Origin of the sequence: Mycobacterium uberis, assembly GCF_003408705.1 — a bacterium.
Taxonomy (GTDB): domain Bacteria; phylum Actinomycetota; class Actinomycetes; order Mycobacteriales; family Mycobacteriaceae; genus Mycobacterium; species Mycobacterium uberis.
This window is the reverse complement of record NZ_QAYL01000022.1, coordinates 1-50,979: the sequence shown is the minus strand read 5'-3', so window position 1 is coordinate 50,979 and position 50,979 is coordinate 1. Positions and strand designations below refer to the sequence as shown.

Sequence of the window (50,979 nt, the reverse complement as noted above, 5' to 3'; positions counted from 1 at the left end):
CACTCACTACATCGCGCCCGATCACTACTGAAAACCGGCGGATTCAGACCTCAACGCCACCCTCAATCATGAAGAACCAGATTCAGAGCCGGCAGAGGTACTCTGCCGAAGGATGGCGTTAACGTGGTGATGTGTGAGTCACAGTCAGCATCGCTCAGGTGGTGTGAGGGCTAGCTAGGCGTGTTGCGAATAACTCCTTTATCTTAGGTGTAGGCGTAATCGGAGTTGGGCTGCTTTCAAGGTGGTTGTTTCAGAAACTTGGAGTTGATAGTCCGCGTCCGGCTCTACATCATATTAGCGTAAAATCGTGACAAGGGTTAAAAGAGTTTTGTGGAGAGCGAATTGTCTGCTCATGCAGGTGTGCGAATCGGTGCCAACGGGCTTGTAGGTACACGGTGGGAACTTGCGCAGATTCTCGGGCAGAAAGCCGGTCGGAGTTGAACTAGTTTCCGGACACCGGGTAGGGGCGCGGTGAGCTGTGAGAAGCAAGACGAATGGTCCATTCTTTGCTTTAAATAGATATTTCGCGTCGCTGATAGTAGTGTCTAGCTTGGTTTGTCAAAAATAGCCTGGTTCTATTAGTTGCAGACGCAACTTTTCGTCGATGACACGCCGCAGATAGCACAGCTTAGCCATGTCATTGAACTACATTCCTGGAAAGCTACAATGAGGTCAGCGTTCATCGATCTTGGCGTGTGCATGTGTGCAGATATCGGGGTTTGTCGAAAGATAGTGTAAAGTGAAAGCGATAGTGTTGACTGAGGTTTTGCTGCCGGTGATGAGCAATGTCAGTATCTTGTGGGCGATATTCGCGTTATCGAGCATGTCGCTGATGTCGAGATCGGCTACGTCTAGCATGACGTCGAGCACATCGTTACGTTCCTCGCTGCATGGCCACGGTCTACGAGCTTCAATAATCTTGTCGATTTGTTGGTGAATGTACTTTTTGTCTTCGTAGTATGTGCTTCTGTATGAACAGTCGTTTGTATCATAGAAGCACATAATTACACCGTTTAGCGTATTTTAGTTCGCATAAAATCGCGATAATAAAAATTGTCGGTAGCTTTGTAGCTAATATTATTGACACTACAGTTGAATCCGGTCCAGGAAATTACCTTTATTTTAATCAGGTTTGCCTTAGTGGGTATTATGATACGTTACCCGTCTCCTAGTATCCGACTGCCGCACCGACATTACAATTGTCTAGGTGGTAAATAATCTATCTACACAGATGGGCCGCAACTTATAGATCATGTACCCTGTATACTTTCCCGCAATCGTTAATCACTGCCTTCATCGATTGATGCGGCATCTGATACTATAATAGTTTGATATCCGAAAACGTGTTGCTTGAATATTTTGCTGAGTTAGAGCGCTTGTCTCGCCAGCTTTTATGCAGGTTTAAGGAAGTCTACGGTGAGTATGTATCTGACGATAGGTGAGGTGGACGAAACGGTGGGGTGGAGAGTGGGAGTCGAATTTGGCAAGATCGTGGGCGCGATTTTCTTCATGATTGTGGGCCTATCTTAGCCTCGCTAGTAGGACTAATCGGAGGAGTATGTTGTGTTAAGTTTTGCGGCGGCCTGTGCGTATGGGCATCATCTGGATAGTTTCGACAATTCGGTCGTTTCCTCCTCAAGAGTACTCGGTTGTGAGTTGAAGACGACCGATAGGTCGAATGTGAGGACCATTGGAATACTAGCTCGTTTGGCTTGTGTTGTATAGGCAAGCTAATAGGGTCAATGTGACCGAATGCATCTTCTTATTGTCAGAATAAGTTTCATATTAACTATAGACAAAACTATTTTAACGTACAGCAATAACAATTTCTGTGAAAATGATCAGAGGTCGGGCGATGTTATTGGGAACGGCGGTGGTCATCGGAGGCGGAAAAATGCGCTGCGCATCATCAAATTTTTAGTAGTGGTTTCCGCATAGGCGATCATCAACGTATGAGCGAACATTTCGGTGTCGTGTTTCTGGTCGCTGACGTCATCCGTTCGTCCCGGTATAGTGCATGTCATCACCGAGTCGATACCGTGTAGGTATTGTGCGGCACAGTACTGCTTCCGCAGCCCGCAGCCTTTGTCGTCACTAAAATGCCATATGACCAATTTTGTGGCATATGATCTGATCAATGTGACATTCGGCGCCTCCTACACCGTGCAAGAATTAAAATTGGTATTATCACACATTAGTCACAAACTACATGAACTGGTGGACAATATGGCGATATTCGCCGGAATCAACTTAATTAGTCTACGACAAAACTAGGCTACACTCCATGATAAAAAATTCCTGTCTCAGGGGACAAGAATCGGAAATTTTCGGGCTAAAGTTAATGTAGCTCCTAGTTAGAAAATGTCATCTAAATTTCCCCACCCTTCGAAGCGATTGGAGGCAACCGTTCAAGCTCACGAACACGGTCAAGAATCACTGCTACACTGTTGAGTACTTCCGGAGTCAACCCTGAGGAACGCATTGCCAAATCACGCACGCCGCTGTCGCGCAGCGCTTGTGGCAGGTTGAGCTGGGCGTCGATCTGTGGATCGACCCCGGGGTCGATCAGGTAGGACGGGGAGACACCGAAGAATTCGGCGATCGCGCGTAGATGTTGGACGGTCGGGTTATTTTTGACCCCGGCGCGCAGCTGCCACATGTAGGCCGGGCTAATCGACACCCCGGTTTTTTGGGTGATGGCCTCGGCTGCGGCCGCGTTGGATAGCGGCGGCTCAGAGGGGTTGCGCATGATCTCAAAAAGCTTGTTCAGCTTCACCGACAGTTCAGATGCACATAACAAGCGGTCGGACTTACCCCCGCTGGTCAATTGCACTGCTCGTTTCATACATAGCCCCCCCGGCATGCGCTGAGGATACTATAAGCAGTCCGCGAACTCAACGCATTAATATCATTATCTCAGTACATGTTGCATCGGCGTCAACATACTGATATCAATGCGCTATGGCGTTCGCGACTTTTCCGAACAGCATCAACCCAACCCGTGGCCATGGTATCGCGGAATCTGTATCCAAACGGATCGCGGCTCGTCAGCCCTGTATCGCAGCCGACACACCAGCCTTCATGATTACCGTTTACGGCACCCAAGCGCGGTTTGGAATCGATGACGATGCGTTCGCGGCTTGGGTCGATAGCGAAGGTGAGGAGTTGAGAGGAAAGCTCCCCAACTCGAGTGATGACTGTGCCGGATCAGCTTTGTCTGAGTTGGTCTATGAGGCGCTCAGTGCTGGTGTACTCGTCGGCAATCCCACGATCGAACTCAACGTTCACAGTGACGGTGTCGGATATCTCCTGCGGTTAAACAATGTAGCTGGTCGGCAGCAGTCGGTGGGTCTAACCCGAGGGTGGCACGAAATCCATTGGCCACCAGTTGGTCTCGCTTACGACGAAAGTGCTCGCTTCCATTTACAAGAAATTTGTGATGTGGCCAACGTACTGTTAGACGACCTATCGGGCCACTCGGCCAGCCAGTCAAGCGTCTAGCGATCTGCATTCACCAAAACACTCATCGGCCAAATAGCGGCGGCGCTAAGGAATAGCTGAGCATAGTAGTGCATGATGCTTGCTTTCGGTGGTCGGTCAATCGCGTTCCGGTCAGTGAGTACTCGTTGACCTCGAACTGCGATAGTTTAAGCTTGACATTAAAGGCTCTATAGGCGGCCAGAGGTGGTCATTGATACACTTCTCTCATAGAAGGATAACGGTCTCTATAGTAAGGATAGCGGCGGCCAGCGCGTAGCTGCCTGCGGGCTGCCTTTTATGTTGGGTTGGTGTAGGTTCCTTACACCGGCTAGGCGGTTGGTTGTGTCACCCTTGCAACAGAACGGAAGGCTTGCTGCTACACATTGCCATACGCTGGCTTGGACAGGAAAAACCTACTTTCACCAGTGCATTTAACCAGTGCCCCCGGCACGACTCGAACGTGCGACCTAGGGATTAGAAGGCCCTTGCTCTATCCACCTGAGCTACGGAGGCAATGTGTAAGTCAGTTTATCCAATGGCAGTCATCGATCGATTTTGTCCGCACAATGTGCACAAGATGTCTTTTCTTGTCGCGATTAACAGTGATGGTGTGTGCCTCGATACCCCGTTCGGGCTGGCACCTGTCGCCGCGCGGTTCGCGCAATCGTGATAAGTTGGCTCGTTGCGAATTTTCTTTGCAGGTCATGACCGAGCCTGTGCTGTCACGGCTATCGCCTGTTGCTATGACGTGGACTACAAAACGCGCGGATCACACCCTCCGGCTCTCGAGGAGTCCTTAGGATCGGACCGTGATCTGGTATGTCACCAGAATGAGCGATCTGTTGGCGTGTCCGCACCATGGCGGTCTGTTGGCACAGTTCCCCGGTTATGGTATAGGCTATCAACGGCAAACGGAGCCAAGCCTATCCGTTGATGAACAGGATGGTGGAACTCGGTGGGGTCTGTGTCTCAATCAACGACAGCGAGAGCCCGCGTTTTGTGCGGCAGGTGCACAGCTTCGTTGTGAGAAGGGCGATCGTGCAGGCATGCGAGAATATCGCCGACTATTATGGTGTGGCAACCTCGAGCTGTTTACGGTGGTGTCGCCGATTTCGTACGCACCCTGCGAGGCTCTGCCATTCTTAGTGTGGCATGGCTAGACAAATCCTTAGGCTCCACACGGGTCCTTTGTCGGCATTCACTGCGAACTGAACTGAGGGGCCGCAGCCCTGTCAGAGTCGTCAATTCGGCTGCTCGTCATGAAGTTTCGTATCCCGACGTTCCAGTACTCTCGCAATAAGCGACCGGCACCCGCAATCGACTTTCACCAGTGGGTGAACCCGACTAGCGTTGGATAGGCGAATTGGGTGTACGGGACTGAATGCAGGAGGCGTGATCGGCGGTGACAGCGTATGGGTGTGGGTGTGCATGGGGTTGTGTTTATGGCTGACTTCGTCGAGGGCGTTGGACCGTCCGATGAGCTGAGACCGCTCGATTATCTACTGCATCGGGGTGAGGCAAATCCACGGACCCGTGCTGGGATCATGGCGGTGGAACTCCTCGATGCCGCACCGGACTGGAATCGGTTCCGGACTCGGATCGAGGACATCTCCCGACAAGTGTTGCGGCTGCGGCAGAAGGTTGTGGTGCCGACACTGCCGACCACCGCACCGCGCTGGGTGGTGGATCCTGACTTCGACCTGGACTTCCATGTGCGCCGGATGCGTGTGCCCGAACCGGGTACGTTGCGTGAGGTATTCGATCTCGCCGAGGTGATCCAGCAGTCACCAATGGACGTGTCGCGTCCGCTGTGGACGGCTACTCTGGTCGAAGGTCTGGCCGCTGGCAGAGCTGCGATGCTACTGCAGATTAGCCATGCGATCACCGACGGTGTAGGCAGTATTGAGATGTTCGCCGAAATGTATGACTTGGAACGTGATACGCCGGCCAGACCTATTTCCCCGCAACCTATTCCACAGGATCTGTCGCGCAATGATTTAATGCGGCAGGGTATTAATCACTTGCCGGTCACCCTAGTCAGCGGCGTCGTGGGCGCGCTGTCTGGGGTGGCATCGGGGGTTGGACAGGCAATTCTGCGACCTGCGTCGACTGTGTCGGGAGTCGTCGGCTACGTCTTGTCGGGGATCCGAGTATTGAATCAAGCTGCCGAGCCATCTCCGTTGTTGCGCCAGCGCAGCCTGGCCACCCGCACCGAGGCAATTGAAATCCGGCTCTCCGACCTGCGCGCGGCTGCGAAAGCGGGCGGTGGATCGATCAACGACGCTTATCTGGCCGGCTTGACTGGTGCTTTGTACCGCTACCATAAGGCACTTGGTGTGTCCATCAGCACGCTGCCGATGTCGGTGCCGGTAAATATGCGGACCAAAGCAGATAAGGCTAGTGGCAATAGGTTCATTGGCGTTAACCTGGCAGCACCGCTTGGTACTATTGATCCGGCGGCTCGGATGCAGAAGATTCGTGCGCAAATGATACAACGGCGCGACGAGCCTGCAGTGAACATCATTGGTTCCCTCATGCCGTTGATGGCGGTATTGCCGGCACCGATGCTGGATGTGATTGTTGACTCGATAGTTGGCTCAGATGTGCATGCCAGTAATATTCCTTCCTATCCTGGAGATACCTACTTTGCAGGCGCAAAAGTATTGCGGCAGTACGGTATTGGCCAGCTTTCCGGTGTGGCGATGATGGTGGTACTGATGTCTCGAGGTGGGTTCTGCACGGTCACTGTGCGCTACGACCGGGCTTCGGTGAAAAGCGAGGCGTTGTTCACCCGGTGCCTATTGGAGGGTTTTGACGAGGTCCTGGCGCTGGCTGGTGACCCGGCACCACACGCAGTGCCGACATCGTTGGTTGCGCGGTCCGCGGATTCGCCGGCGGGATGGGTGTCGAGTTCATGAGTGCCGCCGACGAGAGTGGTGCTCCCAAGTCTGTGTCGGAAATGCGTTTGCCCGGTTCAGTCGCCGAAATCCTCGCCAGCCCTGCTGGACCCCACGTCGGGGCGTTTTTCGACCTGGATGGGACGCTGGTAGCCGGCTTTACCGCAGTCATCCTTACCCAAGAGCGTCTGAGACGTCGCGACATGGGTGTGAGAGAGTTGCTTTCAGTGATTCAGGCTGGTCTGAACCATATGCTCGGGCGTATCGAGTTCGAGGGTCTTATCGGTAAGGCCTCCTCGGCGTTGCGTGGACGGTTCTTGACCGACTTGGAGGAGATCGGCGAGCGACTGTTTGTCCAGCGGATTGAGTCCCGAATTTATCCGGAAATGCGTGAACTGGTGCGGGCTCACGTGGCTCGTGGTCACACCGTGGTGCTCAGCTCGTCGGCACTGACGATCCAGGTCAATCCGGTGGCTCGCTTTCTCGGGATTGCCAACATGCTAACCAACAAGTTCGAGATCAAAGAAGACGGAATGCTCACTGGTGGTGTGGTCAAGCCGGTCTTGTGGGGACCAGGAAAAGCCGTTGCAGTACAACGATTTGCGGCCGAACACGACATCGACCTCAAAGACAGTTATTTCTACGCTGACGGTGACGAGGACATCGCACTGATGTATCTAGTCGGTAATCCACGGCCGACTAACCCTGAAGGCAAAATGGCCACCGTCGCTAAACGTCGTGGCTGGCCGATCCTGAAGTTCAACAGTCGCAGCAGCGTCGGCATTGGAGTGCAGTTGCGTACGCTTGCCGGTCTGAGTTCAGTGTTCCCGCTTGTGGTTGGCGCGGTGGGAATCGGTGCGCTGACCGGTAGCCGGCGGCGAGGTGCCAATTTCTTCACCTCCGCCTTTCCCCAGTTGCTGCTCGCGGCCGCGGGGGTGCATCTCAATGTGATCGGTAATGAAAACTTGACCGCGCAGCGTCCCGCCGTGTTCATCTATAATCACCGCAACCAGATTGACCCGCTCATCGCCGGTGCGCTGGTGCGCGACAATTGGATTGCGGTGGCCAAGAAGGAGCTGGCAAAGAACCCGATTATCTACGCGCTTGGCAAATTAACCGACGGCATGTTTATTGACCGGGACGATCCGGTTAGCGCGGTGGGAACGTTGCACGCGGTCGAAGACCGGGCTAGGAAGGGACTCTCGATTCTAATGGCACCAGAAGGTACTCGGTTCGATACCACCGAAGTCGGGCCATTCAAGAAAGGGCCCTTCCGCATCGCGATGGCGGTGGGGATCCCGATCGTTCCGATCGTGATCCGTAACGCGGAGATCGTTGCCGCTCGAAATTCCCACGCCATCAATCCGGGCATGGTCGATGTCGCGGTTTTGTCGGCGATTCCGGTCGACGACTGGACTCTTGACGCATTGCCGGAACACATCGCCGAGGTGCGCCAACTGTATCTGAATATTCTGGCCGATTGGCCGGTCGACGAGCTACCCAAGGCCGGACTGTACGCTCGAACGACAAAGTTGGCTGCGAAAAAGATGGAGCCAAAAGCGGGAGACAGAGCCCGGACGGCCAAGACCACAACTAAGAGGACAGCAACCAAGGCCACAGCGGCTAAGGCTGTGAAAAACACTGCTAGCAAAGCTTTTACCAAAACGGCGTCGGCAGCTACCGCGAAAACGTCATCCAAAGTGAACCCGAAAGTCTTGAAGGTTGCTCCCCAAGACCTCACCATGAAACAGTCCAGAGAGCGATCGTGACCGAGCTGGCCGTAGAAATCAGTTCAGTCCTTACCGGTGAAGATACCCTGGTACTAGCGTCCATGGACACTCCGGCGGAAATTGAGTTGGTGATGGATTGGCTGCGCCAGCAGCGCTCCCGCAACCCGGACACCAAGCTCGACGTAGTGAAGTTGCCTCCACGTAACGCGGCGCCCGCGGCACTGACTGCGCTCGCTGAGCAGCTTGAATCTGGTGAGGACCGGTCCGTTGTGCCGGTGCGTGTTTTTTGGCTGCCCCCTGCGGAGCGTGGCAAAGTGGCCAAGGTGGTTGGGTTGTTGCCCGGGTGGGATCCCTACCACCCCAATCGACGCCAGCAGCGCCGTATCCTAAGAACCGATGCCCGGCGCGCCCTAGTAATTGCCGGCGAGTCCGCTAAAGTGTCCGAACTCCACCAACACTGGCACGACACCACCGTTGGAGAGAACAAACGGGATTTCGCTCAGTTCGTTACTCGTCGCGCCATCTTGGCTATGGAACGCGCTGAGTACCGAATCCTCGGACCTCAGTACAAGTCTCCACGGCTGGTGAAGCCAGAGATCTTGGCTTCTACGCGGTTTCGCGCTGGCTTGGAAAAGATCCCGGGAGCAACCGTGGAAGAAGCAGGAAAGATGCTCGATGAACTTGCAGCTGGGTGGAGCAGGGCGTCCGTCGACCTTGTGTCCGTGCTCGGCAGGATGCTCAGCCGCGGCTTCGAACCTGAGATCGACTACGACGAATACCAAGTCGCGACGATGCGCGCGGCGTTGGAAGCTTATCCGGCTGTGCTGTTATTCTCGCACCGGTCCTACATTGATGGCGCAGTGGTGCCGGTGGCGATGCAGGAAAATCGGCTACCACCGGTGCATGTATTCGCGGGGATTAACTTGTCGTTCGGGTTGATGGGGCCGCTGTTACGCCGCTCTGGCGTCATCTTCATCCGTCGCAATATCGGCGACAACCCGCTTTACAAGTACGTCTTGCGCGAATATGTCGGCTACATCGTCGAGAAGCGTTTCAACCTGAGCTGGTCCATTGAGGGTACTCGTTCACGTACCGGCAAGATGCTGCCACCTAAGCTTGGTTTGCTGGCTTATGTGGCCGACGCATACCTGGACGGCCGCAGTGAAGACATTCTGCTGCAGCCTGTATCGATCAGCTTCGATCAGTTGCACGAGACCGCCGAATACGCCAGTTATGCTCGCGGCGGCGAAAAGATACCTGAAAGTGTCACCTCACTATACAATTTCATTAAGGCGCAGGGCGAACGTAATTACGGCAAGATCTACGTCCGTTTCCCGGAAGCGGTCTCGATGCGACAGTACCTCGGCGCGCCGTACAGTGCATTAGTCCATGATAAGAACGCTAAGCGGCTTGCGCTACAAAAGATGTCGTTCGAAGTTGCGTGGCGAATTCTGCGTGCGACACCGGCGACGGCAACAGCGCTGGTTTCAGCATTGCTGTTGACTACTCGTGGAGTGGCTCTGACGCTCGATCAACTCCATCACGCGTTGCAAGAATCACTGGATTATCTGGAACGCAAGCAAATCCCCGTGTCGACCAGTGCTTTGCGGCTGCGTTCGCGCGAAGGTGTGCGCGCTGCGGTTGACGCATTATCTGGTGGGCATCCAATCACTCGAGTTGACAGCGGTCGGGAGCCGGTGTGGTATATCGCACCTGGCAACGAACATGCCGCGGCATTTTATCGGAACTCGGTTATTCATGCTTTCCTGGAGACCTCGATTGTCGAACTTGCGTTGGCGCACGCCAGGAATGTTAAGGGTGATCGGATAGCGGTTTTCTGGGCACAGGCGATGCGACTGCGTGATCTGTTGAAATTCGATTTTTATTTTGCGGATTCGGCAGCGTTTCGTACTAATATCGCTGAAGAGATAGCGTGGCAAGAGAATTGGGAAGATCGTGTGTCCGGCAATGGTGATGAGATCGACGCAATGCTGCTTGCCAAGCGGCCGTTGATCTCGGATGCAATGCTGCGGGTATTTTTCGAAGCGTACGACATTGTTGCCGATGTGTTGCGCGATGCTCCAGCAGATATTGGCCAGAAGGAACTGACGGAGTTGGCACTTGGGATCGGACACCAGTACGTAGCGCAGGGCCGGGTCCGCAGCAGTGAATCGGTGTCTACGCTGCTGTTCGCGACCGCCTACCAGGTTGCTGTCGATCAGAATCTGATAGCTCCTGCCCCGGATCTCGCTGAACGTCGGATGGTTTTCCGGCGCGAGTTGCGGGACATTCGGCGAGATTTCGACTATGTCGAACAGATTGCGCGCAACCGGTTCATCGTCCGTGAGTTCAAATCGCGTTCGTGACGCTTGGATTGCTCGATAGTCGAGCTACCACCGACCCATGCCCTGGGTAGCTGGCGGTTGCTGGCCCTACTGGCAAGCCCTGGTTTCTGGTGCCGCCTGGCGGTTGGATCGCGGCTGAACTAGACGATGACGCTGAGTTGTCCGCCTTCAACGCGATGTTGGCAGAACTGTCGCGCTGCAACGCGTCGGGACCGCTGGCTAGCGCGCGGACTGATCCCTAGTCACGGTTCTTTCCACAGGGCCAGTGGTTGCCAATCCGTGTTGCCCCTAGTTGTCGGTGGCACCGCGCTGAATGGCTATCGGAAAAGGGTCGATGTGTCACGGCCCAACGACGACAATTGAGCAAGCAACAAAGGGATAATGAGTCAGTGTTTGAAAAACTGTTAACCACATCCGTATCCACATCGTCGATGATCTAAAAAGTCGGAAGGCAGGTGATCAGGGAGTGGTCAAGTTACAGGTGGCCAGCAATTCGCACCGCCGCATTGGTGATCGTAGTCAGTCACATCTACGCCAGCGAGTAAGAGGACCGGGACGGCGTACGTTGTTCGTCGCTGGAGATGCGGGCAACCTCGGTAGATCCGGATCTGTTGTAGGTATATTGTACGCATCGGTAAACCTGGGTACACCGGTCCGAACGCGGGCTTGAGTCCTACGGCTACCGATGCTGTTATCGGAGTCCCCGACGGGGATCCAGCAACTGGGGCCGATCCAAGCCTGGTCGACGAAGTCACTATTGCGCTTAACACGTATTACCCATGTCGGCTTAGGGGTCGCATTGTGGCCATGGCGCGGTGCCTAGGATGGTCGTGAGTAGCTCTGCAGACCAGAAAGGCAATACGGCGGCATGGCTGAGTTCATCTACACGATGAAGAAGGTCCGCAAGGCGCATGGTGACAAGGTAATCCTCAACGATGTTACGCTGAGTTTCTTCCCTGGAGCCAAGATCGGTGTAGTCGGCCCGAACGGTGCAGGTAAGTCGAGTGTCTTGCGGATCATGGCCGGCATGGACAAGCCGAACAATGGTGACGCGTTCCTTGCTACCGATGCTAGTGTCGGCATTCTGCAACAGGAACCGCCGCTGAACGAGGAGAAGACGGTTCGCGGCAACGTAGAAGAGGGCTTGGGCGACATCAAGATCAAGCTTGATCGCTTCAATGAGGTCGCTGAATTAATGGCCACCGACTACTCCGACGAGTTGATGGAAGAGATGGGTCGGCTACAAGAGGAACTCGATCACGCCGACGCATGGGATCTTGACTCGCAACTGGAGCAGGCCATGGAAGCACTGCGCTGCCCGCCGCCTGACGAACCGGTGACAAACCTATCTGGTGGTGAGCGGCGTCGCGTGGCGCTGTGCAAGTTACTGCTGTCTAAGCCCGACTTGTTACTGCTCGATGAGCCGACCAACCATCTGGACGCCGAAAGCGTGCAGTGGCTCGAACAGCATCTTGCCAGTTATGCTGGTGCGATTTTGGCGGTCACCCACGATCGTTACTTCCTGGACAACGTTGCCGAATGGATCCTGGAACTGGATCGTGGCCGCGCATATCCCTATGAAGGTAACTACTCCACCTACCTGGAGAAGAAGGCTGAGCGACTGGCTGTGCAGGGCCGCAAGGACGCCAAGTTGCAGAAGCGATTGACCGACGAGCTGGCCTGGGTCCGGTCCGGAGCCAAAGCACGCCAAGCCAAAAGCAAGGCGCGTCTGCAGCGCTACGAGGAGATGGTTGCCGAGGCGGAAAAGACTCGTAAACTCGATTTCGAAGAAATTCAAATCCCAGTCGGACCACGCCTGGGAAACGTGGTGGTCGAGGTCGAGCACCTCGATAAAGGTTACGATGGACGTACCTTAATAAAGGATCTGTCCGTCACTTTGCCCCGCAACGGCATTGTCGGCGTCATCGGCCCCAACGGGGTTGGCAAGACCACACTTTTCAAAACCATCGTGGGGCTTGAGCAGCCGGACAGCGGCATTGTCAAGGTTGGTGAAACCGTCAAGTTGAGCTACGTGGACCAGATCCGCGCGGGTATCGATCCGAAGAAGACTGTGTGGGAAGTGGTCTCAGAGGGACTGGACCATATCCAGGTCGGCCAGGTTGAGGTCCCGTCGCGAGCCTATGTTTCGGCGTTCGGATTCAAGGGCCCCGATCAGCAAAAGCCGGCCGGTGTGCTCTCCGGTGGCGAGCGAAACCGGCTGAACCTGGCGCTGACGCTCAAGCAGGGCGGCAATCTAATCCTCCTGGACGAGCCGACCAACGACCTTGATGTCGAGACCCTGGGTTCGCTGGAGAACGCGCTGGTGAATTTCCCTGGTTGCGCGGTGGTGATTTCGCACGATCGCTGGTTTCTCGATCGCACATGCACGCACATTCTTGCGTGGGAAGGCGACGATGACAACGAGGCGAAGTGGTTTTGGTTCGAGGGTAACTTTGGTGCCTATGAGGAAAACAAGGTGGAGCGGCTTGGTGCCGAAGCCGCGTGTCTGCACAGGGTGACTCACCGCAAGTTGACGCGCGACTGATGTCAGCTTCGCCAGCGTTGGTATCCGAGGTGTTCGGGGTGAGTTGGGAGCAAACGGCATGACGATTGATCCCGGAGCTACGCACGTTGCTGAGCCGTGGATCACGTTCACGCAGGGGACCGGCGTACCCGACTGGATCTCTAAGGCATACCTCGACAGCTATCGCGGCCAGCACGGCGACGCACGTGAAACTCCGGCAACTAGTCGGGTCGACCCCGGCGCCTTGGTGACGCCAGCCATGCTCAGTGCACACTATCGTCTCGGCCAGCGCCGGCCGACCGGTAAAAACTGTGTTTGCGTCTACTCAGCAGACGACCCTGCTGGGTTTGGGCCCGCACTGCAAGTCGTAACCGATCACGGTAGCATGCTAATGGATTCTATTATCGTGTTGCTGTACCGACTCGGGGTCACGTGTACGGCCATAATGACCCCTGTGTTTGAGGTACGTCGTAGCTCGACGGGGGAATTGCTCAGCGTCGAACCCAAAGCATCGGGCACGTCGCACTCCATCGAAGAGGCTTGGGTCGATGAGGCCTGGATATACATCCAGCTTTTGCCTTCCGTCGATAGCAAATCTCTCACCGAGGTCGAACAGCTGTTGCCTAAGGTCTTGGTCGACGTTCAGCGGGTCGCCGCTGACGCAGCAGTGTTGAACGCCACCTTGAGCGGTCTGGCCGCAGACGTCGAAACTAACAAAGAAGATCACTTTTCGGCTTCCGACCGCGACGATGTCGCGGCGCTGCTGCACTGGTTGGGTAACGGGAATTTCCTGCTGTTGGGTTACCAGCGCTGCTGGGTGCGTGACGGTTGGGTCTCTGGCGACGGATTGAGCGGACTTGGCGTGCTGCGCGCGCGTACGGGTTCGCGGCCTCGGCTGACCGATGATGACAAGCTGCTCGTCTTGGCCCAAGCTGCTGTCGGCAGCTATTTGCGCTACGGCGCGTACCCGTATGTCATCGCTGTCCGCGAATACGACGATGGCGGGCTCGTTGAGCACCGCTTCGTCGGGCTCTTCACTGTCGCCGCTATGAATGCAGATGTCCTGGGTATCCCGTCGATCTCGCGCCGGGTTCGTGCAGCACTGGCAATGGCTGAAAGTGACCCCATTCATCCGGGTCAACTCCTGCTCGACGTTATCCAGACCGTCCCACGTTCAGAGCTTTTCATGTTGAGCGCTGAGCGGCTTGTGACCATGGCTAAAGACGTGGTAGATCTGGGATCTGGGCAGTGTGCATTGTTGTTCTTGCGCGCGGATCGGCTGCAGTACTTCGTCTCTTGCTTGGTTTATGTGCCCCGCGACCGCTACACCACAGCCGTGCGTTTGCAGATCGAGGACACCCTCGTCCGCGAGTTCGGGGGTATGCAGGTGGAGTTCACTGCACGAGTGAGTGAATCACCTTGGGCACTGATGCATTTCTTGGTCAGGCTATCAGAAGGCGCCGCGACCGGGTCGGTTGACGTTTCGGAAGACAACCGGATCCGCATCCAGGGCATGTTAAGCGAAGCTGCGCGTACATGGGCTGACCGACTAATTGCCGCCGCGGCATCTTGCTCTGAGGGTTTTGTCTCGCAAGCTGACGTCGAGCATTACGCAGCCGCTTTCTCCGAGGCCTATAAACAAGCCGTCACCCCGGTTGACGCGATTGAGCATATCAGAATCATCAACGAGCTTGCTGATGATTCGGTCAAGTTGGTGTTCTTTGAGCGGAACGCGGATGGATTCGCCCAGCTGACCTGGTTCTTGGGTGGGCGCAGTGCCTCGCTGAGTCAGCTGCTCCCGATGCTGCAAAGCATGGGCGTCGTTGTGCTCGAGGAACGACCGTTCACCGTCACCCGGCCCGACGGCTTGCCGGTATGGATTTATCAGTTCAAGATCTCGCCGAATCCGACAATCCCGCTGGCGTCGACAGCGGACGAACGGGAAGCTACTGCAAAACGATTCGCCGATGCGGTTACCGCGATCTGGCAGGGCCGCGCCGAGATCGACCGGTTCAACGAGCTAGTGATGCGGGCACGGCTAACCTGGCAGCAGGTCGTGCTACTGCGTGCCTACGCGAAATACTTACGACAGGCGGGTTTCAGCTATAGTCAATCCTACATCGAATCGGTACTTAATGAGCATCCCTCCACCGTTCGATCACTGGTCGCATTGTTTGAAGCGCTTTTCGATCCCAGCCCGTTGGGTTCGTCACCGAGTTGCGATGCGCAAGCCGCCGCCGCCGCCGTCGCTGCGGATATTGATGCCTTGGTGAGCTTAGACACCGACCGCATCCTTCGTGCTTTTGCATCCCTGGTGCAGGCCACCCTGAGAACTAATTACTGTGTGACACGCGAAGGTTCGGCTCGCAGCAAAGACGTGCTTGTCCTCAAGCTTGATGCCCAGCTGATCAACGAGCTGCCACTGCCCCGGCCCAAGTTTGAGATCTTTGTGTATTCGCCCCGCGTCGAGGGTGTGCACCTGAGATTCGGCGCGGTGGCGCGTGGTGGGCTGCGCTGGTCCGACCGCCGGGACGATTTCCGCACCGAAATTCTGGGTCTGGTCAAGGCGCAGGCAGTCAAGAACGCCGTTATCGTACCGGTCGGCGCCAAGGGCGGGTTCGTGCTCAAGCGGCCACCGCCGCCCACCGGCGACGCCGCCGCTGACCGCGACGCGACAAGGGCCGAAGGCATCGCCTGCTACCAGCTGTTTATCTCTGGGCTGCTCGACATCACCGACAACGTCGACCATGCGACCGGAAAAGTTAGCGCGCCGCCTCAGATAGTGCGGCGTGATAGTGACGACGCTTACTTGGTTGTGGCCGCGGACAAGGGTACCGCTACTTTCTCCGACATCGCCAACGATGTAGCCAAGTCCTACGGGTTCTGGCTGGGTGACGCCTTCGCCTCCGGTGGCTCGGTGGGCTACGATCACAAGGCCATGGGCATCACTGCCAAAGGCACTTGGGAGGCCGTCAAACGACACTTCCGGGAGATGGGGGTTGATACCCAAAACGAGGAATTCACCGTGGTGGGCATCGGCGATATGAGTGGCGACGTGTTCGGCAACGGTATGCTGCTGAGCAAGCACATCAGGCTTGTCGCCGCCTTCGATCACCGGCACATTTTCCTCGATCCTGACCCGGATTCCGCGGTTTCCTGGGTGGAACGGCAGCGGATGTTCGATCTGCCACGGTCCAGCTGGGACGACTACAACAAGTCGTTGATCAGCGAGGGTGGTGGTGTGTACAGTCGCGAGCAGAAAGCCATCCCGATCAGTCCGCAGGTCCGCACCGCCTTGGGCATTGACAGTGACGTGACAGAAACGACTCCACCCAACTTGATCCAGGCAATTCTGCAGGCACCGGTGGATTTGTTGTTTAACGGTGGCATTGGCACCTACATCAAGGCCGAAGTTGAGTCCGTGACCGACGTCGGTGATCGCGCGAACGATCCGGTGCGAGTCAACGCAAATCAGGTGCGCGCCAAGGTCATCGGTGAAGGTGGCAACCTTGGTGTTACTGCGTTGGGTCGCGTTGAGTTTGATCTGTCCGGCGGGCGGATCAATACAGACGCGTTGGACAACTCGGCCGGTGTGGACTGCTCCGACCACGAGGTCAACATCAAGATTCTGATCGACTCACTGGTCACCGCGGGCAAGGTGAGGGTCGAGGAGCGCAAACACCTGTTGGAATCGATGACCGACGAGGTCGCACAGCTGGTGCTCACCGACAACGAGGACCAGAACGACTTGATTGGCACCAGTCGCGCCAACGCGGCCAGTATGCTCTCTGTGCACGCGATGCAGATCAAGTATTTGGTGGATGAACGCGGAGTCAACCGTGAATTGGAGGCGCTGCCGTCGGAGAAGGAGATTGCACGGCGGTCCGAGGCCGGCATCGGCCTTACCTCGCCGGAGCTCTCGACGCTGATGGCGCATGTCAAGCTGGCACTCAAAGAGCAGATGTTGGCCACCGAACTGCCGGATCAGGATGTCTTCGCGTCGCGGTTGCCGCGATACTTCCCCAAGCCACTGCGGGATCGTTTCACCCCGGAGATCCGTTCACACCAGCTGCGCCGCGAAATCGTCACGACCATGCTGATCAACGATCTGGTGAACACCGCTGGTATCAGTTATGCCTTCCGGATCACCGAGGATGTTGGAGTTGGGCCGATTGATGCGGTGCGTGCCTATGTTGCCACCGACGCTATCTTCGGCGTGGATGATGTGTGGCGGCGGATCCGCGCGGCAAACTTGCCGGTCGCTCTGTCGAATCGGATGACGTTGGATACCCGTCGGCTGATCGACCGCGCCGGACGGTGGCTCCTCAACTATCGTCCGCAGCCGTTAGCTGTTGGCGCCGAGATCAATCGATTTGCCGCAAAGGTTAAAGAGCTGACACCGCGGATGTCAGAGTGGTTGCGCGGTGATGACAAGGCCATCGTCGAACAGGAAGCCGCGGAATTTGCGTCACAGGGTGCGCCCGAAGACTTGGCTTACCTAGTTGCGGTCGGACTGTATCGCTACAATCTGCTCGACATTAGCGACATCGCCGACATCACCGAGGTCGACAATGCCGAGGTTGCAGACACCTATTTCGCCCTGATGGACCTGCTAGGTACCGATGGACTGCTCACGGCGGTGTCTGAGCTGCCCCGAAAGGACCGCTGGCATTCTTTGGCGCGCTTAGCTATTCGTGACGACATCTATGCTTCATTGCGGTCGTTGTGTTTCGATGTGCTTGCTGCCGGGGAGCCAGACGAAAGCGGCGAAGAGAAGATCGCTGAGTGGGAGCACATCAGCGCTTCCCGGGTGGAACGGGCACGCCGGACGCTCACCGAGATCCACGCCAGCGGTGAAAAGGATCTCGCGACGTTGTCAGTTGCGGCACGACAGATCCGTCGAATGACTCGCACCAGTGGACGCGGGTCGTCGGGATAAGTGCGAGGTTCGTTGAAGCCGTGCCAGTCCGATAGTCGGACATAGACATGTATCAGCGCATCAACCACGCGACTATGGTCACGATTTTCGAAAAGGCGCGGGTCCCGTTTCTCAGAGACGCTTTTGATGCCGACATCACTTCCACTGGTTTGCTGATCGCCAACGTCAGAGGCACGTACATTAGGGTCAGCTGCGACTGACCGATTTGCCATTGTATTTGGGTGCAGCGGCTGCGGGTGGTGGATTTCCACGTTTGGTTATGAGGTGCAGTCGGTCAACGCTGACCCCGAGTCCAAACTTGCTGTTATCATGCGAGTCACATTGTACTCAATTCTACCGTGACGAGTAGCGGCTAGTGTGACTATCGTCACGCCATCGGGAGTATGTACAACGGTGGTAGAGATAACTGAGCGAGGACTGTGGCTGGGCTCACAAGCTAGGGCAGCCTAAAGTGAGGATCTTGCTGCGTTTGTCGATCACGCAATGAGGTTCGACCAGGCTATTGTTATCTAACTTAGTGCACGATCTGCCGGGTTGCTGCCGGCGTGGATGGCGACCGGTTTCGATGTGTTAGCCGGCCGCATGGTTGTTGCCAAGACGCATTCCAGCCCTTTATCTTTTTGGTGCAAAAAAAATTGGCGTGCGACCTGGCTGAGATGGATGCCTCGGGCTATTGTTGATCCAGTCTTCTCGATGGACTCGGTGCGGCAAGGTGTGTTGTCTCCGGAATCCGGCTTCATTCACCTCGATGACTTACTGGACTGGATGATGTTGAACTTAGCGTAGCATTGTCCGTAACTCAACGTATGAGCACAGCAGTTCTTACGGTCTGTCGGCTTCCCCGCTTGACCAGGAGGTCATTCAGGTCAGCTTTGAAGACGTCAGTGTGGGTCTACTCCTGCGCTATGTGTTCGCTTTGGCTGCAATGGTTTTCCTGTTGCAATCGTTAGATAAGATTGACGCCAAAGAAACGATCCGGGTCTGGATCCTCTCTTGCACGGTTACGGCTCGATGCCTAGTTTGGCTCGATGTATAGATACCGTGGCCATCCGGCGCTGGTGTTAAATTAATGTTTTCAGATCAGTTAGGCTTCGGTGTGTGGCGGCAATTGGCCGTCCACCAGTGGTGCGTTGGTAGGTATGAGTTCTCTTGTTGGCAGTGTCATCGCACGGTCGCTGGCGTTCAATGCGCATGCCAGCTCGCTACCGGAAGGTCAGCGTATCGTTTGGCCCAGTCAGTCACTTTGTTCCGCTATCGAATCGAATCCTGTTCTTTCTCTGTGAAACTTGAACTTCTGGCGAAAGAACGACAATGTCGAGTTGGCATCGGAACGCTGTTTATCGACGGCCAGCGTCGTCCAGTCCGTTAGCGCCGGCAACCAGGCATTGGGCCAGGCACGGAGAGCCCAGACGGGGGAGCGACGCCTGACCATGGGAGCGGAACCCGACATTGGCCACGGCCACGCTTGGCATAACCCGAGCGTTCCCACGTCGGGTACTGCAGTGCCTCGTCCAGCAAGTTCCAGTCAGGCAACTCCAGCACCTGGCCATTGTAGATGAACGACTATACTTAGTATAGCAAATACTATCATTGATACGGTCCGTGTGCGCCGCAGTCCGCTATCGCTATAATGGGGGCCTTCCAGTTTATGTCATGATTCACCGATGTCTAGGTCAGGATCATGCTTTCGATCTACGTGGCCGTCAGGGAGTTCTGTATCGTGTTACAGATGGTGGTGGTGCAGCGTGGAAATCGGCCTGTGCCAAGAGGAAACTGAAACTGGGATGCGGTTTGTTGGACTGGAGATATTCGGCCAACGGGCATTGTCGGTGACCCAATACTTTGTCGACGGTCACTGCGTCGTGTTCCAGTTAGAAACGTAGCGTTTTCTGGCAGTCGTCGAAGCCATCTGGGTGGTGTATCAATTCAAATCGGGTTGCTTAGCGTCGAAGAGGTGCAGGTACCACTAGCTAGCCGTGGATGCTGTTAGGTTCGTTCACCCGTGTCTAAGCTGGCCCGCCGAACACCGAGTTCCAGTTGTTCGGTGGTAGCCACTTGTCGCGGCCGGTACCATTGCGGAGAAAATAGCGATTGCGAGCGGTGCGGTTGGGGTCGGCAGCCAATGCCGCCTGAAGCCAGGGATGCGCCAAATTAGTGTGATTGGACACTGCGTCCATGGTGATCTTGATGCCGAGCTGGTGCGCTGCGGCGATCAGCCGCTCGAAGGCGGCTAGCTTGCCGAACAACGGGTCAGTGTAATGAGGAGCGGTGAGACGGTGACAGGGTTAATTTAAAATTGCATCGACATCAAGCAATTCCAGATGCCCCAGCCAGGCCGCCAAGATTGCCCACCTTGTTATCATTGCTGTCTGCGAACGACCACCAGTAGAAGACCTCGTTATAATACCGCGGTTTGACCACCATGATGTACAGCCAGGGCCGGTCTTGCCCAGTTTATTTTGATCACCGAACATCAAGGCAGCGAATTGATCAAGGCGAATTGATCAAGGAGTGGGCGGCCATCTCCAAGTAGTCGAGCAACTTCCGTCTGTGCTCGTCGTCAAGGGTTTGCGAGTCGATGGAGGCGACGGCGACGTGCATGCACCGCAGCCAGGCGTCGCGCTCAATGGCAGTGATCCGGAAGGGGGCATGACGCATCCGCAATCGCGGATGACCGCGCTGGTTAGAGTACGTTCGTGGGCCACCCCAGTACTGCTCGAGGAACATGCGCAATCGTTCTTCGGCACCGGCCAGGTCGTCTGTGGGATACAGTTCACGCAGTACCTTGTCGTGGGGCACCTGCGCATAAAAGCGTGACACGATCGCAGTAAAAGTCTCGGCCCCGCCAATAGCGTCGTAGAAAGACTGCTGCACTTGATTCATCCCCTCCATTGTGGTGTATCATTTGGTTAGCAACCGGAGGCGGGCTCGAGTTGATCGATGGCTCTTGGTGTTCACCAGACTGATATGATATGTAGCTTGCTGCTGACTTGTGTTCAGTAGCTAGTCAGGGTGGACTGCTCCGCAGAAGTTATATAGTGCAGCGCAAGAATCGTCGTAACTATCGCAGTTCCAGGGTCGGTAGCAATCTTCGCCAGGCCTGCAAGTCCTAAATGCCTGCACAGCGTTGGTATCCACTGGCACACCCGCCACGAGAGAGGGTCGATCTGGAATCGTCGGTGGGTGTTGCTGCTGAAATTCGCCTAAGAGCCGTTTACCGCGTTGTCGATGCGACTAGCGATCGTTATGGTGATCTGCGGCAAGGCCGACGTCGTACACATCGATATTTGCCGGGCCGGTCATCCATTCGGCGGCTAGGTCGATCACGGTACCGTCGGTGATCCGGCTGCGGTCTTGCATCATCCTTGTTCCGTACCGAGCCCGTGTCCCAATGACCCGCGCCGCGCTTGATGCATTGGGGACCGCTTTTGCTGTTCCTAGTTTTGGGATTAAGGCCGTCACCATCGACCACGTAGTGTCACGGAGTCGCGGTGGCGACCACTTCTGGGAGAGCTGCGCCACATGTTGTTTCGACGTGCAACCAGTGCGAAGATGACAAGCTGCTCACCAAACTTGACTGGGCAATGCGCCGGGCGTTGGTGCCGCCGGCGAGTCAGCATTGGCGGCTATTGTCGACGGTTAAAGAACTGGACCCAGCCTGGGCTTGAAACTTCTGCGAGGGCACCGCCTAATCAATGATGTGGTTGTCCAAGTGAGCCGATAACGCTTGTGGTGGGATACGGTTTGTGTCGTGAGCATTCTGCAAATTCACCTCTACTTCGTCGGCATCCCATTGTTGTTGGTGATCGTGCTGTCAGTGCTAATCCTGTCGCGTAAAGGGACCCATCCTACGACCTATAAATTGGGCGAGCGGTGGACACATCAGCCCATCCTGTGGGCTGCCACTGACGAAGTGGTCGGTGACGGGCATGGAGTATCAAAGTTCACAATCGGAGGTGGTGCCAGTGGTACGTGGTGATGTTGCAACGATCGAGCCCACTGAGCTGCCCACGGGTTGGGTAATCACTACCAGCGGACGGGTCTCCGGAGTGACCGAGCCTGGAAACCTGTCGGTGCACTACCCGTTTCCGATCAAAGATCTCGTTGCCCTGGACGACGCGCTGAAATACGGTTCTCGGGCCTCGCGTGCGCGATTCGCGGTTTATCTGGGTGATTTAGGCAGTGACACCGCTGCATGGGCTGGCGAGATTCTGGCCCAGGTGCCGACGCCGAACAACGCGGTGCTGGTCGCTGTTTCACCCAACCAGTGTGTCATCGAGGTGGTCTACGGCTCGCAGGTCCGGGGTCGCGGCGCTGAGTCGGCAGCACCACGGGGTGTCGCCGCTGCTTCTTCGGCCTTCAAGCAAAGGGGCCTGATCGATGGGCTGATCAGCGCGATCCACGTGCTCAGTGCGGGGATCTCCCCGGCCTAGTTTTTGCCGCGAACATCCGCAGATGTACAGCTTACGCGGAGTGCCCCTGTGCAGACACGCACGCGCGCTTGTTAAGGGAGGAGGTTTTAGTTAGCGCTATCGAACTTCCGGGCTCGTAACGCGCGTTTCACGGCGGCCTGGCCCTCCAGCACCAGCCGGCGCAAGGCCGGTGGTACCTCAGACTCTGGGGCGGTCAGGAACTCCTCGGCGGCGGCGATGCCGGCGTCGCTGATTTCCCAGTGGGGATACAGGCCGATCACCACCGTTTGTGCCACTTCGCTGGATCGCCGTGCCCAGACACCTGATATCGCGTCGAAGTAGCGCGCGGTGAATGCCTTGAGTAGCTCACCTTGTCCAGGCGCGACTATGCCCGCAATTATTGCTCTTCCTGCGACGTTAGTCAGGGTGTCGTCCTCGATCACTGTGGTAAACGCCTTGTCCTTAATATCGGACTGCGGCCGTGCTGCTGCGGCCTGAGTGCCGTGACGCTTGCCGGCGGCGGTTGGGTCACGTTGCATCTCGGCGTCGATCCGCGGTGTCTGCGGCCCGTCGGCATCGAGAGCCCCGGCGGTGGCCAGCGCAGTCACGATGCGCCATCGCAGATCGGTGTCGACCTGTATCCCAGGTAATCCCTGCTCGACGGGGTCCCCGTCGAGCAGGGCAGCCAAAGTCTGCACATGCCGGGGCGACAACACTGACGAGCACAGCGTGTTGACGAAGGCGAGTTGGTGATCTGACCCGGGCGCTGCGGCGCGTGCTAATTCCAAGATCCGGTCAGCGAACTGTGGCCAGCCGTGATCACGCGCCCAACCCGGCTCGGCATACGAGCTTAGCGCCGTTTGTGTTTGCAGTAGTAGCCGCTGTACCACCCCGACCTCAGTTTCGGCATGCACGGCAACCGATACCAGTGTCACGAAGTCGCGGGCGCGCAATTCGGCCTCGCGGGTCATCTCCCAAGCTGCCGACCACACCAGGGTGCGCGGCAGCGGTTCGGCAATGTCAGCGATGCTTTGCAGCGCGGTCTGCAGCGACTGGGCATCCAGCCGCAGTGAGCAATAGGTTAGGTCGTCATCATTGACCAGGATCAGCTTTCCACGCGAAACGCCAACTAGTGCAAGTACTTCCGTTTCTGGACCTTCGATGTCGAGTTCCTCCCGATGCACCCGCACCAGCTTGTCAGCTTCTCCAGAGTCGTCGTAGATTCCGACCGCCAACCGGTGTATCCGAGTTTCCCCTGCACCTGGTGCCGCGCCGCTTTGCATCACTGAGAACCGGGTGAATTTGCCGTCGGCGTCAACGTCGAAATCTGGCCTTAGCGTGTTGATCCCAGTGGTTTTCAGCCACTGCCGACCCCAATGCGACAAGTCGCGGCCCGAAGCGTTTTCCAGCGCGGCAAGCAGATCGTCAAAGGTAGCATTGGCGAATGCGTGGGTGCGGAAGTAGTCGCGCAACCCAGCCAGGAATTGCTCCAACCCGACATAGGAAACGAGTTGCTTCAGTACGGAAGCACCTTTAGCGTAAGTAATACCGTCGAAGTTTACTTCGACTGCAGCCAAGTCGGGGATGTCGGCGGCGATTGGGTGCGTCGATGGTAGTTGGTCCTGCCGATACGCCCACGACTTTTCCACGGTGGCGAACGTTGTCCATGCTTCGGTGAACTCGGTGGCTTCGCTTTGGCACAGCACCGACGCGAAGGTCGCGAACGACTCGTTCAGCCATAAGTCATCCCACCAGGCCATGGTAACCAAGTCACCGAACCACATGTGTGCCATCTCGTGCAATATCGTCTCGGCACGTCGTTCATAGGAAGCCCGAGTGACTTTGCTGCGGAAAACGTAGTCTTCGAGGAAAGTCACCGCGCCGGCATTTTCCATTGCGCCGGCGTTGAACTCCGGGACGAATAGTTGATCGTATTTGCCGAACGCGTATGGAAAGCCAAAGTGCTTGTGGTAGAAGCTAAATCCCTGCTTGGTCTGGCTGAACAACAGCTCAGCATCCATAAATTGTGCCAGCGAAGCCCGGCAGTAGATGCCTAGCGGGATATCGCCGTGTTCGTCACTGTAACTGTCGAACCAGGCGGCGTAAGGCCCAGCGATCAATGCCACCAGATAAGTGCTCATCCGTGGGGTGGTGGCGAAGCTGTGTGTCCCGCCCGTGACGTTGATACACGCGCTGTTGGAGATAACCTTCCAATGCTTGGGTGCAGTCACCCGCACTTCGAAGGTGGCCTTGAGGTCGGGTTGGTCAAAGCAGGCAAACATCCGCTTGGCGTCAGCGGTTTCAAATTGCGAGTATAGGTAGATCTCGTTGTCAACCGGGTCGACGAAGCGATGTAGGCCCTCGCCGGTGTTTGAGTAGTGGCAATCTGCGTCGACGACGACAACGTTGTGATCGGCCAGTACGGGTAACAGGATACCAGTCGATTCGTCGTACCCGGAGATGTCGAGTTCGCGACCGTTGAGGCTGGCGCTGCGTACGGTATCGGCAGCGATGTCGATTACGGCATTGGCGCCGGTGAGTGCGTCAAACACCACCGTGGTGGTGGAGCGGAACGTGCGTTCGTTAGGGGCGCCATCGGGGCCGTCGGTGAGATCGAGGTTGATCTGATAGCTGTCAACGGTGATCAGGGCAGCGCGTTCGACAGCTTGGTCCCGGGTGAGGTTTGGAAGGGCCATCTATTCAACTTAGAGCTTGTCGTTATGTGGACCGAGTATCGGTACCTCTGGGTGGGAACGGCCCCGCAGCAACTACGGTTGTGCTGAACCGTATTCTGACCGTTACTGAATTCTTCGGGAGAGGACTGGGTAATGCCCGAGAAGGCGTCCGTCAAGTCTCAAGCCGATTTCTGGTTCGATCCGCTGTGCCCATGGTGTTGGATCACCTCGCGTTGGATCCTCGAGGTGGCGAAGGTTCGTGATGTCGAGGTGAACTTTCACGTGATGAGCCTCGCTATACTCAACGAAAACCGTGATGACCTACCCAAGAACTATCGTGAAGGCATGGCGAAAGCATGGGGACCGGTGCGGGTGGCGATCGCTGCCGAGCAAGCCCATGGTGCCGGCGTGCTGGATGCTCTGTACACGGCGATGGGCACCCGGATTCACCACGAGGACAACAAAAATCTCGACGAGGTCATCAAGGGATCGCTTGCCGACGCCGGTCTGCCAGCAGAGTTGGCCGCGGCAGCTCAAAGCACTGCCTATGATGACGCGCTGCGTGAGAGCCACCAGACCGGCGTGGATGCGGTCGGCAACGACGTCGGAACACCGACCATCCACGTCAACGGTGTGGCGTTCTTCGGGCCGGTGCTGTCGAAAATCCCACGCGGTGAGGAGGCCGGCAAGCTCTGGGATGCCTCCTTGACTTTTGCGGCCTACCCACATTTTTTTGAGCTAAAACGGACCCGCACCGAGCCACCGCAATTCGACTAAACCAGGCAACTTGGCGAGCGTCGTAACAGCGTTGGGCACAATGTCGGGCATGCGTGTCTACCTAGGTGCCGACCACGCCGGCTACGAGCTCAAGCATCGGATCATCGAGCATCTAAAAAAATCCGGTCATCAGCCGATCGACTGCGGTGCCTTCAACTACGACGCTGAGGATGATTATCCAGCGTTTTGCATCGCGGCCGCGACGCGCACGGTGGCTGATCCGGGCAGCCTTGGCATTGTGCTTGGGGGGTCGGGCAACGGTGAGCAGATCGCGGCTAACAAGGTCGTCAGTGCACGGTGCGCGCTGGCGTGGAGCGTCGAGACCGCGACGTTGGCGCGGAAACACAACAACGCACAGTTGATCGGTATTGGCGGTCGCATGCACACTGTCGCCGAGGTGCTGGCTATTGTCGACGCTTTCGTGACCACGTCGTGGTCGAAAGCACATCGCCACCGACGGCGTATCGACATTCTTACCGAGTACGAACGTACGCATCAAGCGCCGCCGGTTCCTGACGCTCAGGCTGGAGACCAGGATTGAGGTTTACTGGTGCGCAGTAGAGTATGCTTTGCACCGGCTGGCTCGGTGGCATCAGCGCCGATTCGCCGGCGCACTCGTCGCGGTGTCAAGTCCGCAGAGGTGATTCGCTACTATACGGCCGCGGCGCCCAGTCGGGCAGAGCGTGGGTCAACGTCTAGGGCGAGAGTTTGTTTCATCACTACGCCGACGGTCCGATCGTGCATGTGTATCTCGGCCTCTATGGCAGCTTCATCGAATGGGCTTGCCTCGGCAATGTATCGCTTCCGGAACTGGCCGGGCAGGTACGGATGTGGATGGTCGGTGCTGATATGGCGATGCTGACTTGTCGTGGACATGAGCTCGGACTACACGGTCCTGCAGATTGATTAGCGCGTTCTTGATGGAACAGACTGTCATCGCCGAGGTGGGGAGTGCCTACCGCAGCGAGTGGTTGTTCCACCACTGCATCGACTCGTTCCGGGCCGGCCGGGAGGTCAGCCAGACAGGGTTCGATGCAGCGTGGACCACGATCTTCGTGGCACTGATGAAAGTCGGTTTGCGCCGCAGCAAGACCTTGATGGTGCGCCCTGAGCACGATCACGGTCTGCTATCCGGCCTGGCCAAGCTGCACCGTACGTCTATCGGTGCGCCGTCGAGCCCTACAGGGTGTGCGGGGGAGCTATTGCGTACCGTGGTGCTCGGAGGTTGCAATGTATTTTGGTGCTTACAGTGCCAGACCTGAGCATGGCCCTGATGACCGTCTCGGACCTGGTGGACCGGGACCGACCGGGCGGGCTCGGCCGCAGGTAGTTTCGCGTTACCGGGAGTTCGTCGCTGGTGGCCCCAAGCGCGACGTAGGCCTGGCTACTTATAGCCAGGCTGCGTGGGTCCGCATTGGACTTGGTGGCGTCTAAGCAATTTATTACCCACAGTGTAACCGAAGCTGGCCATGTGGTAGCCCTAGGCGGTGCCTGGTTGTCACCACGATTCAGCGGCGGCTCAGTATCATGGGTCCTTGCTCACTTGTCCGAACTCCGGACAGTACCGTTCCACCGGTGCGTGCAGATCCAGCTTGTTGTGGTCGGCGAGCTGGTGTACGCAGGTGCTGGTCAACTCCTTGGTTCCGGAGATCACGACGGATAGCGTGTCTTGCTGCCACGGTCGGATGCCGGCGGCGTCAGCGGGGCTGCCCCAGAGGTTGACGACTAGAGGACCCTGTCGACCCACACCGCTATGGCCGCACCAACTTCGTTAAGCAACGCAAAGTCCTGTTCAAACGCATCTCGTACGCCGACGAAGTCGGACACGTATGAGCCTTCGGGTGACGACGTTGCTCATAGCGCCTTTCCGTTGAGCCAAAAGGTTAACCCGAGCGGGCGACGGGAATCGAACCCGCGTAGCTAGTTTGGAAAACTAGGGCTCTACCATTGAGCTACGCCCGCGTGTATCAGTCGAGCGCGACTGTACGTGGTGGCAGGCGTCAAATCTAATCGAAACTGTTTTGCGATCGCTCCGTTAGGCAGTTAGGTCGCTGCCAAGCCGCTGCAATCGAGTCGTAGGATCGCGTGATCAGCGCGGGGTGTAGCGCAGCTTGGTAGCGCATCCGCTTTGGGAGCGGAAGGTCGCAGGTTCAAATCCTGTCACCCCGACCGACTGCCAGGGACGACCATCGAGGAGCACATCCGTGAAGAGTACTGTCGAGCAGCTGACCCCTACCCGGGTGCGGATCCACGTGGAAATGCCTTTTGCGGAGCTCGAGCCGGATTTCCAGCGGGCCTACAAAGAGCTGGCCAAACACGTGCGGCTGCCCGGTTTCCGGCCCGGGAAGGCGCCCGCGAGGTTGCTGGAAGCCCGTTTCGGTCGGGAAACGTTGCTCGATCAGGTTGTTAACGAAGCCATGCCCAGCCGGTACGGACAGGCACTGGCGGAGTCGGAGGTCCAACCGATCGGTCAGCCTAAAATCGAGGTGACCAAAAAGGAGTACGGCCAGGATCTGGCGTTCACCGTCGAGGTTGAGGTACGCCCCGAGATCGCACTTCCGGATTTCAGCACGCTGAAGGTTACTGTGGATCCGGTCGAGGTCAGCGACGATGATGTTGAAGCTGAGCTGCAGTCGTTGCGTGCCAGGTTCAGCACCCTGATCGGCGTGGACCGGCCGGTGATGCTCGGTGACTTTGTCTCGATCGATTTGTCGGCCACCGTCGATGACGTGAAGGTACCGAACGCCGACGCAGAAGGGTTGTCTTATGAGGTCGGCTCCGGTCAGCTTATTGCAGGTCTCGACGATGCGCTCATCGGATTGTCCGCCGAAGAATCGCGGGTCTTCACCACCCAGTTGGCGACCGGCGAACATGTCGGGCAGGACGCGGAGGTCACGGTCACCGTCAAGTCGGTCAAAGAACGTGAACTACCGAGGCCGGACGATGAGTTCGCGCAACTAGCTAGTGAGTTTGACACCGTGGCGGAGCTACGGGCCAATCTTGGCGATCAGGTCTGCCAAGCCAAACGCGCCCAGCAAGCGGAGAAAATCCGCGACGCGGTTGTGGACGCGTTGCTCGAGCGGGTAGACGTACCATTGCCGGAAGGGATTGTGCAGGATCAGTTCGATAGTGCCTTGCGTACCTCGTTGAGTGGCCTGGGCCACGACGAAGCCAAGTTTGCCGAGGCGCTCGCTAAGCGTGGGTCATCGCGCGAGGAGTTCGAGGCCGAGACCCATAGTGCCGCAGAGAAGGACGTAGCGAGGAAGTTGCTGTTAGATGCCGTGGCTGAGGACCAGAAGATCCAGGTGGGCCAGGATGACCTGACCGAACGTTTGCTCGCCGCGTCTCGCCAACACGGTGTCGACCCACAGCAACTGTTTGGCTTTCTGCGGGAAAACAACCAGTTATCGTCCTTGGTCGCCGACGTGCGGCGTGAGCTGGCGGTCGCAGCGGTGGTCAAGGCGGCGACGGTCACTGATGTTAACGGAAACACGATTGATACTAGTGAATTTTTCGGCAAACACGCCCCAATTGACGAAGTTGATCAGAAGACCGAAGAGTGAGATCCGAACAGTGGTGCCGCCGACAACGAGACGGCGGAATGACTGGGTTATGGCTCTGTGAACGAGCGTGCCCCTTGCTGGGGGTGCGTGATCGCCAAACAGCTGACTCGGTTAGTTAATGTCCGTGCATACAGAATTCCAGAAAGCAGGTATCCCACTGTGGGCTATGTGACTGACGTGCGTTCGAACTCGCAGGGTTTCACCTTAACTGACTCGGTCTATGAGCGCCTGCTCTCCGAGCGCATCATCTTCCTGGGTTCGGAGGTGAACGACGACATCGCCAATCGGCTCTGTGCACAGATACTGCTGCTCGCAGCTGAAGATGCCTCCAAGGACATTTCCCTGTATATCAATTCCCCTGGCGGATCGATCAGCGCCGGGATGGCGATCTACGACACGATGGTGCTGGCGCCGTGTGACATTGCCACCTACGCGATGGGCATGGCCGCGTCGATGGGGGAATTCTTGCTGGCGGCGGGAACTAAGGGCAAGCGCTACGCACTGCCACACGCCCGCATTCTGATGCACCAGCCGCTGGGTGGGGTGACCGGTAGTGCGGCCGACATTGCTATTCAGGCTGAGCAGTTCGCCGTCATCAAAAAGGAGATGTTCCGGCTCAACGCCGAGTTCACCGGCCAGCCGATCGAGCGCATCGAGGCCGATTCCGATCGCGACCGCTGGTTCACCGCCCAGGACGCCCTGGAATATGGTTTCGTCGACCACATCATCACCCGCGCCCACGTCAACGGAGAAGTGCAATGAATCCTCAGATCCAACCTCAGGCGCGGTATATTCTGCCGTCATTCATCGAGCATTCCAGCTTCGGTGTCAAAGAGTCCAACCCGTACAACAAGCTGTTTGAGGAACGTATCATCTTCCTCGGTGTCCAAGTTGATGACGCGTCGGCAAACGACATCATGGCCCAGCTGCTGGTGTTGGAGTCGCTGGATCCCGACCGCGATATCACCATGTACATCAACTCGCCGGGCGGTGGGTTCACGTCGTTGATGGCTATCTACGACACGATGCAGTATGTCCGGGCCGATATTCAGACGGTATGTCTGGGTCAGGCCGCTTCAGCGGCGGCAGTACTGCTGGCTGCCGGAACACCAGGTAAGCGTATGGCGCTGCCCAACGCGCGCGTGCTGATCCACCAGCCGTCGCTCTCCGGTGTGATCCAAGGCCAGTTCTCCGATCTGGAGATCCAGGCTGCCGAGATCGAGCGTATGCGCACCCTAATGGAGACGACGCTGGCTCGCCACACCGGCAAGGACGCTGCCGTGATCCGTAAGGATACCGACAGGGACAAGATCCTGACCGCCGAAGAGGCCAAAGACTACGGGATCATCGACACCGTGCTGGAATACCGGAAGCTCTCGGCGCAGATTGCCTAATGGCTCTCCAGATACTTTCGTAAAGTTTGGCGATATCGACCGACCGCACTCGGCAACATCCGCCGATGATGCCTGTCTCAGCCGCGGCCCACTACGTGGTGGGTTGTGCGGAGAATTTACGCGGCCCTGCTCACGCCGAGCCATTCCAATGCTCACCCCTGTTAGGGTAGGCGATTACTGGCTTACCGATCTTTGTGATGTGGATGACCGCCAGCACATCGTTGGGTGCACAGCAATTGACGCCGATCGCGACAATTTCGGGGATACTGGCGGCCACAGCGAACGTCTCAGCAAGCGGTTGTCCGGCACGGATCCGTGCCCTGTCGATGGTGTAGCTGAACCACGTCGGTACGTCAACTGAGCTGCATCGGGTTAACCAACGTTTCAGTCCCGTCGATGTCGAGGACGATTATCTGTGGCAAGTAAGTTCGGCGCTGGCCTCGGTCATTATCTCCAGCCGTGGGCGACGCTACCGGACCAGAGCTGCGGTGGACATGTCGTAGCGTCCGCTTATCTGCGAGACCATTCATGTCAATCTTGTCACGCGGGCGTTAGCGAATTCGGCGTTGCGGTGCAGTAGCTCGACGGTTTCATCGCGGCTGATTTCACGCGCCGCAAAGCTTTCGAACGATGCCTGGTAGCTGGGGTTGTTGCGATCGTCACGTCGGCACGAAAGTACACGAGGTGCATTGCGGCGATTGCTTGCGGGGCATCCGTCAGCAGCCTCGCCGACTATAACTCGCTTCCGCGTTTTTCGAACTTGGTGGCCATCCTACCGTTGTTGATCAGCACGGATTCGCTGTGAACAGACAGTTTCACCAGGCCACTGTAAGGTGATTCTTGAGGACTTGGCAGCTCTTAGGGGCCTCGGTCACGTAACGACCGCGACACGCTAGAGACACGGGTTATATGTTTCGGCGAATGGCGGGTGAAGTTGGGCTATATGTTTCATGGCGGATGGACAGGCATGAACGTCCTCGAATATCACTGACACGATTCGGCGCTATATGGTCGCGTCTGGCCCAAACTAGCGGGTAGCGTTGAGGAATACACGCGGCATAGCAAGACGAACGGCGAACAGGAAGTAGGCCCTCAGCATCATGGCGCGCATTGGAGAAGGCGGTGACTTGCTGAAATGCTCGTTCTGCGGGAAGAGCCAGAAGCAGGTCAAGAAACTTATTGCGGGGCCTGGGGTGTACATCTGTGATGAATGTATCGACCTGTGTAACGAGATCATCGAAGAAGAGCTTGCTGACGCCGACGATGTGAAGCTCGACGAATTACCTAAGCCCGTTGAGATTCGAGAGTTCCTTGAGGGTTACGTCATCGGGCAGGACACCGCCAAACGGACGCTGGCTGTCGCGGTCTACAATCACTACAAGCGGATCCAGGCCGGCGAGAAGGGGCGTGATCCGAGGTGCGAACCGGTAGAGCTGACTAAGTCCAATATCTTGATGTTGGGACCTACCGGATGCGGCAAGACTTACCTGGCCCAGACGCTGGCTAAGATGCTCAATGTTCCGTTCGCCATCGCCGACGCCACCGCACTGACCGAGGCCGGTTACGTCGGTGAGGACGTCGAGAACATCTTGCTCAAGCTGATTCAGGCCGCCGACTATGACGTTAAGCGCGCCGAGACCGGCATCATCTACATCGACGAGGTCGACAAGATCGCCCGTAAGAGCGAGAACCTGTCGATCACCCGTGATGTCTCTGGAGAAGGTGTTCAGCAGGCCCTGCTGAAAATTCTGGAAGGCACCCAGGCGTCGGTTCCTCCGCAGGGTGGCCGCAAGCACCCTCACCAAGAGTTCATTCAGATTGATACTACCAATGTGCTGTTTATAGTCGCCGGTGCCTTCGCCGGGCTGGAGAAGATCATCTATGAGCGGGTCGGCAAACGTGGCTTGGGCTTTGGCGCCGAAGTCCGTTCCAAAGCCGAGATCGACACCACCGATCACTTCGCCGATGTGATGCCTGAAGATCTGATTAAGTTCGGTTTGATCCCTGAGTTCATCGGCCGGCTCCCGATGATCGCCTCGGTCACCAACTTGGACATGGAGTCGTTGGTTAAGATCTTATCGGAGCCGAAGAACGCTTTGGTCAAACAGTATATTCGATTGTTCGAAATGGACGGTGTGGAGCTGGAATTCACCGACGATGCCCTGGAAGCGATCGCCGACCAAGCGATCCACCGTGGCACTGGAGCTCGTGGCTTGCGGGCCATCATGGAAGAAGTCCTGCTGCCTGTGATGTATGATATCCCTAGCCGCGACGACGTCGCTAAAGTGGTGGTGACCAAGGAGACCGTGCAGGACAACGTGTTGCCGACGGTCGTGCCGCGCAAGCCGTCGCGCACCGAGCGTCGCGACAAGAGTGCCTAACTCTTAAGACGATGGAGGCTGGAAAGGTTTGGAGTCGGCACCAGAAAATAAACGTGTTCAACGGGCGGAATTAGTCTGATGGGGGCCTGTGTTTGGCAGACATGATAAATGCTATACTTCTGTACGTTCATCATGGTTAGGCCTCGTTGACATCGGGCTTTTAATGGCTAGCTCGCCGTGTGTCAGGGTTATATGGCGGGCGTAAGTCCCAAGAAGCGATGCCATAACATATGTTGGCGCCGTCAGTGACATAAAGCGTGAGTGTGGGGGAGTCACTCCGACGGCGCCTAATCTGAGGCTATAGCGCGGAGTGCATGTCTGGAGAACAGTATGGAAGGCCGGAAACGTCGATCCGAATGACGGCGGGCCAGAGTGTCATACTAGAGTGGCTGCTCATGTCGGGCCTAACTGATGGTGCCTGGAGCGGGTTGTTATCTGCTTTGTCGAGGGTTCCGACGACGGTATCTAGCTAACCGGTGACCGGATTACTTCGGAGCTGGCGTTTTTCGGTAACGATCTGCTATCCAGCCAAACTATCCCGCCGAGATTCGCGCGACAGCAGGTACCTTGCCCAGTGTCGCTTCGTTCCAGATTCAAATCGACGAATACGCATATCTTGCCCGTCGGCGACTGGCCGGGCGTGCTTGTTGCGGTGCATCCGGCAGTATTGAAGGCCAACATTGGCGATCTGCCGCGTGACGGAATGGTGGTCGTGAACTCTAACGAGTTCACCAAGCGCAACCTAGTGAAGGTGGGCTATGTAATAAACTCGCTGGAGTCGGATGAGCTAGAGGAATACATCGTTCACGCTGTCCCGATGACCACGCTTCCTCATTAGGGCTGTCGAGGTGATCGGCGCGTCCAAGAAAGATGGTCAGCGCGCCAAGAACATGTTTGCATGAGGTTTGTTGTCGTGACTGTATGGGCGGCTGACTCTGGCCAGCGAAACCTTCATCAAGAAGAAGTGGGCCCGCACGCTCGATGTTGTGGAGGCCAACGTCCTCGCCCTGAAGGCGGGCTGGAACTACGGCGAAACCACCAAGGCTTTTGGCACTACGTTCAAGGTAGTATCAGCGGACGCTCCCGGTCGGCGAAGCCGTTCCGGTGCTGAATCCAGACACCCGACCGCCCGGACGTATATCGCCGTGTCCGGTGATTCTCTGTGGACTATTGCGGAGCGTTTCTACGGCGACGGCCGCAAATGCTATGCGATCGTCGACACCGACGATGTTCCCAACCCGGATTCCGTTTACTTCAGGCAGGTTCTCACCATTCCGTGATCGCAGACCGATCACCTGTGAGTTTGGGCGCTTTCACGCAAGCTAATCCGGCTCCCTAGAATTGACCGGTGACTGCCAGCCCTAGGCCCTCCGCTGACCCGTTGCCCAAGTCGTGGGACCCAGGCGCGACGGAGAGCGCAATCTACCAGCAATGGCTGGACTCCGGTTACTTCGCCGCGAGTCCCACCAGCACAAAGCCCGGGTATTCGATTGTGCTTCCGCCGCCGAACGTCACTGGCAGTCTGCACATGGGCCACGCGTTGGAACACACCATGATGGACGCCTTGACCCGCCGCAAGCGCATGCAGGGATACGAGGTGCTGTGGCAGCCGGGCATGGACCACGCGGGTATCGCGACTCAGAGTGTGGTGGAAAAGCAGCTTGCGGTCGACGGCAAGACTAAAGAGGACTTTGGCCGGGAGCTATTCGTCGACAAGGTGTGGGACTGGAAGCGTGAATCCGGTGGTGCCATCGCCGGCCAGATGCGCCGGCTAGGTGACGGGGTGGACTGGAGTCGTGACCGGTTCACCATGGACGACGGCCTGTCGCGGGCAGTGCGGACAATTTTCAAGCGACTCTACGACGCCGGTCTGATCTACCGAGCAGAGCGGCTGGTAAACTGGTCGCCGGAGCTACAGACAGCGATCTCCGATATCGAAGTCATCTACGACGAGATCGAGGGCGAGCTGGTCTCGTTCCGCTATGGATCACTCGACGACGACGAGCCACATATTATAGTTGCCACCACTCGCGTCGAGACGATGCTTGGTGACACCGCCATCGCCGTTCATCCCGATGACAAGCGCTACCAGCATCTGGTCGGGACGACGCTACCGCACCCGTTCATCGACCGCGAACTCGTGATCGTCGCCGATGAGCATGTGGATCTCAAATTCGGCACCGGCGCGGTCAAAGTTACACCTGCCCATGATCCCAACGACTTCGAAATCGGATTGCGGCACAACTTGCCGATGCCGAACATCATGGACGTCAAGGCCTCGATAGTCGAAACCGGAACTGAATTCGACGGTATGGATCGATTCGAGGCGCGCATCGCGGTGCGCGAAGCACTGGCGGCACAGGGCCGTATCGTCGAGGAAAAAAGACCTTACCTGCACAGTGTAGGGCATTCGGAGCGCAGCGGTGAAGTCGTCGAGCCACGCCTGTCGCTGCAATGGTGGGTCAGAGTGGAAGCGCTAGCTAAGGCCGCTAGTGATGCGGTGCGTAACGGGGACACCGTGATTCACCCCGCCAGCATGGAGTCGCGCTGGTTCGCCTGGGTGGACGGCATGCGAGACTGGTGCATCTCACGACAGCTATGGTGGGGTCATCGTATTCCGATCTGGTACGGGCCCGACGGCGAACAGGTGTGTGTCGGTCCCGACGAGACGCCCCCGGCGGGCTGGGAGCAGGACCCCAACGTGCTGGACACCTGGTTCTCGTCTGGCCTGTGGCCGTTTTCCACGTTGGGCTGGCCGGAAAAGACTCCGGAGTTGGAAAAGTTCTACCCAACAAGTGTTCTCGTCACCGGCTACGACATCCTGTTCTTCTGGGTCGCACGGATGATGATGTTCGGCATCTTCGTCGGTGGGGATGACGCCATCACACTGAACGGTCGTCGTGGACCACAGTTACCGTTCACCGATGTCTTTTTGCACGGGCTGATCCGTGACGAATTCGGCCGTAAGATGAGCAAGTCCAGAGGCAACGTTATCGACCCACTGGACTGGGTGGAGATGTTTGGGGCCGACGCGCTGCGCTTTACGCTGGCACGCGGTTCCAGCCCCGGTGGTGATCTGGCCGTAGGTGTGGATCACATCCGCGCGTCGCGCAACTTCGGCACTAAGCTGTTCAACGCCACCAGATACGCACTGCTTAATGGCGCTGCGGTAGTTCCGTTGCCAGCGCAAGGCGAGCTGACCGACGCTGATCATTGGATTCTCGGACGGCTAGAACAGGTTCGCGCCGAAGTTGATTCAGCCTTCGATTGCTATGAGTTAAGTCATGCCTGTGAAGCACTCTACCACTTTACATGGGACGAATTCTGCGACTGGTATATCGAATTAGCCAAGGCACAGCTTGCTGAAGGTCTCACGCAAACTACAGCAGTGCTGGCCGCGACGCTTGATACGCTGCTGCGGTTGCTGCACCCGGTGATGCCGTTCATTACTGAAACACTCTGGCAAGCACTGACTCAGCGAGAGTCACTGGTGATTGCTGAATGGCCGGTTCCTTCCGATATAGCCTTGGATCCTGTTGCTGCACAGCGTATTAGCGATATGCAGAAGCTGGTGAATGAGATACGCCGATTCCGCAGTAATCAAGGTCTGTCCGATCGACAGAAGGTGCCGGCTCGATTGTTCGGTGTCGAAGACTCCGACCTGGTCACCCAGATAGGCGCCGTGACATCACTGACCTGGCTTACCTTTGCAAGTAACGACTTTCATCCGTCGGCGTCGTTGGAGGTTCGTCTCGGCCCTAACAAAGACCGTGCCGTCGTCGTTGAATTCGACATTTCAGGCACCATCGATGTGGCCGTCGAGCGTCGTCGTATGGAAAAAGACTTGGCCGCAGCACAAAAGGAACTAGCATCGACCTCCGCAAAGTTGGCCAATGCGGACTTTCTAGCCAGAGCCCCGGAGGCAGTCGTTGTCAAGATCCGCGATCGCCAGCGGGTAGCCCAGGCAGAAGCCGATCGTATCACCGCCAGGCTGGCCGGGCTGCAATGACCGCGGAGCCGCCCAACTGGGGATCCGGGCATCGTGGAACCAACGCCGAGGCTCCCACACCGGACGAGATCGCTGCCCTGTTGCAGGTCGAGCAACTGCTGGACCAGCGTTGGCCGGAAACCCACATCGAACCGAGCCTGACCCGGATCAGCGCGTTAATGGACGTGCTCGGCTCACCGCAACTCGGTTACCCGTCGATACATATCGCCGGTACCAACGGGAAGACCTCGGTAACGAGGATGATCGATGCACTGCTGACTGCGCTGCACCAGCGCACTGGCCGATTTACCAGCCCGCATTTGCAGTCGGTAGTTGAACGTATCGCGATCGATTCACAACCAATCAGTCCAGCACAGTATGTAGCTGCATACCGTGAGATAGAACCTTTCGTGCAGATGATTGATGCGCAGTCACGGTCCGCCGGGGGGCCGGCTTTGAGCAAGTTCGAGGTTATCACCGCGATGGCGTTCGCCATGTTCGCGGATGCGCCCGTCGACATCGCAGTGGTCGAGGTGGGCCTCGGCGGGCGGTGGGATGCGACCAACGTGATTAATACACCGGTCGCAGTGATCACCCCGGTCAGTATCGACCACGTCGAGTATCTCGGCAACGACGTCGCAGCGATCGCTCGCGAGAAAGCTGGCATCATCACGAAAGCCTCCGAGGGCGCGCCGGACACCGTCGCGGTCATTGGCCGTCAGTTACCAGCGGCAATGGAGGTGTTGCTGACCCAATCGACACACGCCCACGCACAAGTCGTCCGGCAGGACTTGGAGTTCGCAGTCTTGGATCGCCGGGTTGCCATCGGTGGTCAGGTGCTGCAGTTGCAGGGTCTTGGCGGGGTTTATGATCATATCTATTTGCCGTTGCATGGCGAACACCAGGCACACAACGCGGTCTTGGCTCTTGCAGCGGTGGAGGCATTTTTTGGCGTAGGGGCACAGTGTCAGCTTGATGTCGAGGCGGTGCGGGCCGGTTTCGCCGCTGTAATCAGCCCTGGCCGATTGGAGCGCATGCACAGCGCTCCTACGGTATTCATCGACGCCGCACACAATCCCGTTGGCATGGGCGCGTTGACGCGCACGCTGGCTGACGAATTCGACTTCCGAACCTTGGTCGGTGTGCTCAGCGTTTTGGCCGACAAGGACCTCGATGGCATCCTGGCCGCGCTGGAGCCGGTACTGGATTCCGTCGTCGTGACAGACAACGGCTCGCCGCGGGCGCGGGATATTGAGTCGTTGGCGATGGCGGCGCGGGAGTGGTTCGGCTCTGATCGGGTGATCAGTGCAGCGAATCTGCGCGACGCCATCGATGCAGCGACTGTGCTGGTTAACGATGCCGTTGCCGGTGAGGGAACCGTGGGGCTCGGAGTCTCCGGTCGTGGGATCGTCATCACTGGCTCGGTGGTCACCGCCGGTGCCGCACGGACCTTGTTTGGGCGTGGCCCGCAATGACTGACAGCCTCGGCGAGCAAGGCCCCCTAAAGTTTATGTCACCGGCCGACCCCTGGAAGAGCTTTGCCGCGGTGATGGCCGCGACGCTGCTCCTCGAGGCAATCGTTGTGCTGCTGGCGCTGCCGGTGGTGGGTGCGGTCGGCGACGGGCTGACACTGCCTGCGCTGAGTTACCTGATTGGGTTGGCCGGACTGCTAATCATGCTGACCGGACTACAGCGCAGGACTTGGGCGATCTGGGTGAACCTGGGTGTGCAGGTGGTGGCACTGGCTGGTTTCGCCGTGTATCCGGGTGTGGGGTTCATCGGTGTGCTGTTCATTGTGGTGTGGGTGCTGATCGCATATTTCCGCGTCGAGATCCGCCGGCGCTATACCATGCGGGGTGCCGCCGTCGAACTTATCGGTAAGCCGTTCGGTACGCTGTGCGCCGTGACCGAACGGACCCTCGTGTTGATCAAGCCGGATGGAGTCGAACGGCAATTGATTGGGGAGATCATCAGCCGCATCGAGCGGAAAGGTCTCACCATCGTGGCGCTGGAGCTCAGAAGGGTCGGCGAGGAGTTGGCTAGCCGGCATTACGCCGAACACGAAAGCAAACCATTTTTTGGATCGTTGCTGGAGTTCATCACTTCGGGTCCGGTGGTGGCGGCGATCGTGGAAGGACTACGTGCCGTTGCAGCGGTTCGTCAACTTGTCGGGTACACCGACCCGGTGGAGAAGGCGGCACCGGGCACAATCCGGGGCGATTTCGCATTGGAAACGCAGTTCAACTTGGTGCACGGATCCGATTCGACGGATTCGGCAAAGCGCGAAATCGCGCTGTGGTTTCCCGGCGTTTAGCGCGAGGACGAGAGGGGGGCCGTGCCAAGAGTCCTCAGCGGGTTCCTGAACGGGCCTTGAGTAGCCAAATCAGGGGCGAGTGGACGCGCCCAGCAATGTGTGATACTGACAGCGGGTGAACGTCGTCGTACCGGCGTCAGACACCCGAATGAAGACTTAGGCAAGCGCGACTATCGCGATTCCGCGATTTGGTGCGGCGTGTCGGGCCGTCATTCAGCACAGCGCCGAGTGAGTTCTGGATGATCTGCTCGGGGCGAGGCCATCACAAGTCCGGGAGAAGTGACCCGGACACATAGCGAAGCCCTCGCGTGGCCGCGTCGATCGGACGCGCCCGGGGGCTTGAGGAGAATACGTGATAGACGGTGCACCCCTTTCAGAACCATCAAAAGAGCCGACGCAGCATAAGGAACTACCAGACCGCTTGAGAGTCCATTCGCTTGCACGAACGCTGGGAACCACAAGCAGGCGAGTGCTGGACGCGCTGAGCGCTCTCGACGGACGGATCCGTAGCACACATTCCAGCGTCGACCGCGTCGACGCAGTCCGGGTTCGTGATTTGCTGGCCAGTCAACTCGACTTGCCCCACAACTTCACCGCCGTACCCGATAACCCTGTCATGTCCGAAGAGCCCGAATCTCGACTGATGCTCGAGACCGCACTAGAGCGGCCGCACTACATGCCGTTGTTCGTTGCGCCGCAGCCGATAGAGGTTGATGACGACGCCCGCACTGATGATGGTGTGGAATCCGGTGACGACTCCTACGTTGACGACGACGAAGGGCAAGCTGATCGACCGGCTAACCGTCGTCGGCGTCGTGGTCGTCGGGGTCGTGGTCGGGGTCGTGGTGAACAGGGCGGATCCGACATCCAGAGCGACGATGTCGGCGGCGAGGCCGACTCAACCGAGTCGGAGGGGGTCGATGGCCATGATTCCGACAACTCCGAAGACACCGAAGCTGGTGACGACGAGAAGGGGTTGTCGGAAGCCGGTAACCGTCGCCGCCGACGACGACGCCGTAAATCGGGGGCGGGTGACGACGAGGGACCCGCCCCCGACGATCCACCGAACACCGTCGTGCACGAACGGGTACCCCGCGCAGCTGGCAGGCCGGCTAACTCTGACGATGGCGTTAACAGCACGGGCAGCGGCGAGATCAAGGGTATCGACGGTTCGACTCGACTGGAGGCTAAGCGACAACGCCGCCGAGATGGGCGTGACGCCGGACGGCGTCGTCCACCAGTGTTGAGTGAGGCCGAATTTTTGGCTCGACGCGAGGCCGTCGAGCGGATCATGGTGGTGCGTGATCGAGTCCGCACTGAGCCGCCCCATCCGGGCGCACGATACACTCAGATCACGGTGCTCGAAGACGGAATTGTCGTCGAGCACTTCGTGACGTCGGCGGCATCTGCTTCCCTGGTCGGCAACATTTACCTGGGTATCGTGCAGAACGTGCTGCCGTCGATGGAGGCGGCTTTCGTCGACATCGGTCGTGGTCGCAACGGGGTACTCTATGCCGGAGAAGTGAACTGGGACGCCGCCGGATTGGGTGGGGTCGATCGCAAGATTGAACAGGCCCTCAAACCCGGCGACTATATCGTCGTTCAGGTCAGCAAGGACCCGGTCGGCCACAAAGGCGCGCGACTCACCACCCAGGTGTCGTTGGTCGGTCGCTACCTCGTGTACGTCCCGGGGGCGTCGTCGACTGGGATCAGCCGTAAGCTGCCTGACACCGACCGTCAGCGTCTCAAGGAAATCCTGCGCGAGGTGGTACCACCCGACGCGGGTGTGATCATCCGCACCGCGTCTGAGGGTGTCAAAGAGGGCGAGATCCGCAAAGACATCACCCGCTTGCAGGAGCACTGGAATCAAATTGAGGCCAAGGCAATCCAGACCAAGGAGAAAGCCGCTGGCGCTGCGGTGGCTCTCTACGAGGAACCAGATGTGTTGGTCAAGGTTATCCGCGATCTGTTCAATGAGGACTTTGCCGGCCTCGTCGTCTCCGGCGACGAGGCGTGGAATACTATTAACGAATATGTGAATTCTGTTGCTCCCGAACTGATTTCGAAGCTAATAAAGTACGAGCCGCCGATCGGGTTGGACGGGCAGCACGGTCCAGATGTCTTCGCGGCGCATCGCATCGACGAACAACTGGCCAAAGCGATGGACCGGAAGGTGTGGCTGCCATCGGGCGGCACACTGGTGATAGACCGGACCGAGGCGATGACAGTAATCGACGTCAATACCGGTAAGTTCACTGGGTCTGGGGGCAACCTTGAACAGACGGTCACCAAGAATAATCTTGAGGCGGCTGAGGAGATCGTGCGCCAGCTGCGACTGCGTGACATCGGCGGCATTGTGGTAATCGACTTCATTGACATGGTGCTCGAGTCCAACCGCGACTTGGTGTTGCGTCGACTGACCGAGGCACTCGCTCGCGATCGCACTCGTCACCAGGTGTCCGAGGTGACATCGTTGGGTCTGGTACAATTGACCCGCAAGCGGTTGGGCACCGGGTTGATCGAAGCGTTTTCGACATCGTGTCCGAACTGCACAGGTCGTGGGATTATACTGCATGCCGACCCAGTTGATTCGGCCGCGGCGGCTGGGCGTAAGTCTGAGTCAGGTGGTCGGCGAAGTAAGCGATCGAAGAAGAACCGATCAGATGAGCTGGCGGTGGCTAAGGCGCCGGCTCATGCTCCGGGTGAGCATCCGATGTTCAAAGCGATGGCCGCGGGCTTGTCCTCGATGGCTGTTGGCGGCGAGGCCGAATCTGACGAGTCCGGTGTGAAACTTACCGAGGATATCGACGAGCAGTCTGCCTATAGTTTAGAGGATGTTGACCAGGAAGACTGCGACACCGACGAGGAGGATGATCTTGACGATGACGAGGAAGACCTTAGCGACGACGAGGAACTCGATTTAGACGACGAACTCGATGTTGATGCATCTAACTCCGAGGCTGACATCGACACCACCGAAGTGCCTGACAACTTCACTATTTCCAGTAGCTCCGGATCAGGTTCTGTACGTCCGCGTCGACGGCGCGTGGCGGGCCGTCCGGCTGGACCGCCGGTCCACCTGGATTAACCGCACCCGATCGAACAACGGCCAGCGTCGGTTTGACCCTGTACTCGCTGGTCAACTACCCTTGGCCAATTGTCGATAGACCGGCGGTTAGGCTTGTTCGGCGACAGCAGGACTTAGCCCAGTGATTAGGTTTAGGCCCGCGTTGCAGACCCAGCTACGTGTATAGCCTGTGGTATACGCGCGGAGTGCCCGGCAGAGGCTAGAAAGACAAAGGCAGGAGCAACGATGGCGACCTATGCAATCGTCAAAACCGGTGGCAAGCAATACAAGGTCGCAGTGGGAGATGTGGTCCAAATCGAGAAGCTCGACTCCAAGCCTAGAGCCAAGGTATCTCTGCCGGTCGCTTTGGTCGTCGACGGTGTCACCGTCACTGCCGATGCCCAAGCGTTGGCCAAAGTTGCAGTGACCGGTGAGGTGCTCGAGCACACCAAGGGTCCCAAGGTCCGTATCCACAAGTTCAAGAACAAGACCGGCTATCACAAGCGCCAGGGACACCGTCAGCAGCTGACTGTCCTCAAGGTCACTGACATCAAGTAGGGAGCGAACAGATGGCACACAAGAAGGGCGCTTCTAGCTCGCGTAACGGTCGCGATTCCGCCGCTCAGCGGCTAGGCGTCAAGCGGTTCGGTGGCCAGGTTGTCAAGGCCGGCGAGATCCTGGTCCGTCAGCGTGGCACCAAGTTCCATCCCGGCATGAACGTCGGCCGCGGCGGTGACGACACGTTATTCGCCACGGCAGCAGGAGCCGTCGAATTCGGCGTCAAGCGCGGACGCAAGACCGTCAGCATTGTCAGACTGACTACCCAGAAGGCCTAGTTCCGCATCGAGGTCGACGTTTTGCAACTGGACTCTAACGCAAAGTGTGCAAAACGTAGGTTTTGTCATGGAAAGGAACCTCGATGCCTCGGTTTGTCGATCGCGTCGCCATCCACACTCGGGCGGGTTCTGGCGGTGATGGTTGCGCGTCGGTCCATCGTGAGAAGTTCAAGCCGTTAGTTGGCCCCGATGGTGGTAATGGTGGCCGCGGCGGCAGTGTGGTTTTCGTCGTCGACCCCCAGGTGCACACCCTGCTGGACTTTCATTTCCGGCCACACATAACCGCGCCGTCCGGCAAACAGGGTATGGGCAACAATCGCGACGGTGCGGCCGGCGCGGATCTGGAAGTCAAAGTCCCCGACGGCACCGTCGTTCTGGACGGAGACGGCCAATTGCTGGCTGACTTGGTCGGTGCAGGCACCCGCTTTGAAGCTGCCGCCGGCGGTCGTGGCGGCTTGGGCAATGCCGTGCTTGCGTCGCGTGCCCGCAAAGCGCCCAGCTTTGCACTGCTCGGGGAGCAAGGCCAGTCCCGTGACCTCATCCTGGAGCTCAAGAGTGTTGCCGATGTGGGTTTGATCGGGTTTCCCTCGGCTGGAAAGTCGTCGCTGGTGTCCGTGATCTCAGCGGCCAAGCCCAAGATTGCTGACTATCCGTTCACTACGCTGGTTCCCAATCTCGGCGTAGTCTCGGCCGGCGAGCACACATTCACTGTGGCTGATGTGCCCGGCTTAATCCCGGGAGCCTCGGTGGGCCGTGGTCTGGGCCTGGACTTTCTGCGGCACATCGAACGGTGCGCGGTGCTGGTGCATGTGGTGGATTGCGCGACTGCTGAACCTGGCCGTGACCCGATCTCTGACATCGACGCACTGGAAGCCGAACTCGCTGCGTATACCCCGACACTGCAAGGAGATGTAATGTTGGGTGACCTCGCTGAGCGACTCCGAGCGGTGGTGCTCAACAAGATCGATGTGCCCGAGGCTCGTGCACTCGCCGAGTTTGTTCATGACACCATTGTCTCTGAGCGTGGCTGGCCGGTGTTTAGCGTGTCGACAGCCACCCAAGAAAACCTCCAGCCGTTGATCTTCGGGCTATGGCAGATGATCACAGCCTACCACGATGCGCGGCCGAAGTCGGTGCCGCGACGGCCAGTGATCCGTCCGGTGCCCATCGACGACAGCGGCTTTACCATAGAACCCGACGGACAGGGTGGCTTCGTGGTCACCGGCACGCGACCTGAACGCTGGGTTCACCAGACCAACTTCGATAACGACGAAGCGATCGGCTATCTTGCTGACCGACTGGCTCGCCTTGGTGTCGAGGACGAACTCCTGCGGATGGGTGCACGACCGGGGTGCGCCGTGACCATCGGTGCGATGACATTCGACTGGGAGCCACAAACGCCTGCGGGGCGACAGGCTGCAATGTCGGGCCGGGGCACAGATGCGCGACTGGAACGCACCGATCGCGTCGGTGCTGCTGAGCGCAAGGCTACGCGACGTCAGCGGCGCGAACACGGTGACAAGCCATGAGTATACATCGCGACGCCATCAGGACTGCCCGGAGTCTGGTCGTCAAGGTTGGGACCAACGCGCTCACCACACCGTCTGGGGTGTTCGACACTAGCCGGCTGGCTGGACTTGCTGACGCGATAGAGACGCGGATTAAGGCCGGTACCGACATCGTCATCGTGTCTTCGGGTGCCATCGCCGCCGGTATCGAGCCGCTCAGACTATCGGGTCGCCCAAAGGATTTGGCGACTAAGCAGGCTGCAGCTAGTGTCGGGCAGGTTACGCTGGTGAACTCATGGAGTGCGGCGTTCGCCCGGCATGGCCGCCCGGTAGGGCAGGTGCTGCTGACCGCGCAGGATATTTCGATGCGAGCCCAACACACCAACGCACAGCGCACCCTTGACCGGTTGCGGGTGCTGCATGCTGTGGCCATTGTCAACGAGAACGATACCGTGGCCACCAACGAGATCAGGTTCGGTGACAATGATCGGCTTTCGGCCCTGGTGGCGCACCTGGTTGGTGCCGAAGCTCTAGTACTACTCTCCGATATTGACGGGCTCCACGACTCGGATCCGCGGAAGAATCCCGGTGCACGCTTTGTACCCGAGGTGGCTGGGGTGGCCGATCTCGATGGCGTAGTCGCAGGCCAGAGTAGTTCCTTGGGGACCGGTGGAATGGTGTCGAAGATGTCGTCGGCGCTGCTGGCCGCTGGTGCGGGCGTTCCGGTGCTGCTGGCTGCCGCGGCTGAAGCCGCGACCGCGCTCACTGACGCCTCGATCGGCACGGTGTTTGCTGCGCGGCCAGAACGGATGTCAGCTCGCCGGTTCTGGTTGCGCTATGCTGCTTACTCTGCTGGTTCGCTGACTCTCGACGAGGGTGCGGTGCGCGCAGTAGTACAGCAACGCCGCTCGTTGCTGGCCGCGGGTATCACCGCGGTGTCGGGTCGGTTTTACGGCGGTGATGTCGTGGAATTGCGTGGACCGGACACGACGATGGTCGCCCGCGGTGTGGTCGCCTATGACGCGACCGAGCTGGCCGCTATGATGGGTCGGTCGACCTCGGAGTTGCCCGACGAGCTGCGTCGGCCCGCGGTGCACGCTGACGACCTCGTCTCGGTGTGATGCGGGTCAGGACGCCTTCGTTGCTTTGAGATACCTTGCTCCCCGGATGATCTCAGCGTGGTTACAGGCCCAACACCGCTGCGAGAGAGCGCGTGTCTGTACAGCGGCAAGCCGACAACACTGGTATTCTGCGAACGCTGGTGCCGTACTGTTGATACGACCTTCTCAACCCGGCGAAGGCGAGGTGCCATCAGTCGGGTGACAATGAGAGGGCGATGGACTTCTACAACGCCTACAGTCAGGGTTTTGTCCGCGTCGCTGCGTGCACCCATCACGCCTCCATCGGCGATCCGGCGGCCAATGCCGCGTCGGTTTTGCGGTTGGCCCGCCAGTGCCACGACGACAGCGTTGCCGTGGCCGTTTTCCCGGAGCTGACGCTGTCTGGGTACTCCATCGAGGATATCTTGCTCCAAGACCTTTTGCTTGAGGCTGTTGAGGACGCCGTACTCGATCTTGTCGCGGCCTCCGCCGACCTGTTGCCGGTTTTGGTCGTTGGTGCCCCGTTGCGCTATAGGCACCGCATTTACAACACCGCAGTGATCATTCACCGCGGCGTGGTGCTCGGTGTGGCGTCTAAATCGTACCTGCCCACCTATCGGGAGTTCTACGAACGTCGTCAACTTGCACCTGGAGACGATGAACGCGGCACCATCGGCATCGGCGATCTGCGGGCACCGTTCGGCCCCGGTCTGCTGTTCGCCGCAGCCGACCTGCCTGGCCTGGTGCTGCATGTCGAGATCTGTGAGGACATGTTCGTGCCAATACCACCCAGTGCCGAAGCAGCGTTGGCGGGTGCGACGGTGTTGGCAAATCTGTCCGGGAGCCCAATCACGATTGGCCGCGCCGAAGACCGTGGCCTGCTGGCCCGCTCGGCGTCGTCGCGGTATCTGGCTGCTTACGTCTATGCTGCCGCGGGGGAGGGTGAGTCCACAACCGACTTGGCTTGGGACGGCCAGACGATGATCTGGGAGAATGGTGTGCTGCTTGCGGAATCCGAGCGTTTCCCCAAGGGGGAACGCCGCTCAGTCGCTGATGTCGACACCGAACTGCTTCGATCCGAGCGACTACGCATAGGCACTTTCGACGACAACCGCCGCCATCATCGAGCATTAGTTGAGCCATTCCAGCGCATCGAGTTTCGGCTTGAGCCGCCGGCCGGCGATATCGGACTGCTGCGGGAGGTTGAGCGTTTTCCGTTCATCCCGGCCGATCCGCAGCAGTTACAGCAGGATTGCTATGAAGCTTACAACATTCAAGTTTCCGGGCTCGAACAGCGGTTGCGTGCGTTGGACTACCCGAAGGTTGTCATCGGAGTTTCTGGCGGGTTGGACTCGACACATGCACTGATTGTCGCTGCGCGCGCGATGGACAGGGAAGGTCGCCCGCGTAGCGATATTCTCGCGTTCATGCTGCCCGGATTCGCGACCGGAGACCACACTAAACGCAATGCCACGGAGTTGTGTCGCTCACTGGGTGTCACTTTCACGGAAATCGACATTAGAGACACCGCAACATTGATGCTGAAAGAAATTGGTCATCCGTTCTCACGCGGCGAGGTGGTCTACGATGCCACCTTCGAGAACGTCCAGGCGGGTCTGCGCACCGACTACCTCTTCCGGCTGGCCAATCAGCATGGCGGTATTGTGCTCGGCACTGGTGACCTATCGGAGTTGGGGCTGGGCTGGTCGACCTACGGTGTGGGTGATCAAATGTCGCACTATAATGTCAATGCTGGTGTACCAAAAACATTAGTGCAGAATCTGATCCGCTGGGTCATTGCCTCGGCTCAGTTCGAGTCGAGGGTTGATGAGGTGCTGCAGTCCGTCCTCGACACCGAAATCACTCCGGAACTTATTCCAAGCGATGAGGAAGGAGAATTTCAGAGCAGCGAAGCAAGGGTTGGGCCATTCGCCTTACAAGATTTTTCGCTGTTTCAGGTTCTGCGTTACGGATTTCGGCCATCGAAGATCGCATTCCTGGCATGGCACGCTTGGAGTGATCCCGAACGCGGCACTTGGCCGCCTGGATTCCCTGAGGATAAGCGATTATCTTATTCACTCAAGGAAATTCGGTACTGGCTTCGAGTTTTTGTACAGAGGTTTTATTCGTTTAGTCAGTTTAAAAGATCGGCATTGCCCAATGGCCCCAAGGTGTCTCATGGAGGAGCGTTATCACCGCGCGGAGATTGGCGTGCTCCGTCGGATATGCGCGTGCGGATCTGGCTCGACGAGATCGAACGCGAAGTGCCCGAAGAGTAGTTAACGAGTTCGGTAATCAGATACCCTGGTGCTGTCAAGCAAGGCATAATGCCATAGCTTTCGATGATGTTGAATAGCGGGCCGCGCAATTCGGAAACCGAGCCGTATTTGCCCGTGGTGTTGTTTTGCTGTGTGCCAGAGCCCAGATTGAACCTTCCGATGTTGACCTCGCTGAAAATCGTGGTGGCATCAAGAATGGTCATTGCGGACAGGCTGGTGTCTACGGCATTGCGGAAGAACAATGAGTTGAATTACTTGGTGATGAGTCCCTCGACATCGAGCTCGGTGAAAAACGTGATGACTAGGTGTGGACGTTCTAAAACCGAATTTGTTTCCAGCCAATACGACATCTCCTGGCGACACCTGATCGATTCAGCCAAGGTGGATCTCATAGAAAGTGTATTTTGCCGTCTCCGGCGAGTCCATTTTCACCATAAAGACTTGAGTACATGGCGTCGGTATTCAGGTTGTAGCCGAACAACCATACTTTGCTTCGGAAAGTCACCGTCATGCTGTCACATTCCTTGGGTGGGTAATATATCGGGTAATTGCAGACGCGTACACAGTCACCGGAGAAGTCATGAAAATTGCTACCCAGGTGCTGACTATGCTTCCGGTGAAGTTACGGGCGCTCTACGCAATACAAACCTTGCCGTGTTCGACTACACCCATGTGGTAACCAAAACACGCGTCGCAAGTGGAATTGGTGACCACAGCACCCGTGTAGACTATGTCCTGCGAATAGCACAGCTACATGGCTGTCCAGTGGACGCGGGCGTTACGACCAACCGTACGCCCGAAACCACGGTCTTGCCGCGCAGCACCTGCGCGGCAATCTCGAGATCTTCGAGTTGGCTGTTCGTACACGAACCAATGAGCGCCTGGTCTACTTTTTCTACCCAACTGTGAGACATACAGCCCGTTGTTGCTCACGGTGCCCGGAAACTCTGCATACGGTTCTAATAGCGCCAGGTTTATAGTCGCACATCATGGTAGCTCACGCCAGAATTCGTTGCAGCAGAGGTGTATACGGTTAGATCGCGGTCAGTGAAGCAACTGATCCGCCCATCGTCTTCTTTAAAAATATTTAAATATGCTGACATATACTTACTTTGATTTCAAATGATACATCTGTCATATATCGGGAAGCCAGCCAAACCTGATCTGTTGAACTTCAGGTTCAGCTTTGCGATGTCACCGTACTCGTTGGTGATGTGCAAGAAAATGCCTTTGCCACTCACCACGGGAGTTTTGACGTTGCATAGTTCGTAGCGGATCGTCGGTGCAATTTGGAACCAGATTTAGCCAGTGCACATGGTCAAATACACCTCGGCGTGAACCAGCCCTGTGTGCCGCAGCGTTGTATGCTCAGGTGATGAAGGTACGAAAGTCGTTATGGGGCAAGTACTTCTCTTGTCCTGATCAGCTTATTTTCGGCGATGACCCGGTGGCTGATGCCGTTTTTTCTGGAATCTATAGAAGTTTTCTATACCGAAAGTCAGCAAAGAACTTTTGCGTATGGAAACCGCTAGTGCAGTCCTTGATGACCGGTGCGTTTACAGCATGGTACATCACGACAGTGGCTTTATTGTGGTCGTGGATTCTGTTGGGCTAAATCTACATCGTTGCGAACTGTAGATCGATCAGTACGGTCATACCGATATTGATCACGACGGTGTCACCGGACGACACTAAGTTTATACGAGTCTTGTGCTCGAGGATATTTTCGATAATGGTCATTCTAACGGGGGTCCTCAAGTGGGTATTAAGCATCAAGTTGCAGCCGCTTCGCCATGCCGGCCAGATGGAAGAAGTTGGGAGGAAAGAACATTGAGTTACCGACGACATCAACCCCCTTCAGTTCGCAGAGCCCTTGTATCATGTCGACTGTCGTGTGTCGTGTGTCGTGTGTCGGACAAGAGCACTTGGATAAATCGAGACAGTGTACCCTAACACTCATATTAGCATAGCCGGTAATTGTAGTACCATACCACTAACTATCTAATATATAAGCAATTTATCATCGATTTTCATTGCAATGAAATTTATTTAGAAGATTTCTTGTGGCTCATCAACAGAGATAATTTCTGCTCCGACATCGGTATATCGATTGACCTATTTGATAGCCGCATCTAGCTTGAGTGGGCTGCACGCATCGGTGCGCGCTTACCACAAGTAGGTTGTCATCAGACCTGACATCAAGTGTGACCGCCAGCGTTTGTTCAAATGCCGTTGTATCAACAACTTGCTTGTCCGGTAGATGACCACAAAGCTTAGGAAAACCTTTCTTCCAACTGGATCGCAGCCACACCCGCGCTGATCGTAATATACTGCAACGTGACCGTTTCGACTGGTCAGATACGCGAAGATACCGTAGAAAGCCTCTGGCGCGATGATCAGTTCGCGTTTGTCCAGCATGCCTTGTAGCCTTGGATGAATTGGCGTTTTTGGTATTATTGATACTGAAGTTCGTAGGTGCAGTTACTTCGTGCTGTTACATTGTGCCGTGACCCGGATGGGTCGGGTGAGGCAGTATGTTGATTGTCGGCCTAACGATGCGGCTTGAAAGGACTGGTCACCCGACTAGCCGGGCCCACACGATGCTAATTGAGATCTGCGATGGGATCGCCTGTTTAAGGAAATGCTGACGGGATTGTCCGTGGGGATCATGTTGGCGGACAAGCGAAAAAGTGTTTGATGGCAGCGGGACAATTGCGAGCTAGTGTGGATGCTGGTACAGCAGCATTACTGGGTTGCGGTAGTTGATAGC

Annotated in this window: 30 protein-coding genes, 3 tRNA genes and 10 pseudogenes; 32 read left to right on the top strand and 11 right to left on the bottom strand. The window is 57.4% G+C overall.

Translation table 11 applies throughout. From position 1 onward, the window contains the following. Positions 1-672: 672 nt before the first annotated feature. Positions 673-1,002, bottom strand: a complete 330-nt coding sequence (locus MUBE_RS11680; protein WP_116540645.1) for a cytochrome P450 — start codon at positions 1,000-1,002, stop codon at positions 673-675. A gap of 1,366 nt (positions 1,003-2,368) precedes the next feature. After that, positions 2,369-2,749: a helix-turn-helix domain-containing protein gene (locus tag MUBE_RS11670; RefSeq protein ID WP_243633025.1), complete on the bottom strand. Its 381-nt coding sequence runs from the start codon at positions 2,747-2,749 to the stop codon at positions 2,369-2,371. 212 nt (positions 2,750-2,961) lie between these two features. Here MUBE_RS11670 and MUBE_RS11665 point away from each other — a divergent pair, with 212 nt between their 5' ends. Further along, a complete protein-coding gene (locus MUBE_RS11665) occupies positions 2,962-3,501 on the top strand; it encodes a hypothetical protein (RefSeq protein WP_243633024.1) in 540 nt (179 codons plus the stop codon). 418 nt (positions 3,502-3,919) lie between these two features. Here the strand turns inward: MUBE_RS11665 and MUBE_RS11660 are convergent. After that, positions 3,920-3,993 (bottom strand) — tRNA-Arg (locus MUBE_RS11660). A 929-nt stretch (positions 3,994-4,922) separates the two neighbouring features. Between MUBE_RS11660 and MUBE_RS11650 the strand changes: the two genes are divergently transcribed. The 9 genes and pseudogenes from MUBE_RS11650 (at position 4,923) to MUBE_RS20475 (ending at position 18,934) form a co-directional block, all read left to right on the top strand. Continuing rightward, positions 4,923-6,398, top strand: coding sequence for a wax ester/triacylglycerol synthase family O-acyltransferase (locus MUBE_RS11650; RefSeq protein WP_116540649.1), 1,476 nt, complete (start codon positions 4,923-4,925; stop codon positions 6,396-6,398). After that, positions 6,395-8,146 carry an HAD-IB family hydrolase/lysophospholipid acyltransferase family protein gene (locus MUBE_RS11645; protein ID WP_116540648.1) on the top strand — a complete coding sequence of 584 codons (1,752 nt, stop codon included), beginning with the start codon at positions 6,395-6,397 and terminating at the stop codon, positions 8,144-8,146. Before MUBE_RS11650 ends, MUBE_RS11645 begins: the two co-directional genes overlap by 4 nt. Next, positions 8,143-10,473: a glycerol-3-phosphate 1-O-acyltransferase gene (locus MUBE_RS11640; protein WP_116540641.1), complete on the top strand. Its 2,331-nt coding sequence runs from the start codon at positions 8,143-8,145 to the stop codon at positions 10,471-10,473. Before MUBE_RS11645 ends, MUBE_RS11640 begins: the two co-directional genes overlap by 4 nt. 89 nt (positions 10,474-10,562) lie before the next feature. Further along, a complete protein-coding gene (locus MUBE_RS19130; RefSeq protein WP_279386731.1) occupies positions 10,563-10,694 on the top strand; it encodes a hypothetical protein in 132 nt (43 codons plus the stop codon). A 170-nt stretch (positions 10,695-10,864) separates the two neighbouring features. Then, positions 10,865-11,286, top strand: a pseudogene (locus MUBE_RS20480) (single stranded DNA-binding domain-containing protein). A 34-nt stretch (positions 11,287-11,320) separates the two neighbouring features. Further along, positions 11,321-12,997, top strand: a complete 1,677-nt coding sequence (ettA, locus tag MUBE_RS11630) for an energy-dependent translational throttle protein EttA (RefSeq protein ID WP_116540640.1) — start codon at positions 11,321-11,323, stop codon at positions 12,995-12,997. Positions 12,998-13,055: 58 nt separating this feature from the next. Beyond that, positions 13,056-17,915, top strand: a complete 4,860-nt coding sequence (locus MUBE_RS11625) for an NAD-glutamate dehydrogenase (protein ID WP_116540639.1) — start codon at positions 13,056-13,058, stop codon at positions 17,913-17,915. A gap of 47 nt (positions 17,916-17,962) precedes the next feature. Beyond that, positions 17,963-18,264, top strand: a pseudogene (locus MUBE_RS18295) (acyl-CoA thioesterase family protein). 53 nt (positions 18,265-18,317) lie between these two features. Then, positions 18,318-18,934, top strand: a pseudogene (locus MUBE_RS20475) (DUF8010 domain-containing protein). 855 nt (positions 18,935-19,789) lie between these two features. Here the strand turns inward: MUBE_RS20475 and MUBE_RS20470 are convergent. Both MUBE_RS20470 and MUBE_RS11605 read right to left on the bottom strand, forming a co-directional pair. Further along, a pseudogene (locus MUBE_RS20470) lies at positions 19,790-20,339 on the bottom strand (alpha-amylase family glycosyl hydrolase); the annotation flags it as partial. Positions 20,340-20,405: 66 nt separating this feature from the next. Further along, a complete protein-coding gene (locus MUBE_RS11605) occupies positions 20,406-20,789 on the bottom strand; it encodes a globin (RefSeq protein ID WP_116540647.1) in 384 nt (127 codons plus the stop codon). Between the two features lie 161 nt (positions 20,790-20,950). Between MUBE_RS11605 and MUBE_RS11600 the strand changes: the two are divergent. The 3 genes and pseudogenes from MUBE_RS11600 to MUBE_RS11590 all read left to right on the top strand — a co-directional run bounded on the left by MUBE_RS11600 (position 20,951) and on the right by MUBE_RS11590 (position 22,348). Next, positions 20,951-21,583, top strand: a pseudogene (locus MUBE_RS11600) (HNH endonuclease). A gap of 92 nt (positions 21,584-21,675) precedes the next feature. Then, entirely contained in the window at positions 21,676-21,894 is a 219-nt protein-coding gene (gene ctaJ, locus MUBE_RS11595) for an aa3-type cytochrome oxidase subunit CtaJ (RefSeq protein ID WP_116540646.1), read from the top strand. After that, positions 21,881-22,348, top strand: a complete 468-nt coding sequence (locus MUBE_RS11590; RefSeq protein ID WP_207801700.1) for a DUF5130 domain-containing protein — start codon at positions 21,881-21,883, stop codon at positions 22,346-22,348. The genes ctaJ and MUBE_RS11590 overlap by 14 nt, the downstream gene beginning before the upstream one ends. 86 nt (positions 22,349-22,434) lie before the next feature. On the opposite strand, the gene pepN is transcribed toward MUBE_RS11590, so the two are convergent. Then, entirely contained in the window at positions 22,435-25,023 is a 2,589-nt protein-coding gene (gene pepN / locus MUBE_RS11585) for an aminopeptidase N (protein WP_116540637.1), read from the bottom strand. 132 nt (positions 25,024-25,155) lie between these two features. Here pepN and MUBE_RS11580 point away from each other — a divergent pair, with 132 nt between their 5' ends. From MUBE_RS11580 to MUBE_RS11570, 3 genes and pseudogenes are all read left to right on the top strand, one after another. Then, positions 25,156-25,779: an Rv2466c family mycothiol-dependent reductase gene (locus MUBE_RS11580; RefSeq protein ID WP_116540636.1), complete on the top strand. Its 624-nt coding sequence runs from the start codon at positions 25,156-25,158 to the stop codon at positions 25,777-25,779. A 49-nt stretch (positions 25,780-25,828) separates the two neighbouring features. Beyond that, on the top strand, positions 25,829-26,320 hold the full coding sequence (locus MUBE_RS11575) for a ribose-5-phosphate isomerase (RefSeq protein WP_207801701.1): 492 nt from the start codon (positions 25,829-25,831) through the stop codon (positions 26,318-26,320). Then, a pseudogene (locus MUBE_RS11570) lies at positions 26,316-27,041 on the top strand (Fpg/Nei family DNA glycosylase). Before MUBE_RS11575 ends, MUBE_RS11570 begins: the two are co-directional and overlap by 5 nt. 272 nt (positions 27,042-27,313) lie before the next feature. Here MUBE_RS11570 and MUBE_RS11565 read toward each other — a convergent pair. Beyond that, positions 27,314-27,606, bottom strand: a pseudogene (locus MUBE_RS11565) (serine hydrolase domain-containing protein); the annotation flags it as partial. A gap of 64 nt (positions 27,607-27,670) precedes the next feature. Next, positions 27,671-27,741, bottom strand: a tRNA-Gly gene (locus MUBE_RS11560). A 133-nt stretch (positions 27,742-27,874) separates the two neighbouring features. Here MUBE_RS11560 and MUBE_RS11555 point away from each other — a divergent pair. The 4 genes from MUBE_RS11555 to clpP2 all read left to right on the top strand — a co-directional run bounded on the left by MUBE_RS11555 (position 27,875) and on the right by clpP2 (position 30,736). Further along, positions 27,875-27,948 (top strand) — tRNA-Pro (locus MUBE_RS11555). A 35-nt stretch (positions 27,949-27,983) separates the two neighbouring features. Beyond that, positions 27,984-29,342 (top strand): trigger factor, encoded by a 1,359-nt coding sequence (tig, locus tag MUBE_RS11550; protein WP_116540634.1) that lies wholly within the window; start codon positions 27,984-27,986, stop codon positions 29,340-29,342. 159 nt (positions 29,343-29,501) lie between these two features. Next, positions 29,502-30,104 (top strand): ATP-dependent CLP protease proteolytic subunit ClpP1, encoded by a 603-nt coding sequence (gene clpP1, locus MUBE_RS11545; protein WP_116540633.1) that lies wholly within the window; start codon positions 29,502-29,504, stop codon positions 30,102-30,104. Continuing rightward, complete coding sequence (clpP2, locus tag MUBE_RS11540; RefSeq protein WP_116540632.1) at positions 30,101-30,736, top strand: ATP-dependent CLP protease proteolytic subunit ClpP2; 636 nt, start codon at positions 30,101-30,103, stop codon at positions 30,734-30,736. Before clpP1 ends, clpP2 begins: the two co-directional genes overlap by 4 nt. Here clpP2 and MUBE_RS11535 read toward each other — a convergent pair. Then, positions 30,687-31,549: pseudogene (locus MUBE_RS11535) on the bottom strand (homocysteine S-methyltransferase family protein). The gene clpP2 and the pseudogene MUBE_RS11535 overlap by 50 nt on opposite strands. A gap of 287 nt (positions 31,550-31,836) precedes the next feature. Here MUBE_RS11535 and clpX point away from each other — a divergent pair. The 12 genes and pseudogenes from clpX (at position 31,837) to MUBE_RS11480 (ending at position 48,209) form a co-directional block, all read left to right on the top strand. Beyond that, positions 31,837-33,117: an ATP-dependent Clp protease ATP-binding subunit ClpX gene (gene clpX / locus MUBE_RS11530; RefSeq protein ID WP_116540631.1), complete on the top strand. Its 1,281-nt coding sequence runs from the start codon at positions 31,837-31,839 to the stop codon at positions 33,115-33,117. A 418-nt stretch (positions 33,118-33,535) separates the two neighbouring features. Then, positions 33,536-34,202: pseudogene (locus MUBE_RS11525) on the top strand (2-oxoacid:acceptor oxidoreductase family protein); the annotation flags it as partial. 263 nt (positions 34,203-34,465) lie between these two features. Beyond that, entirely contained in the window at positions 34,466-37,126 is a 2,661-nt protein-coding gene (locus MUBE_RS11520; RefSeq protein WP_116540630.1) for a valine--tRNA ligase, read from the top strand. Further along, positions 37,123-38,580, top strand: coding sequence for a bifunctional tetrahydrofolate synthase/dihydrofolate synthase (gene folC / locus MUBE_RS11515; RefSeq protein WP_116540629.1), 1,458 nt, complete (start codon positions 37,123-37,125; stop codon positions 38,578-38,580). Before MUBE_RS11520 ends, folC begins: the two co-directional genes overlap by 4 nt. 35 nt (positions 38,581-38,615) lie before the next feature. Then, positions 38,616-38,960: pseudogene (locus tag MUBE_RS16005) on the top strand (DUF4233 domain-containing protein); the annotation flags it as partial. 48 nt (positions 38,961-39,008) lie between these two features. Continuing rightward, positions 39,009-39,419, top strand: a complete 411-nt coding sequence (gene ndk, locus MUBE_RS16000) for a nucleoside-diphosphate kinase (protein WP_165849835.1) — start codon at positions 39,009-39,011, stop codon at positions 39,417-39,419. Positions 39,420-39,771: 352 nt separating this feature from the next. Further along, positions 39,772-42,507, top strand: a complete 2,736-nt coding sequence (rne, locus tag MUBE_RS11505; protein ID WP_116540627.1) for a ribonuclease E — start codon at positions 39,772-39,774, stop codon at positions 42,505-42,507. A 225-nt stretch (positions 42,508-42,732) separates the two neighbouring features. Then, the gene (rplU, locus tag MUBE_RS11500; RefSeq protein ID WP_116540626.1) at positions 42,733-43,044 is read left to right on the top strand and encodes a 50S ribosomal protein L21; all 312 of its coding nucleotides are present in this window, start codon (positions 42,733-42,735) and stop codon (positions 43,042-43,044) included. An 11-nt stretch (positions 43,045-43,055) separates the two neighbouring features. Beyond that, the gene (rpmA, locus tag MUBE_RS11495) at positions 43,056-43,322 is read left to right on the top strand and encodes a 50S ribosomal protein L27 (RefSeq protein WP_116540625.1); all 267 of its coding nucleotides are present in this window, start codon (positions 43,056-43,058) and stop codon (positions 43,320-43,322) included. Between the two features lie 83 nt (positions 43,323-43,405). Then, a complete protein-coding gene (gene obgE, locus MUBE_RS11490) occupies positions 43,406-44,851 on the top strand; it encodes a GTPase ObgE (RefSeq protein ID WP_116540624.1) in 1,446 nt (481 codons plus the stop codon). After that, positions 44,848-45,951 (top strand): glutamate 5-kinase, encoded by a 1,104-nt coding sequence (proB, locus tag MUBE_RS11485; protein WP_116540623.1) that lies wholly within the window; start codon positions 44,848-44,850, stop codon positions 45,949-45,951. The genes obgE and proB overlap by 4 nt, the downstream gene beginning before the upstream one ends. Before the next feature lie 215 nt (positions 45,952-46,166). Further along, positions 46,167-48,209: an NAD(+) synthase gene (locus tag MUBE_RS11480; RefSeq protein WP_116540622.1), complete on the top strand. Its 2,043-nt coding sequence runs from the start codon at positions 46,167-46,169 to the stop codon at positions 48,207-48,209. Between the two features lie 728 nt (positions 48,210-48,937). Here the strand turns inward: MUBE_RS11480 and MUBE_RS20465 are convergent. Together MUBE_RS20465 and MUBE_RS19120 are read right to left on the bottom strand one after the other, a co-directional pair. After that, positions 48,938-49,123 (bottom strand): aconitase family protein, encoded by a 186-nt coding sequence (locus MUBE_RS20465; protein ID WP_116540621.1) that lies wholly within the window; start codon positions 49,121-49,123, stop codon positions 48,938-48,940. A 703-nt stretch (positions 49,124-49,826) separates the two neighbouring features. Continuing rightward, entirely contained in the window at positions 49,827-49,949 is a 123-nt protein-coding gene (locus tag MUBE_RS19120; protein WP_279386729.1) for a hypothetical protein, read from the bottom strand. Positions 49,950-50,979: the final 1,030 nt, after the last annotated feature.

Coding starts and splice junctions, on each gene's coding strand:
- MUBE_RS11680 (WP_116540645.1), bottom strand. CDS start 1,002: ATGTGCTTCTATGATACAAACGACTGTTCATACAGAAGCACATACTAC.
- MUBE_RS11670 (WP_243633025.1), bottom strand. CDS start 2,749: ATGCGCAACCCCTCTGAGCCGCCGCTATCCAACGCGGCCGCAGCCGAG.
- MUBE_RS11665 (WP_243633024.1), top strand. CDS start 2,962: ATGGCGTTCGCGACTTTTCCGAACAGCATCAACCCAACCCGTGGCCAT.
- MUBE_RS11650 (WP_116540649.1), top strand. CDS start 4,923: ATGGCTGACTTCGTCGAGGGCGTTGGACCGTCCGATGAGCTGAGACCG.
- MUBE_RS11645 (WP_116540648.1), top strand. CDS start 6,395: ATGAGTGCCGCCGACGAGAGTGGTGCTCCCAAGTCTGTGTCGGAAATG.
- ettA (WP_116540640.1), top strand. CDS start 11,321: ATGGCTGAGTTCATCTACACGATGAAGAAGGTCCGCAAGGCGCATGGT.
- MUBE_RS11625 (WP_116540639.1), top strand. CDS start 13,056: ATGACGATTGATCCCGGAGCTACGCACGTTGCTGAGCCGTGGATCACG.
- pepN (WP_116540637.1), bottom strand. CDS start 25,023: ATGGCCCTTCCAAACCTCACCCGGGACCAAGCTGTCGAACGCGCTGCC.
- MUBE_RS11580 (WP_116540636.1), top strand. CDS start 25,156: ATGCCCGAGAAGGCGTCCGTCAAGTCTCAAGCCGATTTCTGGTTCGAT.
- MUBE_RS11575 (WP_207801701.1), top strand. CDS start 25,829: ATGCGTGTCTACCTAGGTGCCGACCACGCCGGCTACGAGCTCAAGCAT.
- clpP2 (WP_116540632.1), top strand. CDS start 30,101: ATGAATCCTCAGATCCAACCTCAGGCGCGGTATATTCTGCCGTCATTC.
- clpX (WP_116540631.1), top strand. CDS start 31,837: ATGGCGCGCATTGGAGAAGGCGGTGACTTGCTGAAATGCTCGTTCTGC.
- folC (WP_116540629.1), top strand. CDS start 37,123: ATGACCGCGGAGCCGCCCAACTGGGGATCCGGGCATCGTGGAACCAAC.
- rplU (WP_116540626.1), top strand. CDS start 42,733: ATGGCGACCTATGCAATCGTCAAAACCGGTGGCAAGCAATACAAGGTC.
- rpmA (WP_116540625.1), top strand. CDS start 43,056: ATGGCACACAAGAAGGGCGCTTCTAGCTCGCGTAACGGTCGCGATTCC.
- obgE (WP_116540624.1), top strand. CDS start 43,406: ATGCCTCGGTTTGTCGATCGCGTCGCCATCCACACTCGGGCGGGTTCT.
- proB (WP_116540623.1), top strand. CDS start 44,848: ATGAGTATACATCGCGACGCCATCAGGACTGCCCGGAGTCTGGTCGTC.
- MUBE_RS11480 (WP_116540622.1), top strand. CDS start 46,167: ATGGACTTCTACAACGCCTACAGTCAGGGTTTTGTCCGCGTCGCTGCG.
- MUBE_RS20465 (WP_116540621.1), bottom strand. CDS start 49,123: ATGTCTCACAGTTGGGTAGAAAAAGTAGACCAGGCGCTCATTGGTTCG.
- MUBE_RS19120 (WP_279386729.1), bottom strand. CDS start 49,949: ATGACCATTATCGAAAATATCCTCGAGCACAAGACTCGTATAAACTTA.